The 57671-nt window shown below is 76.1% G+C and carries 51 protein-coding genes and 2 tRNA genes (1 of these 53 running past the window's edge); 31 read left to right on the forward strand and 22 right to left on the reverse strand.

Annotated elements, in window-relative coordinates; translation table 11 throughout:
* Positions 1-198 precede the first annotated feature (198 nt).
* From ACI781_RS07300 to ACI781_RS07310, 3 genes are all read right to left on the reverse strand, one after another.
* Positions 199-2157, reverse strand: coding sequence for a methyl-accepting chemotaxis protein (locus tag ACI781_RS07300; protein WP_456565418.1), 1959 nt, complete (start codon positions 2155-2157; stop codon positions 199-201).
* A 156-nt stretch (positions 2158-2313) separates the two neighbouring features.
* Positions 2314-2550 (reverse strand): DUF3107 domain-containing protein, encoded by a 237-nt coding sequence (locus tag ACI781_RS07305; protein WP_456565419.1) that lies wholly within the window; start codon positions 2548-2550, stop codon positions 2314-2316.
* Between the two features lie 98 nt (positions 2551-2648).
* Positions 2649-3296, reverse strand: coding sequence for a TetR/AcrR family transcriptional regulator (locus tag ACI781_RS07310; RefSeq protein WP_456565420.1), 648 nt, complete (start codon positions 3294-3296; stop codon positions 2649-2651).
* Positions 3297-3364: 68 nt separating this feature from the next.
* On the opposite strand from ACI781_RS07310, the gene ACI781_RS07315 reads away from it, so the two are divergent.
* The 5 genes from ACI781_RS07315 to ACI781_RS07335 all read left to right on the forward strand — a co-directional run bounded on the left by ACI781_RS07315 (position 3365) and on the right by ACI781_RS07335 (position 7919).
* Positions 3365-4372, forward strand: a complete 1008-nt coding sequence (locus ACI781_RS07315; protein WP_456565421.1) for an alpha/beta fold hydrolase — start codon at positions 3365-3367, stop codon at positions 4370-4372.
* 123 nt (positions 4373-4495) lie between these two features.
* On the forward strand, positions 4496-5674 hold the full coding sequence (locus ACI781_RS07320; protein ID WP_456565422.1) for a DUF3152 domain-containing protein: 1179 nt from the start codon (positions 4496-4498) through the stop codon (positions 5672-5674).
* 125 nt (positions 5675-5799) lie between these two features.
* Positions 5800-6960 (forward strand): adenylyltransferase/sulfurtransferase MoeZ, encoded by a 1161-nt coding sequence (gene moeZ, locus ACI781_RS07325; RefSeq protein WP_456565423.1) that lies wholly within the window; start codon positions 5800-5802, stop codon positions 6958-6960.
* Positions 6961-7038: 78 nt separating this feature from the next.
* Positions 7039-7623, forward strand: coding sequence for a TIGR03086 family metal-binding protein (locus tag ACI781_RS07330; RefSeq protein ID WP_456565424.1), 585 nt, complete (start codon positions 7039-7041; stop codon positions 7621-7623).
* Complete coding sequence (locus tag ACI781_RS07335) at positions 7620-7919, forward strand: MGMT family protein (RefSeq protein ID WP_456565425.1); 300 nt, start codon at positions 7620-7622, stop codon at positions 7917-7919. Before ACI781_RS07330 ends, ACI781_RS07335 begins: the two co-directional genes overlap by 4 nt.
* A gap of 81 nt (positions 7920-8000) precedes the next feature.
* On the opposite strand, the gene ACI781_RS07340 is transcribed toward ACI781_RS07335, so the two are convergent.
* From ACI781_RS07340 to ACI781_RS07350, 3 genes are all read right to left on the reverse strand, one after another.
* Positions 8001-8891: an NAD(P)-dependent oxidoreductase gene (locus tag ACI781_RS07340; RefSeq protein ID WP_456565426.1), complete on the reverse strand. Its 891-nt coding sequence runs from the start codon at positions 8889-8891 to the stop codon at positions 8001-8003.
* Between the two features lie 131 nt (positions 8892-9022).
* On the reverse strand, positions 9023-11140 hold the full coding sequence (locus ACI781_RS07345; protein WP_456565427.1) for a molybdopterin-containing oxidoreductase family protein: 2118 nt from the start codon (positions 11138-11140) through the stop codon (positions 9023-9025).
* 177 nt (positions 11141-11317) lie between these two features.
* Entirely contained in the window at positions 11318-12658 is a 1341-nt protein-coding gene (locus ACI781_RS07350; protein ID WP_456565428.1) for an ABC transporter substrate-binding protein, read from the reverse strand.
* A gap of 1198 nt (positions 12659-13856) precedes the next feature.
* Here ACI781_RS07350 and ACI781_RS07355 point away from each other — a divergent pair.
* Positions 13857-14606, forward strand: coding sequence for a biosynthetic peptidoglycan transglycosylase (locus ACI781_RS07355; RefSeq protein ID WP_456565429.1), 750 nt, complete (start codon positions 13857-13859; stop codon positions 14604-14606).
* Here ACI781_RS07355 and ACI781_RS07360 read toward each other — a convergent pair.
* On the reverse strand, positions 14596-15531 hold the full coding sequence (locus ACI781_RS07360; protein WP_456565430.1) for a cupin domain-containing protein: 936 nt from the start codon (positions 15529-15531) through the stop codon (positions 14596-14598). The two genes, ACI781_RS07355 and ACI781_RS07360, sit on opposite strands and share 11 nt — an antisense overlap.
* A gap of 73 nt (positions 15532-15604) precedes the next feature.
* Here ACI781_RS07360 and ACI781_RS07365 point away from each other — a divergent pair, with 73 nt between their 5' ends.
* From ACI781_RS07365 to ACI781_RS07385, 5 genes are read left to right on the forward strand one after another with little or no spacing between them, the layout of a single operon-like run.
* On the forward strand, positions 15605-16453 hold the full coding sequence (locus tag ACI781_RS07365; protein WP_456565431.1) for an SDR family oxidoreductase: 849 nt from the start codon (positions 15605-15607) through the stop codon (positions 16451-16453).
* Positions 16450-16923, forward strand: coding sequence for an anthrone oxygenase family protein (locus ACI781_RS07370; protein ID WP_456565432.1), 474 nt, complete (start codon positions 16450-16452; stop codon positions 16921-16923). Before ACI781_RS07365 ends, ACI781_RS07370 begins: the two co-directional genes overlap by 4 nt.
* Before the next feature lie 54 nt (positions 16924-16977).
* Positions 16978-20166, forward strand: a complete 3189-nt coding sequence (locus ACI781_RS07375) for an ATP-dependent helicase (RefSeq protein ID WP_456565433.1) — start codon at positions 16978-16980, stop codon at positions 20164-20166.
* Complete coding sequence (locus tag ACI781_RS07380) at positions 20163-23531, forward strand: ATP-dependent helicase (RefSeq protein ID WP_456565434.1); 3369 nt, start codon at positions 20163-20165, stop codon at positions 23529-23531. Before ACI781_RS07375 ends, ACI781_RS07380 begins: the two co-directional genes overlap by 4 nt.
* Positions 23528-24460: an alpha/beta hydrolase fold domain-containing protein gene (locus tag ACI781_RS07385; RefSeq protein ID WP_456565435.1), complete on the forward strand. Its 933-nt coding sequence runs from the start codon at positions 23528-23530 to the stop codon at positions 24458-24460. Before ACI781_RS07380 ends, ACI781_RS07385 begins: the two co-directional genes overlap by 4 nt.
* Before the next feature lie 85 nt (positions 24461-24545).
* Here the strand turns inward: ACI781_RS07385 and ACI781_RS07390 are convergent, their stop codons facing one another.
* The gene (locus ACI781_RS07390) at positions 24546-25382 is read right to left on the reverse strand and encodes an alpha/beta fold hydrolase (protein ID WP_456565436.1); all 837 of its coding nucleotides are present in this window, start codon (positions 25380-25382) and stop codon (positions 24546-24548) included.
* 40 nt (positions 25383-25422) lie between these two features.
* On the opposite strand from ACI781_RS07390, the gene ACI781_RS07395 reads away from it, so the two are divergent.
* The 6 genes from ACI781_RS07395 (at position 25423) to nudC (ending at position 33179) form a co-directional block, all read left to right on the forward strand.
* Positions 25423-26835: a dipeptidase gene (locus ACI781_RS07395; RefSeq protein ID WP_456565437.1), complete on the forward strand. Its 1413-nt coding sequence runs from the start codon at positions 25423-25425 to the stop codon at positions 26833-26835.
* The gene (locus ACI781_RS07400) at positions 26832-28439 is read left to right on the forward strand and encodes a protein kinase domain-containing protein (RefSeq protein WP_456565438.1); all 1608 of its coding nucleotides are present in this window, start codon (positions 26832-26834) and stop codon (positions 28437-28439) included. Before ACI781_RS07395 ends, ACI781_RS07400 begins: the two co-directional genes overlap by 4 nt.
* Before the next feature lie 17 nt (positions 28440-28456).
* Positions 28457-29335, forward strand: a complete 879-nt coding sequence (locus ACI781_RS07405; RefSeq protein WP_456565439.1) for a DUF2510 domain-containing protein — start codon at positions 28457-28459, stop codon at positions 29333-29335.
* A 168-nt stretch (positions 29336-29503) separates the two neighbouring features.
* The gene (locus ACI781_RS07410; protein ID WP_456565440.1) at positions 29504-30814 is read left to right on the forward strand and encodes a M16 family metallopeptidase; all 1311 of its coding nucleotides are present in this window, start codon (positions 29504-29506) and stop codon (positions 30812-30814) included.
* On the forward strand, positions 30811-32202 hold the full coding sequence (locus ACI781_RS07415; RefSeq protein ID WP_456565441.1) for a M16 family metallopeptidase: 1392 nt from the start codon (positions 30811-30813) through the stop codon (positions 32200-32202). Before ACI781_RS07410 ends, ACI781_RS07415 begins: the two co-directional genes overlap by 4 nt.
* Positions 32199-33179, forward strand: coding sequence for an NAD(+) diphosphatase (gene nudC, locus ACI781_RS07420; protein ID WP_456565442.1), 981 nt, complete (start codon positions 32199-32201; stop codon positions 33177-33179). The genes ACI781_RS07415 and nudC overlap by 4 nt, the downstream gene beginning before the upstream one ends.
* 32 nt (positions 33180-33211) lie before the next feature.
* Here nudC and ACI781_RS07425 read toward each other — a convergent pair whose 3' ends face one another.
* From ACI781_RS07425 to ACI781_RS07435, 3 genes are all read right to left on the reverse strand, one after another.
* On the reverse strand, positions 33212-33694 hold the full coding sequence (locus ACI781_RS07425; protein ID WP_456565443.1) for a uridine kinase: 483 nt from the start codon (positions 33692-33694) through the stop codon (positions 33212-33214).
* Between the two features lie 164 nt (positions 33695-33858).
* On the reverse strand, positions 33859-34515 hold the full coding sequence (locus tag ACI781_RS07430) for an ANTAR domain-containing protein (RefSeq protein WP_456565444.1): 657 nt from the start codon (positions 34513-34515) through the stop codon (positions 33859-33861).
* Positions 34516-34654: 139 nt separating this feature from the next.
* On the reverse strand, positions 34655-34918 hold the full coding sequence (locus tag ACI781_RS07435; protein WP_456565445.1) for a mycoredoxin: 264 nt from the start codon (positions 34916-34918) through the stop codon (positions 34655-34657).
* A 125-nt stretch (positions 34919-35043) separates the two neighbouring features.
* Between ACI781_RS07435 and ACI781_RS07440 the strand changes: the two genes are divergently transcribed.
* From ACI781_RS07440 to dapA, 5 genes are all read left to right on the forward strand, one after another.
* A complete protein-coding gene (locus ACI781_RS07440) occupies positions 35044-37038 on the forward strand; it encodes an ATP-dependent helicase (RefSeq protein WP_456565446.1) in 1995 nt (664 codons plus the stop codon).
* A gap of 198 nt (positions 37039-37236) precedes the next feature.
* Positions 37237-37518, forward strand: a complete 282-nt coding sequence (locus ACI781_RS07445) for a hypothetical protein (RefSeq protein WP_456565447.1) — start codon at positions 37237-37239, stop codon at positions 37516-37518.
* A 133-nt stretch (positions 37519-37651) separates the two neighbouring features.
* Positions 37652-37996: a WhiB family transcriptional regulator gene (locus ACI781_RS07450; protein ID WP_456565448.1), complete on the forward strand. Its 345-nt coding sequence runs from the start codon at positions 37652-37654 to the stop codon at positions 37994-37996.
* Positions 37993-38241 carry a hypothetical protein gene (locus tag ACI781_RS07455; protein ID WP_456565449.1) on the forward strand — a complete coding sequence of 83 codons (249 nt, stop codon included), beginning with the start codon at positions 37993-37995 and terminating at the stop codon, positions 38239-38241. Before ACI781_RS07450 ends, ACI781_RS07455 begins: the two co-directional genes overlap by 4 nt.
* Positions 38242-38352: 111 nt before the next feature.
* Positions 38353-39216, forward strand: a complete 864-nt coding sequence (gene dapA, locus ACI781_RS07460) for a 4-hydroxy-tetrahydrodipicolinate synthase (protein ID WP_456565450.1) — start codon at positions 38353-38355, stop codon at positions 39214-39216.
* A gap of 13 nt (positions 39217-39229) precedes the next feature.
* On the opposite strand, the gene ACI781_RS07465 is transcribed toward dapA, so the two are convergent.
* The 3 genes from ACI781_RS07465 to ACI781_RS07475 form a co-directional block, all read right to left on the reverse strand.
* The gene (locus tag ACI781_RS07465; protein WP_456565451.1) at positions 39230-40552 is read right to left on the reverse strand and encodes an ABC1 kinase family protein; all 1323 of its coding nucleotides are present in this window, start codon (positions 40550-40552) and stop codon (positions 39230-39232) included.
* Between the two features lie 26 nt (positions 40553-40578).
* On the reverse strand, positions 40579-41766 hold the full coding sequence (locus tag ACI781_RS07470) for a ThiF family adenylyltransferase (protein WP_456565452.1): 1188 nt from the start codon (positions 41764-41766) through the stop codon (positions 40579-40581).
* Between the two features lie 130 nt (positions 41767-41896).
* The gene (locus ACI781_RS07475; RefSeq protein ID WP_012950213.1) at positions 41897-42049 is read right to left on the reverse strand and encodes a DUF5679 domain-containing protein; all 153 of its coding nucleotides are present in this window, start codon (positions 42047-42049) and stop codon (positions 41897-41899) included.
* A 403-nt stretch (positions 42050-42452) separates the two neighbouring features.
* Here ACI781_RS07475 and ACI781_RS07480 point away from each other — a divergent pair, with 403 nt between their 5' ends.
* On the forward strand, positions 42453-43103 hold the full coding sequence (locus ACI781_RS07480) for a M48 metallopeptidase family protein (protein WP_456565453.1): 651 nt from the start codon (positions 42453-42455) through the stop codon (positions 43101-43103).
* A gap of 7 nt (positions 43104-43110) precedes the next feature.
* Here ACI781_RS07480 and ACI781_RS07485 read toward each other — a convergent pair whose 3' ends face one another.
* Positions 43111-44430: a zinc-dependent metalloprotease gene (locus ACI781_RS07485; protein WP_456565454.1), complete on the reverse strand. Its 1320-nt coding sequence runs from the start codon at positions 44428-44430 to the stop codon at positions 43111-43113.
* A gap of 142 nt (positions 44431-44572) precedes the next feature.
* On the opposite strand from ACI781_RS07485, the gene ACI781_RS07490 reads away from it, so the two are divergent.
* The 4 genes from ACI781_RS07490 to ACI781_RS07505 all read left to right on the forward strand — a co-directional run bounded on the left by ACI781_RS07490 (position 44573) and on the right by ACI781_RS07505 (position 50289).
* On the forward strand, positions 44573-45598 hold the full coding sequence (locus ACI781_RS07490; RefSeq protein WP_456565455.1) for a YlbL family protein: 1026 nt from the start codon (positions 44573-44575) through the stop codon (positions 45596-45598).
* Between the two features lie 240 nt (positions 45599-45838).
* Entirely contained in the window at positions 45839-48838 is a 3000-nt protein-coding gene (locus ACI781_RS07495) for a UPF0182 family membrane protein (protein WP_456565549.1), read from the forward strand.
* 74 nt (positions 48839-48912) lie between these two features.
* Positions 48913-48986 (forward strand) — tRNA-Met (locus ACI781_RS07500).
* Positions 48987-49152: 166 nt separating this feature from the next.
* Positions 49153-50289: a saccharopine dehydrogenase family protein gene (locus ACI781_RS07505; RefSeq protein ID WP_456565456.1), complete on the forward strand. Its 1137-nt coding sequence runs from the start codon at positions 49153-49155 to the stop codon at positions 50287-50289.
* Here the strand turns inward: ACI781_RS07505 and ACI781_RS07510 are convergent.
* Both ACI781_RS07510 and ACI781_RS07515 read right to left on the reverse strand, forming a co-directional pair.
* A complete protein-coding gene (locus ACI781_RS07510) occupies positions 50242-51177 on the reverse strand; it encodes an AraC family transcriptional regulator ligand-binding domain-containing protein (RefSeq protein ID WP_456565457.1) in 936 nt (311 codons plus the stop codon). The two genes, ACI781_RS07505 and ACI781_RS07510, sit on opposite strands and share 48 nt — an antisense overlap.
* 176 nt (positions 51178-51353) lie before the next feature.
* Positions 51354-52025: a TetR/AcrR family transcriptional regulator gene (locus ACI781_RS07515; RefSeq protein ID WP_456565458.1), complete on the reverse strand. Its 672-nt coding sequence runs from the start codon at positions 52023-52025 to the stop codon at positions 51354-51356.
* A gap of 82 nt (positions 52026-52107) precedes the next feature.
* Here ACI781_RS07515 and ACI781_RS07520 point away from each other — a divergent pair, with 82 nt between their 5' ends.
* Both ACI781_RS07520 and ACI781_RS07525 read left to right on the forward strand, forming a co-directional pair.
* A complete protein-coding gene (locus ACI781_RS07520) occupies positions 52108-53133 on the forward strand; it encodes an NAD(P)-dependent alcohol dehydrogenase (RefSeq protein ID WP_456565459.1) in 1026 nt (341 codons plus the stop codon).
* Positions 53134-53484: 351 nt separating this feature from the next.
* Positions 53485-54090: an alpha/beta hydrolase fold domain-containing protein gene (locus tag ACI781_RS07525; protein WP_456565550.1), complete on the forward strand. Its 606-nt coding sequence runs from the start codon at positions 53485-53487 to the stop codon at positions 54088-54090.
* Positions 54091-54133: 43 nt separating this feature from the next.
* On the opposite strand, the gene ACI781_RS07530 is transcribed toward ACI781_RS07525, so the two are convergent.
* Entirely contained in the window at positions 54134-54550 is a 417-nt protein-coding gene (locus ACI781_RS07530; RefSeq protein ID WP_456565460.1) for a hypothetical protein, read from the reverse strand.
* A 95-nt stretch (positions 54551-54645) separates the two neighbouring features.
* Between ACI781_RS07530 and ACI781_RS07535 the strand changes: the two genes are divergently transcribed.
* Both ACI781_RS07535 and ACI781_RS07540 read left to right on the forward strand, forming a co-directional pair.
* Positions 54646-54719, forward strand: a tRNA-Met gene (locus ACI781_RS07535).
* Between the two features lie 97 nt (positions 54720-54816).
* Positions 54817-55089, forward strand: coding sequence for a GNAT family N-acetyltransferase (locus ACI781_RS07540; protein WP_456565461.1), 273 nt, complete (start codon positions 54817-54819; stop codon positions 55087-55089).
* A gap of 28 nt (positions 55090-55117) precedes the next feature.
* Here ACI781_RS07540 and ACI781_RS07545 read toward each other — a convergent pair whose 3' ends face one another.
* From ACI781_RS07545 to ACI781_RS07560, 4 genes are all read right to left on the reverse strand, one after another.
* Positions 55118-55627: a VOC family protein gene (locus ACI781_RS07545; protein WP_456565462.1), complete on the reverse strand. Its 510-nt coding sequence runs from the start codon at positions 55625-55627 to the stop codon at positions 55118-55120.
* 67 nt (positions 55628-55694) lie between these two features.
* Positions 55695-55850, reverse strand: a complete 156-nt coding sequence (locus ACI781_RS07550; RefSeq protein WP_456565463.1) for a hypothetical protein — start codon at positions 55848-55850, stop codon at positions 55695-55697.
* A 35-nt stretch (positions 55851-55885) separates the two neighbouring features.
* Entirely contained in the window at positions 55886-57022 is a 1137-nt protein-coding gene (locus ACI781_RS07555; protein ID WP_456565464.1) for a cystathionine gamma-synthase, read from the reverse strand.
* Between the two features lie 9 nt (positions 57023-57031).
* On the reverse strand, positions 57032-57671 hold the 3' end of the coding sequence (locus ACI781_RS07560) for a cystathionine beta-synthase (RefSeq protein ID WP_456565465.1). 755 nt of this gene lie beyond the right edge of the window; the window shows 640 of its 1395 coding nt (coding positions 756-1395); its start codon lies off the right edge, out of view; it ends in the stop codon at positions 57032-57034.

A 57671-nucleotide genomic window follows, 5' to 3' on the forward strand; every position in this document is an offset into this window, starting at 1 on the left:
CGGTGATGATGGTGGCGGTGGAGGACGGCGAGCCGGTCGCGGTCGGCTCGCACCAGCCGCTGCAGGTCGACGGCCGCGAGCTCAGCGAGGTCACCGGCGTGGCCACCCTGCCCCGGCTGCGGGGGCGGGGGGGGGGGGGGGGGGGGGGGGGGGGGGGGGGGGGGGGCGCCCCGCCCCCCCCCCCCCCCCCCCCGGCGCTCAGACCCTGAACTGCCCCACGAGCCGGGACAGCTCCGTGGTCACCGCGGCCAGCCCCTCGGCCGCCGACCGGGTGCGCGCGGCCTCCTGCTGGGTCTCGCCGGCCACGGTCGAGACCGTGCCGACCGACTCGGCGATCGAGCCGGTGCCCTGGGCGGCCTCGGTGACCCCGCGGGACATCTCGCTGGTGGTGGCGGTCTGCTCCTCCACGGCGCTGGCGATCGTCGTCTGGTAGTCGCTGATCCGCGTGACGACCTCGTCGATGCGGGACATCGCCGTCACCGCGTCGCCGGTGTCGGCCTGGATGGCCTCGATCCGGCGGGCGATGTCCTCCGTGGCCTTGGCGGTCTCCTGGGCGAGGTCCTTGACCTCGGTGGCGACGACGGCGAACCCCTTGCCGGCCTCGCCCGCCCGGGCCGCCTCGATGGTGGCGTTGAGCGCGAGCAGGTTCGTCTGCTCGGCGATGCCCGTGATGACCCGCAGGACCTCGCCGATCGCCGCGGAGGAGTCACCGAGCTTCGCGACGGTCTCCTTGGTCGACTGCGCCACGACCACCGCCTCCCCGGCGATGCGCGCCGCCTCGGAGGCGTTGGCGGAGATCTCCCGGATGCTCACGCCCATCTCCTCCGCGCCGGCCGCCACGGTCTGCACGTTGCGCGACACCTGCTCGGCGACGGCGGACACCTGCTGCGTCTGGGCGCTCGTCTGCTCCACGGAGTCGGCCAGCCGGCCGGAGACCCCGGACATGCCGGCGGAGATCTCGACGAGCGAGCCGGAGGCGCGACCGATCCCGGCGACGGTCTCGGCCACCTTCCCCACGAACCGGTTGAACGCCGCGCCGAGCCGGCCGATCTCGTCGGTGCGGCTCTCGTCCACCCGCGCGGTCAGGTCGCCGTCGCCGTCGGCGATCTCCTCCATCCGGCGCCGCAGGGCGTCCAGGGGGGCGACGACGCGGCGGGCGACGAGGACGGTGGCGAGGGCGGCGAGCGCGAGGGTGAGGACCGCCCCCACGATGATCGTCGTCCGCAGCCGGTGGGCGTCGGCGAGGATCGCGCTCTCGGGGATCTCGACGATCACGGCCCAGTTCTGGCCGGTGCCCACGCTGATCGGGGCGGCGACGGTGACCAGGGCGCCGTCGTCGCCGTCGACCGTGCGCACCACCGGCTCGCCGGCCTCGACCGCCCGGGTGGCGAGCTCCGCGGCGGCGCCGGACGGGGCCGCACCGGGCTCGTCCCCGGCCCGGTTGCCGGCCACCACCAGGCCGCCGGTGGAGACGAGGACGGCGTGCCCGGACCCGTACGGCCGGACGGCGGCGACCTGCTCCTGGAGGCTGGTCAGCGAGACGTCGACGCCGGCGACCCCCACGACCCGGCCCCCGACGTGGATCGGGGTGGCCAGCGAGGTGATGAGCTGCTGCTCACCCCCGACCTCGTACGGGTAGGGCTCGACCGCCACCCCGCGGTCCTCGTCGCGGGCCTGCAGGTAGTAGTCGCCCGGCCCCGGCACCGCGTAGTCGGTGAGCGGGGAGACCGCGATGGCGCCCCCGGCGCCGCGGAACCAGTAGGAGACGTAGCGGCCGGTGGCGTCGCTGGGCGCGACCCCGGCGTGGTCGGCGTCCGCGCCGTCGAAGGCGTCGGGCTCGAAGGCCGCCCACACCGCCAGCAGGGACGGATCGGCGGCGAGCAGCCGGCTCTCCACGGTGTCGCCGTGCGCCCGGTCCGCCAGCCCGGTGTCCACCTGGGCGGCCAGGGCCTCGGCCAGGCCCTCGGCGGTGTCCCGCTGGCCGGCGAGGTCCGCCTGCATCTGCCGCGCCTGGTCCACCGCGAGGCCCTCCGCGTTGCGGACGCCGTCCCGCCTGCCCTGGTCGGTGGCGAGTGTGCTGATCACCGCGGTGAGGCCGCCGAGGGCGACGGTCAGGACGGCGATGACGCAGGCGACGAGGCGGGTCTTCACGCTCACGGTGGGGCTCCTGCCGAGGGGCGGGCGACGAGTGACCCCTGGGTCTTCGGCAGCGCGGCTGTGATCTCCACCGCAATCCGGAACACGTCCGGACGGCTCGGGGACGACGACGGGGCGCCCTCTCCGCGGAGAGGACGCCCCGTCGGGGTGCGCGGGTCAGGCGCCGGCGATGAAGCCCACCCGCGGCTTGTCGGCGGGGGCGATCTCCACGTAGGCGATCCGGTCCACCGGGACGACGACGCGGCGGCCGCGGTCGTCCTCCAGCGTCAGCAGGCCGTCCTTGGTGCCGCCGCCCATGGCCGAGGCCACGTCGGCAGCGATCTCGTCGGGGGTCTTGGGGCTGTCGATGACCAGCTCCCGGGGGGAGTGTTGGACACCGATCTTGACTTCCACGCGGATGCCTCCTCGAGTAGCACTGCTGACGGCCACGCTAGTCCAGCGCCGGGGCACCCGACCCGGCGCGCGGCTGCGCCGACAGCGAACGGCGCCGCTCAGCGGCTGCTGTCGCCGCCCTCGACGCGGGGGAAGCCCGACATCCCGCGCCACGCCAGCGCGGACATGAAGGCGACGGCGGCGTCGCGGCTGACCGAGCCCTTGCTGGCGAGCCACCACCGGGCGCTGGTCTCCGCCAGCCCGGTCAGGCCGGAGGCCAGCAGCAGGGACCGCTCGTGGTCGGCGCCGGTCTCCGCGCCGATGACGTCGGCGATCGCCTCGACGCAGGCGCGGGTGCCGCGGTCGACGAGGGCGCGCACGTCCTCGTCGTTGCGCAGGTCGGACTCGAACACCAGCCGGAACGCCTCGCCGTCGGCGTCGACGAAGTCGAAGTAGGCGCCGACGGCGCCGTCGACGCGGGCGTGGTTGTCCGCCGTGCCCGACATCGCCCGGCGCACCCGCTCGGTGAGCTCGGTGACCTGCAGCTCCAGCAGCGCCAGGTACAGCTCCCGCTTACCGGGGAAGTGCTGGTACAGGACCGGCTTGCTGACCCCCGCCCGGTCGGCGATCTCGTCCATCGCGGCCGCGTGGAAGCCCTGCGCCACGAACACCTCCTGCGCGGCCTGCAGCAGCTGCAGGCGGCGCGCGCCACGCGGGAGCCGGGTCGCGCGGCGAGCCGGGCTCGGGGACGGACGCGACAGTGACATGGCGGGTGCATGTTACCGGCGGGTCACCTGGGCGCGCGCCGCGGCGCCGGCCGTTCTACCGTTCGCCGGTGCCCCGATCCGCCGGCCCCGCGCCGACGCCCGCCCGGGCCTCGGACGCCGTCCTGCCGCCGCTCGACACCGCCTCGCCCCCGTGGCCGGGCGGCCCGGTGCCGGTCCGCGGCGGGGAGGTGTTCGTCCGGTGCACCCCGTGGCGCGGCCCGGTCCGCGACGCGGGGGAGGGCGCGCCGCGGGAGCGGGCGCTCTACGTGCACGGCCTCGGCGGCGCCTCGACCAACTGGACCGACCTCGCCGGGCTGCTGGCCGTCCGGGTCGAGGGCTGGGCGGTGGACCTGCCCGGGTTCGGCCGCAGCCGCCCGCCGCGCGGCTCCTACTCGATCCGCGGTCACGTGCAGGCAGTGATCGACGTCCTGGAGCGCGTGTCCGCCGAGCCGGGGGAGGCCGCGGGCCGGCCGGTGCACCTGCTGGGCAACTCCCTCGGCGGGCTGGTCAGCCTGGTGGTCGCCGCCCGCCGTCCCGACCTGGTCGCGACGCTGACGCTGATCTCCCCGGCGATGCCGGTGTACAAGGTCCCGCAGGCGTTCAGCCCCGCCCTGCTGCTCCTCCTGCTGCCGGGCATGCCGGCCGTCGCCGAACGGCGGCTGGCCGGTGTCACCCCCGAGCAGCAGGTGCGCGGCATGGTCGCCATGTGCTTCGGCGACCCCTCCCGGATCCCCCGCCGGCGCCTGGACCAGGCCCTGGCGGAGATGCGCGAGCGGGCCGAGCAGGCCTGGGCGCACCGGGCCCTGGCCCGCAGCATGCGCGGGCTCATGACCTCCTACCTGCGGGTGGGCGCCGCCAACGCGTGGCGGATGGCCCGGTCGCTGCGCGTGCCGACGCTGGTGGTCTGGGGCGACCGGGACCGCCTGGTCGACCCGGCGCTCGCCCCGCGGCTGGCCGGCGCGGTGCCCGGCGCCCGGCTGCTCCTGCTGCCCGGGGTGGGGCACGTCGCGATGCTCGAGGCGCCCGAGGAGACGGCGCGGGCGGTCCTCGGTCTCGTGGAGGACGTCGCCGGCTGACCGCCCCGGCGCCCGACACACCGGGCGCCGCCGGGCGCTCCGCCCTCACGGGCGGTGACCGTGAGAGCCTGGTGAGTGGCCGGGGAACCGGCCGGCAGACCGAGCACCGCGGGAGGGCGCGCCGTGGCAGCACCGCCGGGCGGGAGCCGGGCCGGCAGCCGGCCGCCCGCCGACGGCCGCGCGCCCCGGGTGCCCCTCGACGGGCGGTCGCCGCGCGTCCCCGCGGGGGCCGTGCGCCGCCCGCCCCCGACCCGCCCGCCGCTGCCGCCCCTGCCCGCGCGCCCGGCCGGTGGCGCCGCCCGCGGCCCGGTCGAGCGGCACCCGCTGGACCGGGTCCCCGCCGGTCGTCCGCCGGTCGAGCAGCCACGCCGGGAGCCGGCGGCCCGGGAACCCGCCGGTCCGGAGCCGGCGCCCCGGTACGACGCCGCGCGCCGCCCGCCGGCCGACCGGCCCCTGGTGGGTCCGCGGCGCACCGGCCCGCGGGTCACCGCCGCCCCGGGCCGGCTGCGCCGCTTCGTCCTGCGGTACGGCTGGCGGGCCTACGCCATCCCGCTGCTGACCGTGGCCACCCTGCTCACCCTCGTCGACCTGGCTCGCTCCGGGAGCGCGGCGCAGCCGTCGGACCGGCCGGACGCGGCGCAGGTGTCGGCGGTCTCCTCCCCGGACGCGGGCGCGGCCGCGGACCCCGGGACGCCGACCCCCACCGCCCCGGCCGAGGGCGAGGCGGCGCCGACGGGGGCACCCGCGCCCGCCGCGGGCACCTACGTGGAGCAGGGCGCCGGCACGGTGACCGTCGTCCCCGGCACCTCCGAGGTCCACGGCACCGGGCCGCTGCGCCGGTTCGTGGTCGAGGTGGAGGACGGGATCGGCGTCGACGGGCCCACGTTCGCCGCCGCCGTCGAGGCGACGCTGGCCGACCCGCGCTCCTGGGGGGCCGGTGGCCGCATGTCCTTCCAGCGGGTGGGCGTGGACGAGGAGGCCGCGGGGGACTTCGACTTCCGGGTCACGCTGATCAGCCCCGGCAACATGGAGACCTACTGCCCCGGCGTCGGCACCGGCGGCTACACGTCCTGCCGGTACGGCGACCGCGCCGTCATCAACCTGGCCCGCTGGGAGACCGCCGTCCCCGACTACCAGGGCGACGTCGCCACCTACCGGCAGTACGTCGTCAACCACGAGGTCGGTCACGCGCTGGGCAACGGGCACGAGCAGTGCCCCGGCCCCGGGCTGCCCGCCCCGGTCATGCAGCAGCAGACGCTGGGCCTGCAGGGCTGCGCGAAGAACGCCTGGCCCCACCCCTAGCCCGGCTCCGCGCCCGGCCGCTGCCGGTGCCTGCCCGGGGTGGGAAGAAGTGCCTCTGGGACGCTGTTGTCCGAACGAACGCCGGTCCCCGGGTGGGGCCGCTGTCCGCGACCCGAGGAGCAAGCGTGTCCCTGCCACCGCTGGTGGAGCCCGCCGCCGAGCTGACGATCGACGAGGTCCGCCGCTACAGCCGGCACCTGATCATCCCCGACGTCGGGATGGAGGGACAGAAGCGGCTGAAGAACGCCAAGGTGCTGGCCGTCGGCGCCGGCGGCCTCGGCTCGCCGGTGCTCATGTACCTGGCCGCCGCCGGCGTCGGCACGCTCGGCATCGTCGAGTTCGACGTCGTCGACGAGTCCAACCTGCAGCGCCAGATCATCCACGGCGCGTCCGACGTCGGCCGGTCCAAGGCCGAGAGCGCGCGGGACTCCATCAAGGAGATCAACCCGTACGTCGACGTCCGCCTGCACGAGACGCGGCTGGACAGCGACAACGTGATGGAGATCTTCAGCGAGTACGACCTCATCGTCGACGGCACGGACAACTTCGCCACGCGCTACCTGGTCAACGACGCCTGCGTGCTGCTGGGCAAGCCCTACGTCTGGGGCTCGATCTACCGCTTCGACGGTCAGGTCTCGGTGTTCTGGAACGAGCACGGGCCCAACTACCGCGACCTCTACCCGGTGCCGCCGCCGCCCGGCATGGTCCCCAGCTGCGCCGAGGGCGGCGTGCTCGGCGTGCTCTGCGCGACCATCGGCGCCATCCAGGCCACCGAGGCGGTCAAGCTCATCACCGGCATCGGCGAGACGCTGCTGGGCCGGCTGATGGTCTACGACGCCCTGGAGATGACCTTCCGCACGATCAAGGTGCGCAAGGACCCCGAGGGCGAGCCGATCACCGGCCTCATCGACTACGAGACGTTCTGCGGCGTCGTGTCCACCGAGGCCCAGGAGGCCGCGGCCGGCGCGACGATCACCGTCGACGAGCTCAAGGACATGATGGACGCCGGCAAGGACTTCGAGCTGATCGACGTCCGGGAGCCCAACGAGTACGAGATCGTGTCGATCCCCGGCGCGACGCTCATCCCCAAGGACGAGCTGCTCTCGGGCCGGGCGCTGTCGCAGCTGCCGCAGGACAGGCCGATCGTGCTGCACTGCAAGACCGGTGTCCGCTCGGCCGAGGTGCTGGCCGCGGTCAAGAACGCCGGCTTCAAGGACGCCGTCCACGTGCAGGGCGGCGTGACCGCCTGGGCGACGCGCATCGACAAGGCGCTGCCCACCTACTGAGCCACCACGAGGGCCCGGGCTCCCCGCGAGGGGGGTCCGGGCCCTCGTCGTGTCGGCGGCACGCGGTTGACTGGGCGCGTGCCCACTCCGGACGACGCCGCCCTCCTCGAGCTGTTCCAGCGCGCGCAGAACGCCTTCACCGACCGGGTCGACGCCGTCGAGGCCGGGCGGTGGGACGACGAGGCGCTGCCCGGCTGGACCGTCGCGGACCTAGTCGCCCACCTCGTGGCCGAGGCGCACTGGGTGCCGGGCCTGCTGGCCGGTGACCCCCTGGACGACGTCGCGGCGCGCGTGCCCTCGGGCACCGGTCCGCTGCTCGGTGACGACCCGCTGTCGGCGTGGGAGACCGTCGCGGACGAGGCGCTGGCCGCCGTCGCCACCGCCGACCTGGCGGGGACGGTGCAGCTGTCCCGCGGGCCGACGCCGGTGCGCGAGTACGTCGAGGAGCTGACCGCCGACCTCGTCGTCCACGGCTGGGACCTGGCGCGGGCGACCGGCGGCGACGAGCGGATCGACCCGGCCCTCCTCCGCGCCGCGGCGGTGCTCGCCGACCGGCTGCCCGACGACGGGCTGCCCGGCTTCTTCGACCCGCCGCTGGAGGTGCCGGCCGGCGCCCCGGAGCAGGCGCGCGTCCTGGCCCGGTTCGGCCGCCGCGCCCGGTGAGGGGTCCCGCCGATCCCGCCGACGTCGACGAGGCGGTGTACGACGCGGTCGAGGCGATCCCGCCCGGTCGGGTCAGCACCTACGGCGCGATCGGCCGGCTGGTCGGCGTCGGGCCGCGGCGGGTCGCCCGGGCGCTGAGCCAGGGCGGGGGAGCGGTGCCCTGGTTCCGGGTGGTCCGCGCCGACGGGACGGCGGCCGAGCCGGTGCGGGCCCGCCAGCTGCAGCTGCTCGCGGGCGAGGGCGTGCCCGTGCGCGGCGGGCGGGTCGACCTCTCCGCGGTGGGCTGGCCGGACTGACCCGCGGTCGCCCCGACCGAGCACGTGCCGGAGCCCTCGCCCGTGACCGACACCGGTCGCGGGCGAGGGCTCCGGCGGACCTCACCGGCTGTCGGCACCCACCTTCGCGACGTGGGCGCTCAGAGCGACCAGATCGAGCTGGCCGAGACCCGCTGCCTGCTTGGCCCGGATCGTGGCAGCGGCGTGGGCGACCTGACCGTCCGGGAGGCCGAGACCTCGAGCCGCCTCCGCCGCCATGCTGCTGCTGGCCGCCCATGTGTCGATCGAGGCCTGCGTCGTCGAGAGGTCGCCCGTGCCGAGCCTGTTCCCCGCGTGCTGGATGAACGCCGAGACCGTGTGGGGCACGTGCACCAGGAACTGGGTCACGAGCTCGAGGGGGAGCCCCAGCGCCAGGCCGTAGTCCATCGCCTCCAGGGCAGCCACCTCGGCCGAGGCCAGGAAGGACAGGATCATCGAGTCGAGCGCGTTGGGCATCGCCATCTCCGCGCCCAGGTACATCGCACCGGGCGCGAGCTCCTGCAGCAGGGCCGCCGAGCGCCCCCACGCGGCTTCGCTGCCGGCGAGGAAGATGGCGATCTCACCGGAGCCGGACTCGACCTGCCCCGGGAACCCCATGATCGCTCCGTCCAGCGCCTCGAGTCCGAGGTCATCGACCCACGAGGCGTAGCTCTCCGCCTCTGCGGGCTCGCCGGTGACCAGGTTGACGACGTCGCCGATCCCGCCTGCCGCACTCGCCTCGCGCAGGATCTCGTGCACCGCCTCGTAGGACTTGATGATCACGAGGGTCAGTGGGCTGGCCTGCATCGCCGCGGTCGCCGTCGGCGCGACCTGCGCACCGGCTTCCTCGAGCGCCGACGCCCGGTCCGGCGTGCGGTTCCAGACGGTCACGCTGCGCCCTGACCGGAGCAGCGCGCGGGCGAACGCAGCGCCCATCAGCCCGGTACCCAGCACGGTCACATCGGTTCTCTGCATGGTCGTCCTCCTACGTGGCGTGGTCGTGTGTGTCGCGGCCGGCAACGGCACACCGTCGTGCCGCTGCCGGCCGTCCTGTGCTCCGGCGAGATGTCCCCGTCGTCGATCCGGGCAGACGGCGGTGATCGCCGCTAGCCGGCCGGGACGATCCGGACGGGGAGGGCGGTCATCCGTGGCATCCGGTTGATGGTCTGCAGCTCGTCGTCGAGGCTGGTCAGCCGGTTCACGTTCGAGCCGTGCTCGGCGACGGATGCCTCCTTGTCGAGCGTCCCCCACATGTGGCTCAGGGAGACCGTCCCGACGCGCAACCCGGGGTCGGCCCCCACCACCGCGCGCACCCTCCCGTGGCGGGAGACGACCTCGACCTCCGCGCCCTCCACCAGGCCGTGCGCAGCCAGGTCGTCCGGGTGCATGAGTGCGGGGTTGTACGTCGTCCCCATCAGGCTGGGCACCTTCGTGCCCAGCGAGTTCATCGCGTTCTTCATCCGCCGGCTGATGAGGAGCAGCTGTCCGTCACCGAGGACCAGTGAGTCGTCCTCGAGCGCAGCCGCGATCTCGGCACGGACGTCGTCGGGGACGAGCTGCAACCGCTCGGTGTCGTCCTCGGGACGAGGTGCCACCACCATTCCGGCTGAGGGCACCGGCAGCCCGTGCCGGTGCGCACGCAGCTCGTCGGGGTCGACGCGTCCGCCGCCCATCAACCAGGTCAGCAGCTCCTCCGAGCTCAACGCGGTCCCGGCCGGGATCGGCTGTCCGGCGAGTTCCGGCTCCATCCCCATCCGGTGGGCGAGGTCGAGGTAGAACTGCCAGTCCTCGACCACACCACCGGGCGGGGGGACCAGCGCCGGGGTGTAGTGGGCGAACGGCGCCTGCATGAAGGACTCCATGAGCGCCGTGTGGTCGGGTCGCTCGTAGAGCATGGCCCCGGCGATGACGTAGTCCGCCAGTCGCGCGGTCTCGGTCATCCGGGTGTCGACGACGACCAGCAGGTCCAGTGCCTCCAACGCTGCGCGGGCCTTCTCCTCGTCAGCCAGGGCGAGCACCAGGTTGGCGCCGGAGATCACCAGGGCGCGCACCCGGTCCGGCCCGGGGGTGAGGATCTCGTCGGGCAGGAGCGAGGACGGCAGCTCACCCCGGATCTGACCGTGACCGCCGACCCGGCTGCGGAAGCCCGTCTCCCAGCTGCGGTCCGGCGGCACGACGCGGGCCACGGGAGGCGAGCTCGCGAACAGCGCGTGACCGTCCTGCGCGGGCTCACCGGCTCGGCGCACGCGCCCGCAGATGATGTTGAGGGTGTCGGCCAGGTGCTCGGCGACGTTGGAGTGGGGCCCGAAGTTGGTGCCGGTGCCGGTGGAGATGCGACCGCGCTCCGCCGTGCCGAAGACGCGGGCCACCTCCAGCAGGTCCTCGACGGCGATGTCGCAACGGCTCGCGACGAACTCGGGCGTGGCTGGTGCGACGGCTGCCCGCAGCTCCTCGAGTCCGTCGACGAACTCGGCGCAGAAGTCCTCGTCGTACCAGCGGTTCTCGAGGATGACGTGCAGCAGGCCGGCGAAGACGACGGCGTCGGTGCCCGGACGGGGGCGCAGGTGGATGTCGGCACGCGCGGACGTCTCGGTCTGGCGAGGGTCGATGACGATGAGCTTCATGCCCCGCGCCTTCGCCTTCTTGAACTCGTTCGCGGGGTTCATCACGAACGGGACGTCGCCGTCGCCACCGTTGGAGGTGATGACCGGGTTGGAGCCGGCGATGAGCCACACGTCGGCCTCGTCGAGCGACTGCAGGCCGCCCTGGTACTCGCCCATCCGGGCGGGCACCAGCCACTTGGCCGACTGGTCGATCGTCATCGTGGAGAACAGCTTGTGCGAACCGAGCTGGCCGAACCAGGCGTGGACCACGAAGGCGCTGAGGGTGTTCACCAGGGTCTGCGTGCCCATGAACAGCGCCACCGCGTCGGGTCCGTGCTCCTCGATGATCGCGTTCAACCGGGCGGCGATGTCCGCGGTCGCGTCCGCGACCGCGATCGGTCGGTGCACCCCGTCGGCCCCGCGGGCCATGGTCTCGGTGAGACGGTCCGGCCCGTTCATGAGCTCCGGTGCCGCCCGGCCCTTCGGGCAGGTGTAGCCACCGCTCAGCGGCGCCTCGCGGTCGCCACGGACCCGGACCACGCGGTCGTCCTCGATGTCGACCAGCGTGCCGCACACCGCCGGGCAGATCCGGCAGTAGGAGATCTCGGTGGTGATCGTCATCGCAGCCTCCCGTCGTCAGCGCGGATCGCTCCGCGGGCTCCTGCCGCACCACGGCCTGCCGGGCACCGCCTGGGTGGGCCTGCCGGCGCAGAACCGGGTCGGACACCGGCGTCGTTCCGGCTCAACCACATGGACGTCCCCCCGTCCAGGACCTCGCTCCGTCCGGCTGTCGTCGGCTCACGCGAACCCCACCTCGTTGAAGTCGAAGAACCCGACGGGGTAGCCGGAGGAGTCCTGCTGGATGCCGCCGACGTTCTTGTGGGCGGCGTCGAACTGGTCGCTGAACGCGAAGATGATGTGGGTGCCGTCCTCGTGGAACAACCGCTGGATCTCGGCGAGCTTGTCGTTGCGGCTCTCCTCGTCCTGGTCCTGGACCGCGGCGTCCCAGAGCGGGATGAACTCGGGGTTGTCCCAGTTCCCCTCCGGGTAGAACGCCCCGGGGGCATGGCGCAGCGCGAGCGTGGTGTTGACCGGCGCGCTCGGCCACACCGTCGCGTAGAACGGGTCCTGGGCGTAGTGCTGGGCGAAGAAGGTCGTCACGTCGACCTGCCGGACGTTGATGGTCACCCCAGCCGCCTTCGCCTGCTGGGAGAAGGCGATCTCGAGATTGGGCATCTGCGACGAGGTCGCCATGTCGATGGTGAGCCCTTCGGCGCCGGCGGCCTTCAGCAGCGCCTTCGCCTGATCGATGTCCTGGCTCCGCTGAGGGAGGTCGTCGCCGATGTAGGCGGGGTCGAAGGGTGAGCTCAGGTCGTTGGCCACCACTCCCGTGCCGGCCATCAGCTGCTCCATCAGGGCCGGCCGGTCCGCGATCAGCCGGAAGGCCTGTCGGACTCGTGCGTCCTTGAACACCTCGGACTTCGCGTCCATGACGAAGCTCGGGTAGCCACCGGTCCTGCTGCTGTAGAGCACGTAGTCGTCCCCGAGCGTCTGCGCGAGGTTCGGTGGGATCTCGCCGACGAGGTCGACGGCCCCACTTCGCAGTGCGTTGAGCTTCGCGGAGTCGTCGACGAAGTTCTGCATGACGAGACCGTCCAGCAGGACGGGCTCGAAGTAGTTGTCGAAGCGGACGAACTCAGCGGATTCGCCGGGGGAGAACTGCTTGAGCTTGAAGGGGCCCGAACCGTTCTGCGGGTCGAACACCCCGTCGGGGTAGATGGTGGCCAGGTTGTTGGCGAAGGCGCCGACGATGAAGGCATTCGGACTGTGGAGGGCGAACCGCACGGTCCGCTGGTCGAGGACCCGGCTGGACTGCAGGTCGATCTGCGCGAGTGACGAAGCGGCGGCTCCGGGGGACTCGGGGTTGAGGATGCGGGCGAAGCTGGCCATGACGTCGTCGGCGGTGATCGGCCTGCCGTTGTGGAACTCGATGTCAGGTCGCAGCCGCACGATGACCGACGTGGGGGTCTCCAGGGCGACGTCCTCCGCGAGGCGCGGCGCCCATCCGTCGAGGAACCCGCCATCGGGCTGGGGGGTGCTCGTGCCGATGAGCAGGCTGGAGTAGAGCTGGACGCCCATGGCGATGGAGAAGCTGCCGATCGCGAACTGGGCGTCGAGCTGGTCCGTGGTCGTGCCCTGGGAGAAGCCGAAGCGCAGGGTCCCCCCGGGCTTCGCCTCAGCGGTGCTGTTGGCGAGGCCACTGGGGGGCTTGTCGCCGCCGCCCCCGCCGCCGCTGCATGCGGCGAGCGCGCCGAGGCCGAGTGTCACACCTCCCCCGACGAGGAACTGGCGACGTGAGAAGGACGGCAGGCTGGTGCGGCGCGGCACGTGTGGCTCCTCGGTTCGATGGTGGTCACGAAGTCAGGGGCGCTTCGTGGGTGGTGCTCTGTGGTGGTCGCGCTGTGGTGGTCGCGCTGTGGAACGGCCCGGTGTCGGAGACGCAGTGCTGTGGACCCTGGGTGGCCGAGACACCGGATCGGTGGGTCCCCTCCTCGACGACGGCCCCGTGCCGCACGAGGGCGGCACGATCAGCGACGACGGGAGCCGAGGGCCGGTCGTGGCCGGCCGTCGGTCGGGAGGCCGACGTCGATGCGGTTGCGACGGGGACGGGACGGCGACGGCCTCGGCAGTGACGAGCGGCGGGAAGCCGTCCGGGGTGCGGAGGGCGGGCATCCGCGCGATCGGTCCACCGGTCCCCGGTGGGGTCCCGGGGTCGTCGCCTCGGGAGGCCGGCGAGCCGGAGGACGTGCTGCTTCGTCGAGGGGCGCTCGGGACAGGCTCACCGGCTCGGGGCCGTCAGTCGTGCGCCGGTGGCGCAGCGGCAGCCGACGGCGGGTGCGGGACCTGCGAGGAGTGCCGACGGACGCCGGCCGGCCGGGCCTGGTCCTCGTCGGCGTCCGTGGAGGCCGGGCCAGGTCTTCACGAGTGCTTCCCCCACCGACGAACGCCCTCCCGGGTAGGTGCCGCGCAGAGCCGTGGAGCGGCCGCGAGACCGGATCGGCTCAAATGACTGGGTCATCTGACCGGATGGTGTCCCACCTCACATCGGCCTGTCAACGGTTCTCGGGAACGTCGATGACCAGGAACTCCTCTGGTCTCGGCCGATCGCTCCTGGTCGAGTCGTCCGGTCAGGTCGGGCGGATGCCCGGCGTCGGTCGCACCCATCGGTGGGCCGGCCGGACCGACCCGCCGTCGTCCCCTGGTCTGACGGTCCGGCCGGCCATGATCGTCCCGCGGGGCGACGCGCCGGGATGACCTGCGGAGATGGACTGTCGGCATGGACACGACCCTGCTCGCGCCCACCGTCCGTCCCCGTCGCTCGCGCGGGCGCCGGCTCCTCCGCCGGCTCGTGGCGGCCGGGCTCGGCGGCACGCTGCTGGTCCTCCTGCTCGGTGCGGCGGCGTGGCTGGCGACCCCGGGCGTCGGCGACGCCCGCGACCGGGTCGACGCGCTGCTGGCCGAGCACGGGGCCCCGGCGCTGACCGGGCCGCTGCCGGAGCGGCTGAGCGTCGCGGTGCTGGCCACGGAGGACAGCCGCTTCGCCGACCACCCCGGGGTGGACTGGCGGGGCGCGCTGCGCGCCCCGCTGGGTGTGGTGACCGGGCAGGACCTGGGCGGGTCGACGCTGGACCAGCAGCTGGCGAAGAACCTGTACGCCGACGGCGCCGACGACCCGCTGTCGCGCGTGCAGTCGGTGGTGCTGGCCCTGAAGCTCGACGCGCGCTGGAGCAAGGAGGAGCTGCTGCGGATGTACCTGGACGCGGCCTACTTCGGGCACGGCTTCTGGGGCGTGACCGCGGCCAGCGAGGGCTACTTCGGCCTCGCCCCGGACGAGCTGTCCTGGTCGCAGGCGAGCCTGCTGGCCGGGCTGTTGCAGGCGCCCAGCGCCTACGACCCGCTGCAGCACCCCGACCGTGCGCGGGAGCGGCAGGGGCACGTGCTGGACCGGCTGGTCGACGTCGGCGCGCTGACCCGCGCCGAGGCCGGCGACGTGGCCGTGGCCTCCTGGGAGCTCGTCACGGGCTGACGCGCTCCCGGTGCTGCCGCGGGCTGACGCCGTGCACGCGGGTGAAGGCGGCGCTCAGCGCGAAGGGGCTGCCGTAGCCGACCCGCCGGGCGACCGCGCCGACCGTCGTCCCCGGGTCGCGCAGGAGGTCGGCGGCCAGCGCGAGCCGGGCCGAGGTCAGGAAGGCCATCGGGGGTTCGCCGACGAGCTCGGTGAAGCGCCGGGCGAGGGTGGCCCGCGAGACGCCGGCGAGCGCGGCGAGGCCCGCGACGGTCCACGGCCGGGCCGGGTCGGCCTGCATCGCGCGCAGGGCCGGCCCGACGACCGGGTCGCCCGACGCCCGGTACCAGCCGGGGGGATCGCCGCCCGGCCGGGCGAACCAGGCGCGGACGGTCGCCACCAGGACCAGGTCCAGCAGCCGGTCGAGGACCGCGCCCTGGCCGGGGCCGTCGGCCGCCACCTCGCGCGCCAGCCAGTCGAGCAGCGGCTCGTCCAGGGTGCCCGCCGGCTGGACGAGCAGGGGCGGCAGTGCGGCCAGCAGCCGCCGGCTCACCTCGCCGTCCCCCGAGTAGGTGCCGGTCAGGAGGACGTCGCGGCCGGCCGGGTCGTTGCCCCAGGTGCGGACGCCGAGGTCGGTCATGCCCGGCGCGTCGACGGAGACCGCGGTGCACACCTGACCGGGGCCGATCGCGACCTGCGGGGGAGTGCCCGGCCGGTCGGCCACGGTGTAGGCGTCCGGGCCGCGCAGGACGGCGACGTCCCCGGCGGCCAGGTCGGCGGCCGCACCGCCGTCGCACCGGACCGTGGCCCGGCCGCGGACGACGGCCACGAGCGTGAGCGGCGCGCGGTCCTCGATCCGCAGCGCCCACGGCGGCGACAGCACCGAGCGCAGCACGAAGGCGTCGCGGGCACGGGGACCGTCCAGCAGTCCGGCGAGCGGATCCATGGCGAGACGATCGCGCATGGAGGGAGGCTTGTCGAGCATGGTGCGTCTCGCCCCGCAACGCTTGGCTGACCGCATGACCTCCCCACGCCACCCCGTCCTCGTCCTGGGCGGCACCGGCAAGACGGGCCGCCGCGTCGCCGCCCGGCTCACCGGCCGCGGCGTCCCCGTGCGGCTCGGCTCGCGCTCCGGCCGGCCCCCGTTCGACTGGTCCGACCGGAGCACGTGGCCCGCGGCGGCCGAGGGTGCCGGCGCCGTCTACCTGTGCCACGCCCCCGACCTCGCCGTCCCGGGCGCCGACGAGGACGTGGCGGAGGTGACCCGGCTGGCCGTCGCGGCCGGTGCCCGCCGGGTGGTGCTGCTCTCGGGCCGGGGGGAGCCCGAGGCGCAGGAGGCCGAGCGGCGCGTCCGGGCCGCCGCCGAGGAGGCGGGCGCGGAGTGGGCGGTGGTGCGCGCCTCCTGGTTCGTGCAGAACCTCACCGAGGGTGCCTTCCGCGACGCGGTCGCCGACGGCGTGCTGGCGCTGCCGGCCGGGGACGTCGCCGAGCCGTTCGTCGACGTCGACGACGTGGCGGACGTCGCGGTGGCCCTGCTCACCGGGGAGGCGCCCGCCGGTCGCGTCCACGAGGTGACCGGGCCGCGATCGCTGACCTTCGCCGAGCTGGCCGCCGAGGTCACCGCCGCCGGCCGCGCCGTCCGGTTCGAGCCCGTGCCCGCTGCCGCGTGGGCGGCGCAGCTGCGCGGGGCCGGCGTCCCCGCAGAGGAGGTCGACCTCCTCGCGTACCTGTTCACCACGGTGTTCGACGGTCGCAACTCGGTCCCCGGGGACGGCGTCGCGGCCGCGCTCGGCCGGCCGGCCACCGACGTCCGGGTCGCGCTGGCCCGGGCGGTCGCCACCGGGGCCTGGGACGCGGTGCCGTCGTGACGGCGGCCCTGGTCGTGCCGGCCGCAGTCGGCAGCGGGCTCGTGGCCGGCGTCTTCTCCGCCTTCTCGGGCTTCGTGATGCGGGCACTGAGCGGCCTGCCGCCGGCCGCCGGGGCCGCGGCGATGCGCGCGGTCAACGTCACGGCGGTGCGGCCGCCGCTGATGACGGCGCTGTTCGGGACGGCCGTCCTCGACGCCGCGGCCGCGGTGGGGGTGCTCGCCGGCGGCGCGGTGGACCGGTCGGGGGTGCTCGTGCTGGCCGGTGCCGGGGCGTACCTGGCCGGCGTCGTCGGCGTCACCGCCCTGGCCAACGTGCCGCTGAACGACCGGCTGGCGGCCGCCGCGCCGGGGACCTCCGCGGAGGCCGCGGTCTGGGCCGACTACTCCCGGCGGTGGACGCGGTGGAACACGGTGCGCACCCTCGCGGGGACGGCGTCGGCAGCGGCGCTCGCGGCCTCCCTGGTCGCCTGACCCGCCCGTCCCAGCCGCCCCAGGAGTGTCGGTGGCGCGTGCTTCCATCGGTGCGTGGCAGCGCGGGGGGAGGTCGAGCCGGTCTACCGGCTCGTCCAGCAGGAGCAAGCGGAGCCGGCGGCACGGCCGGTGCTGGACCCGACGCAGCAGGCGGTTGTCGACCACCCCGGCGGCCCGCTGCTCGTCCTCGCGGGCCCCGGCACGGGGAAGACGACGACGATCGTCGAGGCGGTCGCCGCCCGCATCGACCGGGGCGTCGACCCCGAGCAGATGCTGGTCCTCACGTTCAGCCGCAAGGCCGCCGCCGAGCTGCGCACCCGCATCACCGCCCGCGTGGCCCGCACCATCCGCGAGCCGCTCGCCCGCACCTTCCACTCCTACGCCTACGGCGTGCTGCGCCGCGCCGCGCTGCTGCGGGGGGAGGCGCCGCCGCGGCTGCTGACCGCCGCCGAGCAGGACGCCGTCGTGGCCGAGCTGCTGCGCGGTGACCTCGCCGAGGAGGGCGCGGTCCGCTGGCCCGAGTCGCTGACCCCGGCGCTGACCACCGCCGGGTTCCGCACCGAGCTGCGCGAGCTGCTGCTGCGCGCCACCGAGCGCGGCGTGGGCGCCGACCTGCTGGCCGCCTGGGGGCGCGAGCTCGGCCACGACGCCTGGCTGCACGCGGCGGCGTTCCAGGAGCAGTACGAGGCCGTCACCGCGTTCTCCACCGCCGGCCGCGGCGACGCGTCCGGCTACGACCCGGCGGAGCTGGTCCGCGCCGCCATCGCGGAGCTGGCCGCCGACCCCGAGCTGCTGCGCACCGAGCGGGACCGGGCCCGCTGGCTGTTCGTCGACGAGTACCAGGACACCGACCCCGCCCAGGTCGAGCTGCTGGAGCTGCTCGCCGGGGGCGGCGGCGACCTGGTCGCCGTCGGCGACCCCGACCAGGCCATCTACGCGTTCCGCGGCGCGGAGCCGCGCGGCATCGTCGAGTTCCCCGAGCGCTTCCGGCACGCCGACGGCCGGCCTGCCGCCCGGCTGTCGCTGGGCGTGTGCCGCCGCTCGGGGGCCGAGCTGCTCGCCATCAGCCGGCGCGTGGCCGAGGGACTGCCGGGGCCGTGGGAGCACCGTCGCCTGCAGCCGGGCGCGGGCACCGCGGCGGGGTCGGGGGAGGTGCACGTCTTCGGCTCCACCGCGGTCGAGGCCGCCTACGTCGCCGACACCCTGCGCCGGGCGCACCTGCTCGACGGGGTCCCGTGGTCGGAGATGGCCGTCGTCGTCCGGACGGCGCTCGCGCTGGGCCCGCTGCGGCGCGCGCTGTCGTCGGCCGGGGTGCCGGTCGCGGTCTCCGCCGACGACCTGCCGCTGCACGCGCAGCCCGCGGTGGCGCCCCTGCTCGGGGCGCTCACCGTGCTGCTCCCGCGACCGGGGGTGCCCGAGGGCGCGCTGCCGCTCGACGAGCCGGCCGCCGAGGCGCTGCTGGCCTCCCCGCTGGGCGGCGCGACCGTGCTGGACCTCCGCCGGCTCCGGCGGGCGGTGCGCATCGCCCTCGCGAAGCACGGCATCGACGCGGCCGAGCGCGGCGCGCCGCTGGCGACCGTGCTGACCGACGAGGAGCTGCTGGCCGAGCTCCCCGAGCACGTGGCCCGGCCCGCGGCCCGGGTCGCCGGGGTCCTGGCCGCCGGTCGCGCGGCCCTGGCCTTGAGGGGCACCGCCGAGGACGTGCTGTGGGCGATGTGGCAGCGCAGCGGCCTCGCCGCGAAGTGGGCGCGGGCGAGCGCCGTCGGCGGGGCGACCGGTGCCGCGGCCGACCGCGACCTCGACGCCGTCGTCGCGCTGTTCGACGCCGCGGCCGGGTTCGTCGACCGCCTGCCCTCGGCCGACGTGCGCGCCTTCGTCGAGCACCTGGCCGCGCAGGAGCTGCCCGGCGACACCGGCGCCGCCCGCGCCGCCACCCCCGAGGCGGTCCGGGTGCTCACCGCCCATGCCAGCAAGGGCCTGGAGTGGGACGTGGTGTGCGTCGCCGGCGTCCAGGAGGGGCTCTGGCCCGACCTGCGCGACCGGGGGTCGCTGCTGGGCACCGAGCTGCTCGTGGAGCGCGCCGCCGGCATCGACGGCGCGGCCGTCGACCGGCGCACGCTGGCCCTGGCCGAGGAGCGCCGGCTGTTCTACGTCGCCTGCACCCGCGCCCGCCGCCGGCTGGTGGTCACCGCGGTCGAGGGCGCGCTGGACGGCGCCGACGCGGGCGCGACCGCCTCCCGCTTCCTCGACCTCGTGGCCGCGCCGCCCGACGACGGGCGGCCGCTGACCCCGCTGCCGCGCTCGCTCACCCTGCCCGCGCTGGTCGCCGAGCTGCGCCGGGCCGTCAGCGACCCGCAGACCCCGCCCGCCCGCCGCTCGGCCGCGGCCGCCGTGCTGCGCCGGCTCGCCGGTGAAGGGGTGCCCGGGGCGTCGCCGGACGACTGGTGGGGGCTCGCCCCCCTGTCCGACGACGCGCCGCTGGTGCCCGAGGAGCTGACGGTGCGGGTCCGCCCCTCGGCCATCGAGACCTTCCAGCGGTGCCCGCTGCGCTGGGTGCTCGGCGCCGTCGGGGCCGAGGCCTCGCCCGACGCCACCCGCACGGTGGGGACGGCGGTGCACGCGGTCGCCCAGCGTGTGGCCGACGGCCTGCCGCCCACGGAGGCCGCGGCGGCGCTGGCCGCGGAGCTCGACCTGCTCGACCTCGGCCCCGGGTGGTCCGACCAGCGCCAGCGGGTCGCGGCGCACGACATGCTCGGCCGGTTCCTGCGCTGGCACGCGGCCAACGGTCGGGAGCTGCTGGAGGCGGAGGCCGACTTCGACGTCGTCCTCGGCCGCGCCCGCATCCGCGGCCAGGTCGACCGGCTGGAGCGCGACGCCGAGGGGCGGCTGGTGGTGGTCGACCTGAAGACCGGCAAGACCGTGCCGCGGGAGATCGACGCGCACGGCCAGCTGGCCGCCTACCAGGTCGCGATCGCGCAGGGCGCCTTCGGGGAGCACGGCGACGCGCCCGGCGGGGCGGCCCTCCTGCAGGTCGGCTCCGGCGCCAAGGCCAAGGAACAGCACCAGCCACCGCTGCCGCCGGACGTGCCGGTGGAGCAGACCTGGGCCGGGGAGCTGCTCACCGAGGTCGCGGACGGCATGGGCGCGGCCACCTTCGAGGTGCGCACCGGGTCGCACTGCTCGCGGTGTCCGGCCCGCCGCACCTGCCCGCTGCACGAGCGCGGCCGGCAGGTGACCGCGTGAGTCCCCGCCAGACCGCGGCCGAGGACCAGCTCAGCTTCGACGACCTCCTCGGCGGCGCTCCCGAGCCGGCCCCCGCGCCGCGGCGGGTCCTCGACCCGGCGGAGGTCGCCGCCCGCTGCGGGCTGTCCTACGCGCCGTCGCCGGAGCAGGCCCGGGTCGTGGCCGCCCCGGCCGACCGGCCGCTCGTCGTCGTCGCCGGCGCCGGGTCGGGCAAGACCGAGACCATGGCGGCGCGGGTGTCCTGGCTGGTCGCCAACCGGGTCGTCGAGCCGGAGGCGATCCTCGGGCTGACCTTCACCCGCAAGGCCGCCAGCGAGCTCAACGAGCGCATCCGGCTGCGCCTGGGCGCACTCGCCCGGCACCCGGAGACCGAGCCGGAGCTGCGCGAGCGGCTGGCCATCGCCATGCCCACGGTGTCGACCTACCACGGCTACGCCGCCGCGCTGGTCGCCGAGCACGGCCTGCGCATCGGCGTCGAACCCGGCGCGGGCGTCCTCGGGCCGGCGATGTGCTGGGGCCAGGCCGCCACCGTCGTCACCGGCTACACCGGCGACATGGACGACGTCCCGCTCGGGCTGGTGTCCACCGTCGAGGACGTGCTCGCGCTGGCCGCCGAGCTGGGGGAGCACGACGTCAGCCCCGCCGCCCTGCGCGCGTGGACGACGAAGCTGGAGCACCAGATCGGCGGCTACCCCGACGCCCCGCGGAAGAAGGGGCCCTACGCGCCGGTGCTGGAGATGCTCACCCGGCAGCGCGCGCGGGTGGCGCTGCTGCCGCTGGTCGAGGCGTTCGAGGCCCGCAAGCGCGCGGCCGGGGCCATCGACTACGCCGACCAGGTCAGCCACGCCGCCCGCATCGCCGTCGCCGCGCCCGAGGTGGGCCGGCGGGAGCGGGTCCGCTGGCAGGTGGTACTGCTCGACGAGTACCAGGACACCAGCGTCGGCCAGCTGCGGATGCTCGAGGCACTGTTCGGCCGCACCACCGGCCACCCGGTCCTCGCCGTCGGCGACCCGCGGCAGTCGATCTACGGCTGGCGCGGCGCGTCGGCCGGCACCATCGAGCGGTTCGCCCGCACCTTCCCCGGCACCCGCGGGAAGCCCGCGCAGCGGCTGACCCTGGCCACCAGCTGGCGCAACGACGAGTCCGTGCTGACCGTCGCCAACGCCGTCTCCGGCCTGCTGCCCCCGCCGCCCCAGGAGCTCCCCGACCTGGCGCCCGCACCGACCGCCGGCCGCGGCGCGGTCACCGTCGGGCTGTACGAGACCGTCGCCGAGGAGAACGCGGCGCTCGCCGACCGGCTCGCCGCCTGCTGGCACGGCACCGACCCGCAGTTCCCGGCCGCCCCCGGCGGGGACGGCGCCCCCGGGCGGCGGCCGACCATCGCCGTCCTCGTCCGCACCCGCAAGCAGCTGGCCGCCATCGCCGCGGCCCTGCGCGAGCGCGACCTCCCGGTGGAGGTCGTCGGCCTGGGCGGGTTGCTCGAGGTGCCCGAGGTGTCCGACGTCGTCGCCACCCTCACCGTCCTCGTCGACCCCACCGCCGGCGACGCCCTGGGCCGGCTGCTCACCGGCGCCCGCTGGCGGATCGGCCCCCGCGACCTGGCCGCGCTCGAGGCCCGCGCCCGCACGCTGGTGCACGCCCGCCGGCCCGCGCGCCCCGCCGAGGAGACCGCGACCGACGGCGCCGCGGACCGGCCCCCAGCCCCCGAGCCGCCGACCGAGCGCGGCAGCATCGTCGAGGCCCTCGACGACCTCGGCGACGCGGCGGACTACTCGCCGGCCGCGTGGCGGCGGCTGCGCCGGCTGGGCGCCGAGCTGGACCGGCTCCGCGGCCGGCTCGGGGACGCGCTGCCCGACCTCGTCGACGAGGTGGCCCGCACCCTCGGCCTGGAGACCGAGCTGGCCAGCGCCCCCGGCGTCAGCCCGGCCGGGGCGCGCGCCCACCTGGACGCGCTGCACACCGTCGCCGCGGAGTTCACCGAGCTGGCCGAGCTGCCCTCGCTGCCGGCGTTCCTGGGCTACCTGCGCGACGCCGAGGAGCGCGAGCGCGGCCTGGAGCCCGGCGAGGTCGCGGTCAACCCCGAGGCCGTCCAGCTGCTCACCGGCCACTCGGCCAAGGGCCTGGAGTGGGACGTCGTCGCCGTCCCCGGCATGACCGCCGACCAGTTCCCGGCCCGCACCGACAGCAGCGACTCCTGGATCCGGGACCCGGGGTCGCTGCCGGTCGACCTGCGGCTCACCGACCGCGAGGAGCTGCCCCGGCTGCGGCTGCCCGTGCCCGGCTCCGGGGACCAGGCCGTCGTGCGCGCGGCCCTGGAGGACTACGTGGCCGAGTGGAAGGAGTTCGGCCTCGCCGAGGAGATCCGGATCGGCTACGTCGCCGTCACCCGGGCCCGGCACCTGCTGCTGTGCTCGGGCAGCTGGTGGCGCGACGGCGTCAAGCCGTGTGGCCCGTCGGTGCTGCTCGACACCGCCCGCCGCGCCTGCACCGCCGGCGCGGGCGTCGTCGTCCACTGGGCCGAGCCGCCCGCCGACGGCGCGACCAACCCGGCGCTGGAGGCCTGGCCGGTGGGCGTCTGGCCGGCCGACCCGCTGTCCGAGCCGCGGCGCCGCGCGCTGACGGCGGCCGCGGAGCTGGTCGCCGGCTCGGCGCCGCACCCGCTGGACACGGAGCGGCTCGGTGCCGACGACGAGCTGGTCGACGCCTGGGTGCGCGACGCGGACCTGCTGCTGCGGGAACGGGCCCGCACCGACCGCCCCCAGGTCGACGTGCCGCTGCCCTCGCACCTGTCCGTCTCCGCGCTGGTCACCCTGCGCCGCGACCCGGCGGAGCTCGCCCGCCGGCTGCGCCGGCCGATGCCGGCCGCCCCGGCGCCCCAGGCCCGCCGCGGCACCGCCTTCCACGCCTGGCTGGAGGAGCGGTTCGGCGCCTCCCGGCTGCTCGACCTCGACGAGCTGCCCGGCTCCGGCGACGAGCTGGCCGTGCCCGACAGCGCGCTCGCCGACCTGCAGGAGGCGTTCCTCGCCAGCGAGTGGGCCGACCGGCAGCCGGTCGAGGTCGAGGTGCCGTTCGAGACGCCGCTGGGCCCGCTGACCCTGCGTGGCCGGATCGACGCCGTCTTCGCCGACGAGGCCGGCGCCTACGAGGTCATCGACTGGAAGACCGGGCCACCACCGCGGGGCGCCGAGCTCGCCGCGGCCGGCGTGCAGCTGGCCGCCTACCGGCTCGGCTGGTCGCGGCTGACCGGCGTCCCGGTGGAGCGGGTCAGTGCCGGCTTCCACCACGTCGCGGCGAACCTCACCGTGCGCCCGGTCGACCTGCTCGACGAGGCCGGCCTGCTCGCGCTGGTGTCCGGCACCGCGTGACCGGGAGCGCGCGGCCGGCCGGCGGGGACCCGCCGGTGCCGGCCCACCTCGCGGGGCTCGCCGCCGGGTCCCGGGCCTTCTACGCGGCGCGCGGGGAACGCCGCGGCCCCGCCTCCCTCGCCGAGCTGCGGGCGCTGCAGGCCGCGAACGAGCACGCCGCCGTGCCCGCCGGGGTCACCGTCGAGCGGGTCACGGGCCCGGCCGGGCGCGAGGCCACCCTGTACGTCCGGCCGCCGCGGACCGGGCCGGTGCGCGGGGTCTTCCTGAGCATCCCCGGGGGCGGCTTCCACCTCGGGCCGACCGCGGGCGAGCACGCTCGCAACGGCGTTCTGGCCGACACGCTCGGGCTGGTCGTGGTCGGCGTCGGCCACCGCCTGGCACCGGACCACCCGTGGCCCGCCGCGCCCGACGACTGCGAGACCGCCGCCCGCTGGGTGCTCGACGCCACGGTGACCCGCTTCGGCACCACGACGCTGGCGATCGGCGGCAGCTCCGCGGGGGCCACCCTCGCCGTCACCACGCTCCTGCGGCTGCGCGACACCGGGCACGCGGACGCCGTCCGCGCCGCCGTCCTGCAGTTCGGCACCTACGACCTCAGCGGGCAGACACCGGCCGGCCGGCTCATCGCGGGGGAGTACTTCCTCGAGGCCTACCTCGCGCCCGGCACCGACCGGACCGCCCCCGACGTCTCACCCGTGTTCGGCGACCTGCGCGGCCTGCCCCCGACCCTGGTGCTCGTCGGGGCGCGGGACGTCCTGCTCGCGGACAACCTGGCCATGGCGCAGCGGCTGTCGGATGCGGGGGTCGAGGTCGACCTGCGCGTCTACCCGGAGTCGCCGCACGGCTTCACCGGCCACCCGACCGCCATGGCCCGGGCCGCGCTGGCCGACCGCGACGCCTGGCTCGCCGAGCGGCTCGCGGCAGGCTGAGCGTGTGCGCCGACGCGGCGTTCCGGAGGGGATCCTGCGGCGTGGGCGCACACGCTCTCGACCCGCCGCCGCGACCCGCCGCCGTTCACGTCGAGGCGACGCGGTCCAGGATCGCCCGCGCCAGGGCCTCCGGCGCCTCCTCCGGGATCCAGTGGCTCACCCCGGCCAGCTCGACGAAGCGGTAGTCCCCGGTCACGTACTCCCCGCAGCCCTCGGCGGCGATCCGCCCGATCGCGGTGTCGGCGTCGCTCCACACGTACGTCGTCGGCACGGTCACGTCGTCCACCGGCGTCGAGGAGCTCATCGCCCGGTACCAGTTCAGCGCCGCGGTGAGCGCACCCGGCGCGGACAGCACCGCCACGTACTCAGCGACCGCCTCCTCGGGCACCGCCCCGCCGAACATGCGGCGCAGCCGGCGCGCGTCGTCGGCCAGCAGCACCTCCTCGGCCTTGCCCTGCTGCCAGAACAGCCGGATGTAGGACGACCGCTCCTGCTGCTCCGGGTCGCTGCGCCACGCGGTGGTGAACGCCGTCGGGTGCGGCACCGAGACCGCGGTCAGCGACCGCACCCGGTCGGGGTGCCAGGCGGCCAGCGCCCAGGCGGCATTGGCGCCCCAGTCGTGCCCGACGACGTCGGCGACCGGCGCGTCCAGCGCGGTCATCAGGTCGGCGGTGACCTGCGCGAGGTTCGTCATCGCGTAGGCCTCGACCTCGGCCGGCCGCGCGCCGGGGGAGTAGCCCAGCTGGTCGACGGCGTAGGTGCGCAGCCCCGCCGAGGTCAGCAGCGGCGTGACCGCCGCCCACGACAGCGACGTCTCGGGGAACCCGTGCAGCAGCAGCACCGGCCGGCCGTCCTCGGGGCCGTCGGCCCGCACGTCGAAGGTGAGGTCGCCGACGTCCACGCGCTCCAGGCTGGCGGTCATGCCCGAACGCTAGCCGCGGCCCCCCGTTACCGTCGCACGCGTGACGAGCCCCGAACGTGCGTTCGTGCACGCCCACCTCGACGAGCTGCACGCCGACCTCGACGCCTGGCTGCGCATCCCCTCCATCTCCGCCGACCCGGCGCACGCCCCCGACGTGGCCCGGAGCGCCGAGTGGCTGGCGCAGGCGCTGCGCCGCACCGGCTTCCCGGTCGTCGAGGTCTGGCCGACCGCCGGCGCGCCCGCCGTCTACGCCGAGTGGCCCTCGGCCGACGACGACGCTCCCGTCGCGCTCGTCTACGGCCACCACGACGTGCAGCCCGTCGACCCGGTCGAGCTGTGGGAGCACCCGCCGTTCGAGCCGACCGTCGTCGAGGGCGCCGACGGCCCCGAGCTGCACGCCCGCGGCGCGATCGACGACAAGGGCAACGTCGCCTTCCACCTGCTCGGCATCCGCGCGCACCTGGCCGCCACCGGCCGCGACACCCCCGCCGTCACCGTGAAGCTGCTGGTGGAGGGCGAGGAGGAGTCCGGTTCCCCGCACTTCGCCGACCTGCTGCGCGCGCGGGCGGACCGGCTGGCCTGCGACGTCGTCGTCGTCAGCGACACCGGCATGGTCGCCCCCGACGTGCCCAGCGCCGTCGTCGGCATGCGCGGCCTGGCCGACGCCGAGATCACCCTGCGCGGCCCGGCCGTGGACCTGCACTCGGGCTCCTTCGGCGGCGGCGTGCCCAACCCGCTGCACGCCCTGGCCACCCTGATCGCGTCCCTCCACGACGACCAGGGCCGGGTCACCCTCCCCGGCTTCTACGACGCCGTCCGCCCGCTGTCCGACCGCGAGCGTGAGCTGATGACACGCGTCCCGTTCGACGAGGAGGCCTGGCTGGCCGGGCCCGCCGCCTCCCGCGCGGCCACCGGCGAGGCCGGCTTCAGCACCCTGGAGCGGATCGGCGCCCGGCCCACCGCCGAGGTCAACGGGATGTGGGGCGGCTACACCGGCCCCGGCCACAAGACGATCATCCCGGCGCAGGCGCACGCCAAGCTGACCTTCCGCCTGGTCGCCGACCAGCGCCCGGAGGACGTCGCCGCGCAGGTCCGCGCCTGGGTCGACCAGCACCTCCCCGCGGGCATCGAGGCCGAGGTGCACACCCCGCCCGGCGGTGTCTCGCCGTGCGCCAGCGACCTCGACTCGCCCGCCATGGCCGCGCTGCTGACGGCGATCGGGCAGGCGTTCGACCGGGACCCCGCCGAGGTGCTGTTCACCCGCGAGGGCGGCAGCGGACCCGAGGCCGACCTGGTCGACGTCCTCGGCGCGCCGCTGCTGTTCCTCGGTGCCGGCCTGCCCACCGACCGCATCCACTCGCCCAACGAGCGCGTCCTGCTGTCGATGCTGCACCGCGGCGCGGAGGCCGCCGCGCACCTGTGGCGGGAGCTGGCGGCGGTGCCGCGCCCGTGAGCCCGGAGGAGGGCTGGTCGTTCGGGCCCTACCGCGTCCTCGGCGTGCTCGGCCGCGGCGGCATGGGGCAGGTGCTGCGCGCGCACGACGCCGAGCACCGGCGCGACGTCGCGCTCAAGCTGCTGCCCGCGCAGTGGGCCGCCGACGAGCACTACCGCGAGCGCTTCCGGCGGGAGGCGCAGATCGCCGCCCGGCTCACCGAGCCGCACGTCGTCCCCATCCACCGCTACGGCGAGATCGACGGGCAGCTGTTCCTCGACATGCGCCTGGTCGAGGGCGAGGACCTCGGCTCGCTGCTGGCCCGGTCCGGTCCGCTGGCGCCGCCCCGCGCCGTCGACGTGGTCGGCCAGGTCGCCCGGGCGCTGGACGCCGCCCACGCCATGGGCCTGGTCCACCGCGACGTCAAGCCGTCCAACGTGCTGCTGGTCGCCCGCGCGGACGGCGCCGACCTCGCCGGCTCCGCGGCGGGGGAGGACTTCGCCTACCTGGCCGACTTCGGCATCGCCCGCGTGGCCGACGACGACGCCGGCCTCACCGGCTCGGGCCTGGCCATCGGCAGCACCGACTACATGGCCCCCGAGCGCTTCGGCCGCGACGCCCTCGACGGCCGCGCCGACGTGTACTCGCTGGCCTGCGTCCTGTTCGAGCTGCTGACCGGTCGCCGTCCCTTCGCGCCGGGCGACCCGGTGGGGCTGATGTACGCCCACCTGCACGAGCCACCGCCGGTCCCCTCCGCCGTCCGCCCGGGCCTGCCCCCGGCGTTGGACGCGGTCGTGCTGCGCGGGCTGGCCAAGGACCGCGGGCAGCGCTGGCCGACCGCCGGCGCCCTGGCCGCGGCCGCCCGGGAGGCGCTGGCCGGCAGCGGCGTGCCCGTCCCGCCCCCGGACGGCGGCCGCACCGCCGTCGCCCCGACCGGCGGGGACCCCACCCGCCCGCCGACCCTGCACCAGGCCCTCCCCGGTGCCCCGCCCACCGTGGTCGGCGCCGTGGCCCCCGCCGGGCCGGGACCGCGTCGCAGTCGCGCGCCGTGGGCCCTCGTCGCGGCGCTGACCGCGGCCGTCGTGGGCCTCGGCGTGCTGGCCGTCGTCCAGTGGCAGCGCGGCGGCACGGCCGACGACGACGTGGCCCGGGTCGCCGACTCCCTCCTCGGCCAGGCGCTGCCCGGGGACCTCACGGCGGCCGACTGCACCGTCGCCGACCCCGCCGACGGCGAGGTGCGGCGACTGGTCTGCCCCGACGGCTCCCCGGACGCGTCGCTGCCCGAGGGGACCTACACGGTGCACCGGGACGGCGCGGCCGCGCAGGGGCCGGCGGGCGCCGCAGACCGGGAGGGCCTGCCGGAGCTCGAGGACGTCAGCGACTGCGGCGACGACTACGACGACTCCGGCCCCGGGCCCGAGGGCGTGGTGGAGCTGACCGGCTCCGACGACGAGGTGCTCGGCCGGCTGGCCTGCTTCGTCGACGAGTCGACCGGCGACGCGGTGCTCGTCTGGTCGTGGGACGACCTCGACGTCCGCGGCCGGGTCGCCGTCCGCGACGGTGGTGTCGACGGGGTCGGCGACCTCGCCTCCTGGTGGAACAGCACCGCCGTCCGGCGCGGCTGATCTCCTACCCTGACGGCGTGACCGGACCCGGCGAGCCCTCCGCGCCCGCGGGCTGGTACCCCGACCCCGACGGCGCCCCCGGCATGGTCCGGTGGTGGAACGGCGTCGGCTGGTCGGACGTGACCACCCCCGCCGGCCCCGGCGTGGCCGTGCAGTCGCTGCCGACGACGACGGTGGCGCCACCGCCCACCTCCCCGCCGGCCGGTGCGCAGGCACCCGCTCCGCGCCGCGGGGGCCTGGCGTGGGGTCTCGGCCTCGGGGCGCTCGCGCTGGTGGTCGTCGTCGTCATCGCGGTGCTCGTCGGCCGGGGCGGGAGCGGGTCGGTCGGGGCGGCGCCGGTGACCGACGAGCCGCCGGTCTCCTCCGGTCCCGCCTTCCCGCCGGGCACGGTGCGGATCGTCGACCAGGCCGCCGGAATCGCCTACCCCTACCTCGGCGACGGCTGGTACGAGTACGACCTCGGCCCGATGCAGGAGACGACCGAGACGGCCGGGCAGTACTTCACCACCCAGGAGCAGACGCCCGTCGGGATCTTCATCGCCCAGTGCACCTCCGGGCCGCTGGTGCCCGAGTTCGGCTACGCCGGTCCCGGCAGCCTCGCCGCCACCCTGCAGCAGGTCGCGGACAGCGCGCGCAACAACTACTACCCGGCGCCCAACCAGCAGGAGATCCGCCGCGACGAGGCCCTCACCGTCGACGGCGCGCCCGCCCACCTGATCGAGTTCCAGCTCAGCTGGGACCTCGACGGCTACGACGCCACCGGCGAACGCGCCGCCCTGCTGCTCATCGACGTCGGCCGGGCCCAGCCGGCGCTGCTCTACCTGTCCATCCCCAACACCCACGCCGAGCTGTACGGCGTCATCGACCAGGTGATCGCCTCCGTGGACGTGCTGTGAGAGCCGGGGGACGTCCACCCGGCTGACGGGAGCCGCGCCGCGGGCGGTCGTGCGCGGTGGCGGGCGCGGAGGGTCCCCGCCCGGTGCGACGGCGGGACTCCCCGCACCAGGGGGACGGCACCCGGCCGCGGTGCGGTCCGGAGGACCGCAGAGGCATAGGGTCGGGTCGTGACAGCAGCTGGGGCCGACCTGACCATCCGGCACCCGGTGCAGCGCTTCCGCCTCGACAACGGCCTGCGGGTCGTCCTGGCGCCCGACCGCAGCGTGCCGGTCGTGGCCGTGACCGTCTTCTACGACGTCGGGATGCGCAACGAGCCCCAGGGCCGCACCGGGTTCGCCCACCTCTTCGAGCACCTGATGTTCCAGGGCTCCGCGCACGTCCCGAAGATGGAGCACGCCCGGCTGGTGCAGGCCGCCGGCGGCACCTTCAACGGGTCGACGCACCAGGACTACACGAACTACTACCAGGCGCTGCCCGCCGAGGCGCTGGAGCGGGCCCTGTTCCTCGAGGCCGACCGCATGGCCGCGCCGGCGATCACCGCCGAGAACCTCCGCAACCAGATCGACGTGGTCAAGGAGGAGATCCGGGTCAACGTGCTCAACCGGCCCTACGGCGCCTTCCCCTGGCTGCAGCTCCCGCCGGTCGCGTTCGAGAGCTTCGCCAACACCCACGACGGCTACGGCTCGTTCGTCGACCTGGAGTCCTCCACCGTCGAGGACGCCACCGACTTCTTCCACAAGTACTACGCGCCGGGCAACGCGGTGCTGTGCATCGGCGGGGACCTGGACGTCACCGAGACCGAGCGGCTCGTGCAGCGCTGGTTCGGCGCCGTCGAGGCCCGCGACGTCCCGCCGACCCCGCCCACCGGTGAGCCGTCGCCGACCACGGTGCGCTCGGCCGTCGTGGAGGACCGGCTGGCCCCCGCGCCCGCCGTCGCCCTCGGCTGGCGGGTGCCCGACCCCGTCGGCGACCTGGACACCTACCTCGGCACGGTGCTGTTGGCCGAGCTGCTGAGCGAGGGGGACGCCTCCCGGCTGGAGCGCCGGCTGGTGCACGAGGACTCCCTCGCCGTCGCGCAGAGCAGCTTCGTCGGCCTGTTCGGCGACCCCTTCGACGTCCGCGACGCCACGCTGCTCACCACGCAGGTGCACCACCCGGCCACCGTCCCCGCCGAGGACGTGATGGCCGCGGTGCACGAGGAGATCGCCGAGGTCGCCCAGCGGGGCGTGGAGGAGGCCGAGCTGGCCCGCGTGCAGGCCCGCGCCGAGGCGCAGCTGCTGCACCAGGCCGACAGCGTCCTCGGGCGCACGCTCGGCTTCGCCGCCGCGGAGCTGGTCCACGGCCGGGCGGAACTCGCCGGCGAGCTCGCGGCCCGCCTCGCCGCGGTCACCCCCGACCAGGTGCAGACCGCCGCGCGGGGCCTGGACCCCGGCACGGTCGCGGTGCTCGAGCTCAAGGCCACGGGAGGACGACGATGAGCGCGCCGGTGCTCGACCTGGACCTCGTGCCCCCGCTGGGCGAACCGCGGCCGCAGCCGGAGCTCGCGGTCACCGACCGGACGCTGCCCAGCGGGCTGCGCGTCGTCGTCGTGCCCCGGCCCGGTGTCCCGCTCGTCGAGCTGCGCCTGCGGGTGCCGTTCGCGGCCGGCACGGCCCGGGCCGCCGCCCAGCACGCCGCGCGTGCCTCGGTGTTGTCCGGCGCCGTGCTGCTGGGCACCGAGCAGCACGACCAGACCCAGATCGCGCAGCTGGTCCAGGCGCACGGCGGGGAGCTGTCGGTCTCCACCGACCCGGACCGGGTCCTGTTCGCCACCACGCTGCTCACCGACGGGCTGACGCCGGTGCTCGGCGTGCTCGCCGAGCTGCTCACCTCGGCGACCTACCCCAAGGCCCAGGTCGAGGGGGAGCGCGCGCGGGTCGCCGAGCGGATCGCCATCGCCCGCTCCCAGCCCGGCGTCATCGCCCGGACGGCGCTCGCGGAGCGGCGCTACGGCAGCCACCCGTACGCGCTTCAGCTGCCGGCCGCCGAGCAGGTGGGGCTGGTCCGGCCCGGCGCGCTGCGCAAGCTGCACCGCGACCGCATCGTGCCCACCGGCAGCACCCTGGTCCTCGTCGGCGACCTCGACCCGGACGCCGCCGTGGACGCCGCCGCGACCGCCCTCGCGGGGTGGACCGGTGAGGGCAGCGCCGTCGTCGCGCCCCCGGTCACCGAGCAGCCGCAGGGCGCCCTGCAGCTGGTCGACCGGCCCGGGGCCGTGCAGTCCAACCTGCGCCTGGGCGGGCCGGCCCCCCGCCGCACCGATCCCGACCTGCCCGCCGTCCGGCTGGCGAACATGGTCTTCGGTGGCTACTTCTCCTCGCGGCTGGTCGAGAACATCCGCGAGCGGCGCGGTTACACCTACAGCCCGCGCAGCTCCGTGGACCACCTCGCGGCCGCGTCGTCGTTCCTCGTCGAGGCCGACGTCGCCACCGAGGTGACCGGCCCGGCGCTGCTGGAGACGGTCTACGAGCTGGGCCGGATGGCGCTGCTCCCGGTCACCGAGGCCGAGCTCGACGGCGCCCGCCGGTACGTGCTGGGCTCGATGGCGCTGGCGACGGCCACCCACGCGGGCCTGGCCAGCACCGTCTCGGCGCTGCTCGGTGCCGGCCTGACACCGGACTGGCTGGGCGAGCACCAGCGGGCCCTGGCCGCCGTCACCGTCGACGAGGTCCAGGAGGCCGCCCGCCGGTACCTGGCGCCCGACGCGCTGACCGCGGTGGTGGTGGGCGACGCCGGGGTGGTGGCCGCGCCGCTGCGCACGCTGGGCGCGGTCGAGGTCACCGAGGCCGCCGAGCCCACCGGCGAGGCGGCCGCGGGGGAGGGATGAGCGTCCCCGACGGCGGCAGCACCGCCGCCGACAACCCGCCGCCCGACGCCCCGGAGCCGGATGCCACACCGGTCGACGCCTGGGGCGCCGACGACCGGCCCACCACCGGCATGGTGCCCGTGCTGTCCCGCTCGGCTCACGACCGCGGGCACCTGGCGCGGGCGCTGCCCGACCCGGCGGGCGGGCGGCCGGTGCGCGTGCTGACCGTCGACCCGCGCGGCGCCGTCCCGGTGCGCCGCGCACCCGGTGGCCCCGAGCTGGTCTGGCAGGAGCGGGAGGCCCTGCCCGAGGGGGCGATCTACCTCGGCGAGGCCGACGACGTGCCCTACGCCGCCGTGCGGGGGGAACGCGCGGCGGTGCCGGCGGGCGACGTCGACGGCTGGCACGACCTGCGCGAGCTGGGCGCCGACCTCGCCGACCTCGACGCCGGCCTGCTGGCCCAGGCCATCGGCGTCCTGGAGTGGCACGACCGCGCCCGGTTCAGCCCGCTGTCGGGCGCCCCCACCACCATCGAGAGGGCCGGCTGGGTGCGCCGCGACCCGGTCACCGGCGCCGAGCTGTTCCCGCGGACGGACCCGGCCGTGATCATGCTCGTGCACGACGGCGGCGACCGCTGCGTGCTCGGCCGGCAGGCCGTCTGGCCGCCCGGCCGGTTCTCGATCCTCGCCGGGTTCGTCGAGCCGGGGGAGTCCGCCGAGGCGGCCGTCGCGCGCGAGGTGTCCGAGGAGGTCGGCCTCGCCGTCACCGACGTGCGCTACGTCGCCAGCCAGCCGTGGCCGTTCCCGCAGTCGCTGATGCTGGGCTTCGTGGCCCGCGTCGACGGCGACCCGACCCTGCGGCTGGACCCGACGGAGATCGAGGAGGCCCGCTGGTTCACCCGCGACGAGCTGCGCGCGGGCGAGGGCCCGAAGGCGCTGCCGCCGCCGGTGTCGATCGCGCGGAACATCATCGACCGCTGGATCGCCGGCGAGGTCTAGAGAGCGACCCCCGCCACTCGTGCGCTCGCGACTCAGGTGAAGCGGCCCTGCAGCACGAGCGCGGGGTGGTCGGCGGAGTCGGCCAGCACGACGGCGTCGGCCAGCGCCGCCGGGTCCACCTCGTCGTCGTACCGGTCGAAGGCGGGCAGTTGCCAGGCGTCCGCGGCCGGGGTGCGCCGGCGCCGCGCGGCCGGGGCCACCCGCAGGTGGACGACGGCGTCGAACGCGAGCCCGACCCCCTGCAGCAGCGCCCCGGCGACGAGCAGCACCCCGCCCGCCGGCAGCGGCACCCGCGGCGCGCGGGCGGCCCGGTCCCGCGCGAGGTCCCACAGCACCGGCAGGTACTCGCCGCTGCCGCCGGGACCCAGCGGGTCCAGCACCTCGCGCGCCAGCGCGCCGGCGTCCAGCCAGTCGGTGTAGCGGGCGTCCGGGTCGGTGCGGCCGTGCTCCAGCCGCAGCGAGGCCGGCCGGTAGAAGCCCGCGGCGTCGACGACGACGGCGGGGCGGCCGAGCACGGGCAGCCGCTCGGCGACCGCCTCCGCCAGCGCGGCCGGCCCGGCGACGTCCGGCCCGTCGACGGCGACCCGCAGCGCGGTGGCGCCCGGTTCAGGTGCGGCGGCGGCCAGCAGCGCGGCCAGCCGGTCGGCGAGACCTGCCGGGCTGAGCGGTTCGGGTCGGGTCAGCTGTGGCCGTCCGCGCCGACGACCGCCCCGGCGCGGGTCCGGGCCCGGCGCGGGGCGCGGGGGGCCGGCGGGAGCGCCGCGGCGGCCGGCCCGGCGGTCGGGGCGCCCTCGGGTGTCGACACGTCGACACGTCGATCGGCCGCGGCGGGGGCCGTCAGCGGGACGGCGGGCTGCTCCTCGAGCGGGGCGAGCAGGGTCCGGGCGAGCTCGTGCACCGGCCGGCCGGTGCTGCGGGCCTCCCCGCGGAGCAGCTCGAACGCCGACCGCGGCGTCGTCCGGTGGCGCTCGGCCAGCACCCCGATCGCCCGCTCGGTCGCGACGCGGGCGGCCAGGGCGTGCTCGAGCTGGGCGACGGTGCGCTCGAGCGCGGCGAGCCGGGCGTCGCGCGGGTCGCCGCCGTCCTCGGTCGCCGCGGGGCCGCGGGCCGCGCGACGGGCCGAGCGGTCGGGCTCGTACGCGGCGCCGGCGGCCTCGGCCAGGAGGTCGGCCAGGGACAGCCCCTCGAGGAGGTCGGCCACGTCCGCGGCCCCCTCCTGCGAGACCACCGACCACCCGCGCGCGGAGCGCACCACCATCACCGACGGCGCGACGCCGGACCGCTCGGCCTCCGGGCGGCCCGTCGCGCGACCGACGTCCTCGAGGCGGTTGCTCACGTGCGGACCTCCGACACGGCTGTCCCCGGCCGCGGCCGGGCGCGGGCCGCCGGGCGCGGCCCCGGGGACCGATCATGCACTGTCCGGGCGCCCGATCGGGAGACCGAGCGGGTCCCCGCGCCGGGCGGGTCGCCCGCGGTCAGGCGCCCGGCAGCTGCGCGAGCTGCGCCTTCACCTGGTCGAGCGTGGGGTTGGTCAGCGCGACGCCGTCGGCGAACACCAGGGTCGGCACGGTGCGGTTGCCGCCGTTGGCGGCCATGACGACCTCGGCCGCGCCCTCGGTCACCTCGATGTCGACCTCGGCGAACTCGATGCCCTCGCGCTGCATCAGCTTCTTCAGCCGGTTGCAGTAGCCGCACCACGTGGTGCTGTACATGGTCACGGCGGCGGTGGCAGCGCTCATCGAGGTTCTCCTCCGAGGGGGTGCGGTGTTCGTGTCCGGGACGGTTCCGTTGTCCCGACTGCGCAACGCCGGCCGGCTGTGGATCCTTCCCCGCCCCCGTCGGACCCGGCTGGGAGGATCGGGGGGTGAGCGAGGGACAGCAGGGCGGGGAGGCGGTGCTCGCCGGCCTGGACGACGAGCAGCGGGCCGCGGCGTCGGCGGTCAGCGGGCCGGTCTGCATCCTGGCCGGTGCCGGCACGGGCAAGACCCGCACGATCACCCACCGCATCGCCTACGGCGTGCACGTCGGGGCGTTCGCGCCCGAGACGGTGCTGGCGGTGACCTTCACCGCGCGGGCGGCGGGGGAGCTGCGCACCCGGCTGTCCTCTCTCGGCGTGGGGGGCGTGCAGGCGCGCACCTTCCACGCCGCCGCCATGCGCCAGCTGCGCTACTTCGCCCCGCAGGTGCTCGGCGGGCCGATGCCGCCGCTGATCGAGAACAAGCTGCGGGTGGTCGCCAGTGCCGCGGCGCGTGCCCGCCTGACCACCGACCGCACCAGCCTGCGCGACCTGGCCAGCGAGATCGAGTGGGCCAAGACGACGCTGGCCACCCCCGAGGACTACCCGGCGCGGGCGGCCGCGGCCGGCCGCGAGCCCCCCTTCGAGGCGGCCGCCGTCGCCCAGGTCTACGCGTCCTACGAGGCGGCCAAGCAGCGCGACGGCGCGCTGGACTTCGAGGACCTGCTGCTCGTCACCGCCTACGCGCTGGAGGAGCACCAGCAGGTCGCCCGCCAGGTGCGCGCCCAGTACCGGCACTTCGTCGTCGACGAGTACCAGGACGTCAACCCGCTGCAGCAGCGGCTGCTCGACGCCTGGCTGGGCGGGCGCGCCGACGTCTGCGTCGTCGGCGACCCGAACCAGACGATCTACTCGTTCACCGGTGCCGACCCGGACTACCTGCTCGGGTTCGCCGACCGCTACCCCGACGCCGCGGTCGTCAAGCTGGAGCGGGACTACCGCTCGACGCCGCAGGTCGTGGGACTGGCGAACAAGCTCATCGGCCAGGCTCCCCGGCGCAAGGGGCTGCCGGGCCTGCGCCTGCTCGGCCAGCGCGCCGAGGGGCCGGCGCCGCGCTTCGTCGAGCACCCGGACGAGCCGGCCGAGGCCGCCGCCGTCGCCGCGGCGTGCCGGGCGCTGGTCGACGCCGGGACCCCGGCGGCCGAGATCGCGATCCTCTTCCGGATCAACGCCCAGTCGGAGGTGTACGAGAACGCGCTGACCGACCAGGGCGTGCCCTACGTCCTCAAGGGCGGGGAGCGCTTCTTCGAGCGGCCCGAGGTCCGGGAGGCGCTCCTGCTGCTGCGCGGTGCCGCGGCCGGCGGCAGCGAACCGGGCGCGCTGGTCCCCACGGTCCGCGACGTGCTGGCCTCCACCGGCTGGGTCGAGCACCGGCCGCCGGCCGGCGGGGCCGCGCGGGACCGCTGGCAGTCGCTGTCGGCGCTGGTGGACCTCGCCGTGGACCTGGTGGCGGAGAACCCGGCGCTGGACCTGCCGGGCTTCGTGGCGCACCTGGCCCAGCGCGCCGACGCCCAGCACGCGCCGACGGTCCAGGGCGTCACGCTGGCGTCCATGCACGCGGCCAAGGGGCTGGAGTGGGACGCGGTGTTCGTCGTCGGCCTGGTCGACGGCGTGGTGCCGATCTCGCAGTCCCTGGCCCGCCCCGACGCGGTGGAGGAGGAACGCCGGCTGCTGTACGTGGCGGTCACCCGCGCGCGCGAGCAGCTGACCCTGTCCTGGTCGCTGGCCCGCAACCCGGGCGCGCGCCGGGCCCGGCCGCGCAGCCGGTTCCTCGACGGCCTCGCGCCCGACTCGGCCGCCGCCGTCCCCAGCCGGAAGCCCAAGCGGGCGAAGGTCGTGCTCGAGGGCGAGGCGGGGGAGCTGTTCGAGCGGCTCCGCGCCTGGCGCAGCACCGCGGCGCAGGCGGCGTCCGTGCCGGCCTACGTGGTGTTCCCCGACGCGACGCTGCAGGCCATCGCCGAGACCCGGCCGGCCACGCTGCGCGAGCTGGCCGGCCTGCCCGGCATCGGGGCGCGCAAGCTCGAGCTGTACGGCGAGGACGTGCTGGCGACCGTCAGCGAGTGACCCTCGACGCACCGTCACGGCAGGTCGGCCGGGTGGCGGGGGTTCCCGCCCCCGGAGGACACGGCCGGTAAATGCGTTGACCCGCCTCCGCGGGGCCCCCTACTGTCCTGATCGCGCCCGGGGACGACCTCGGGCCGCACCAGCCCCGGTGCCGCCGACCACGGCCGCACCGCGTCCCCGGGAGGAGGGGTGGCACTGATGATCAGCACGACGTTCCCGTGCACCCCCGCCCTCGTGGCCGGGGTCCTCGACGTGCGCCCGGCCTCCGCCGCCGGCGCCTGGGCCGCCCCGAGCGCGACGCCGGTGGCTGTCGCCGCCGCTCCGCGCCACGGCACCCGTGTGCCCTCGACCCGCCTGCGCGCCCTGATCGGCGGCATGGCGTTCGGCGCCGGCACGGCCACCGAGCAGCACGTCGATGACATCGCGAAGAAGAACACGTCCACCCTCGGGATCCACTCCCCGGGCAGGCCGCTGAGCTAGCGCTCACCGGACCTCCTCGAGGCCGCGGAACCCGAACCCCGGGATCCGCGGCCTCCGTCTTTCTGCGGCCCCGGCCCGATCCCCGGTCGGCGACGACGCCGGCCGCAGACGACGAGTACGAGGAGGAGCGGCAGTGTTGCCGACCCTGGCCCGCCCGACGTCCCACCGCCGACCCGGGCTCCCCCGGACCGGTGGCCCCACCACCCGGTCGCCGCAGACCCCGCTGGCGCCCGCGCCCGTGCGGCGCCCGCTGCCCTGCCGCGAGGACGACCGCGACCTGTGGTTCGCCGAGCGGCCCGAGCAGCTGGAGATGGCCAAGGCGCTGTGCGCGGACTGCCCGGTGCGCGACGCCTGCCTGGCCGGTGCCCTCTCCCGCGGCGAGCCGTGGGGTGTGTGGGGCGGCGAGATCTTCGAGCGCGGCGCGGTCATCGCCCGCAAGCGGCCGCGGGGACGCCCCCGCAAGGTCGTCGCGGCATGAGCGCACCCGACGTCCACCCCACCCGGCCCCCGCGACGGACCCTGTCGCGCGAGGTCGCCCTCCGGAACGAGGCGATCCAGATGTACGGCTACGAGTACGACCTGGCCTGTGACCGGCTCGCCGAGCTGCGGGTGCAGGCCGACACCGCCACGCGGCTGCGCCGGCTGCGCGCGGTCCGCCGCTGGACGCGGCGGGCCGAGCACGCCCGGCTCCGTGCGGCGCGGGCCAGCGCGCTGGTGCGCTGACGGTGCGCGGGCATCCGCCCGGGGCCGGTCCCGGACGCCCCCCGGTGCGTCCGGGGCCGGTCCCACCCGACAGCCGGGGAGCACCCGCCCGCCGCCGGATAGCCTGACCGCATGTCCCGCTTCGGCCCCGTCCTGACGGCGATCGTGACGCCCTTCGACGACGCCGGGCGCGTCGACGAGGAGGCGTTCGTCGCCCTCCACCGCCACGTGTGCGCCACCGGGTCGGACGGCGTCGTGGTGTGCGGCAGCACCGGCGAGGCCCCCACCCTCAGCGACGAGGAGCACCTGCGGCTGGTCGAGCTGGCGGTGTCCCAGCGCCCCGAGGGGACGCAGGTCGTCGCCGGCACCGGGTCCAACGACACCCACCACGCCTGCGAGATGACCGCCCGCGCCACCGACCTCGGTGTCGACGGCGTCCTGTCGGTGACGCCGTACTACAACAAGCCCAACCGCCGGGGGCTGCTCGCGCACTACCGCGCGGTCGCCGGCAGCACCGACCGGCCGGTGCTGCTGTACAACATCCCCTCCCGCTCGGTGATCGACGTCCCCAACGACCTGCTGGCCGAGATCGGCGCGAGCGCCGACAACATCGTCGGGGTCAAGCAGGCCAACGACGCGAACCTCGCGCCGGTCGAGGGGCTGGACCTCTACGCGGGCAACGACGACACCTTCGCCCGGGCGCTGGACCTGGGAGCGGTCGGCGGCATCCTCGTCGCGAGCCACCTGGTCGGGCAGCAGATGCGGCGCATGGTGACCGAGCCGGAGCGGCGGGCGGAGATCGACGCCTCCCTGCGCGACCTGTACGCGGCGCTGTCGGTGACGACCAACCCGATCGGCGTGAAGCGGGCGCTCGCCCTGGTCGGGCTGTGCTCGCCGGCCCTGCGCCTGCCGCTGGTGGAGGCCGACGAGGAGGAGACGGCCGTCGTCCGTGCCGCGCTGGAGCGGCACGGCCTGCTGGAGCCCGCCCGCGGCTGAGCGCCGGCCGCGCTCAGCCGGTGAAGCCGGGCAGCCACTCCTCCAGGACCGCGCGGAAGTCCCCGGCGGCGTCCAGCTGGCACAGCACGCCGATCGAGCCGATCGTCACCCGGTGGATCAGCAGGTAGGCCGGCGGCAGGTTGAGCTGGCGGCCCAGCCGGCTGGCCTCGTTGCGCGGGTCGGCCACGCGCCCGGCCTGCTCCTGCATCCACGCCCGGGTGAAGTGGAAGTGGTGGTTCTCGATCGGCGCGAGCAGCGGGCGCAGGTAGTCCAGCACCCCGCGGGCGTCCACCTCGACGCCGGCGCGGACGAAGCCCTCTGCCCGCAGGTCGACCAGCACGTCCTCGGCCCGGCCGGCCAGCGCCCAGCGCAGCAGCCGCCCGATCGGCTCGGGATGGCCGTCGGGCAGCCGCGCGGTGGCGCCGAAGTCGATGACGCCCAGCCGGCCGTCCTCGAGCAGCCGGAAGTTGCCCGGGTGCGGATCGGCGTGCAGCAGACCGGCCCGCTGCGGCGCGGAGAAGTGCAGCTCGGCCATCAGCAGCCCGGCGCTGTCGCGCTGCTCGCGGGACCCGTCGGCGATGATCCGCGACAGCGGCACGCCCTCCAGCCACTCGGAGACGATCACCTTGGGCGCGCTCGCCACCACCCGCGGGACGACGATGCGCGGGTCCCCGACGTAGGCGGCGGAGAACTGCCGCTGCGCGTCGGCCTCCAGCCCGTAGTCCAGCTCCTCGATCACGCGGGCCTTGAGCTCGGCGATCAGCGGCTTGACGTCCATGCCGGGGAACATCGCGGCGAACAGGCGGGCGAACCGGGCCAGCTGGTTGAGGTCGGCCATCAGCGCCGTCGCCGCGCCCGGATACTGGATCTTGACGGCGACGTCGCGGCCGTCGCGCCAGGTCGCCCGGTGCACCTGGCCGATGCTGGCGGCCGCCGCCGGGGCGTCGTCGAAGTGCCGGAACCGCTCCCGCCACTTCCCGCCCAGCTGCTGGGCGAGCACCGCGTGCACGGTGCGCACCGGCATCGGCGGGGCCTCCTCCTGCAGCTTGACCAGGGCCTCGCGGTAGGGGGCGGCGACCTCCTCGGGCACCGCCGCCTCGAACACCGACAGGGTCTGGCCGAGCTTCATCGCCCCGCCCTTGAGCTGGCCCAGCACGGCGAACAGCTGCTCGGCGGTGCGCTGCTGGAGCTCGGCGGAGACCGCATCGGCCGGCCGGCCGGACAGCCGCTTGCCGATGCCGAGCGTGGCCCGGCCGGCGGCGCCGAGCGGGAGGGAGGCCAGGCGTGCGGTGCGGGCCACCGAGCCCCTGGGGATCGGTCGCTCGGTGTCGGCCACGTGTCCTCCTCGCGGGCGCTCGTCGGTCACGGCGGGCGCTGGTCGCCGTCCCGGGCGGGGCCTCGGGCGCGCCGCTCCGGCTGCCATTGTCCCCGCCCGGGGTGGACGGCGCCGGGTGCGGGGTCGGGGAGGTCCTCCGACCGGGTGCCCGCCGCCGCCCGGGTGGGGGCGGTCGGCGCGCCGCACCGGCAGTCGGGGTGCGCCGCCCACCGGCGCCGGACCGGGACCAGGTCCGGTGGCCGCAGTTCCACGGTGGCCCCCAGCGTCGCCGGGGCTCCGCTGCCGTCCAGGTAGGCGAGCACCTGCTGGGCGGCGGTGACGGCGGTGAGCAGGCAGGTGACGGTCGCCCCGCTGGGCGGCGCCTCGCCGGCGGTCAGCTGCGCCGCCAGGGCGGGCCACGACGGGTCGGCGTCCCGGCGGTGCTGGTCGGCGCAGGACAGGCAACTGGTGCGCCCGGGGACGACGAGCGGGCCCACGACGCCGGTCTGGCCGCGGACCGTCGCGACCAGGTGCGGGGTGCCCGACCGCTGCCAGCCGGTGACCAGCGGGTCGACGGCGGCCCAGGGTCTGGCCAGCACCACGAGGTCGGGCGCCGTTCCCTCCGGCAGCGGCCGGACGTCGGCCAGCGGGCTGGCCCGGCGGACGGCGTCGGCGGCGGCCAGCGCCCGCGGCCGGCCCTCGTCGCCGGCCGACAGGCCGCCGACCACGGCGTCGGCGGCCAGCGTGACGCCGCTGTCGCGGACGCTCACCCGGCCGAGCCCGCTCGCGGCGAGCACCGCGGCCAGCGGGACCCCGACCCGGGTGGCGCCCTCGACGACCACGGTGGCGCGGCGCCGGGCCGCCCAGCGCGCCCGGCCGTCGGGCAGCCGCCGTACGGCCGGCAGCTCGGCGCCGGCCCGCGCCGCGGCGGCGGGCCCGGTGTCGGCGGCGAGGAGGTCGGCCGGTGCGAGGTCGACCAGCAGGCCCGCCGTCCGCAGCCCGTCCAAGAGGTCGTCGACGGCGGCCGGGTCGTAGCCGGCCGCGGCGGCCTCGGCCAGGACCGCCCGCTGGGGGCGCCGGCCGTCCAGCCCCCGCAGCAGGGCGGTCAGCCCGCCGTCCTCCGGCCGGACGAGCAGCCCGGTGCCGCTGTCGACGCCGCCCACCTGCAGCGCCTCGGCGGGGTGGCGCAGCAGCGGGGTCGCCGGCGGCAGGAGCGGGTGCGCGGTCTCGGACACGCCGGGCAGCCTCGCAGTGCCGGGGAGATCCCGCGGGCGCCGTCCACAGGGGCGCCGGAACGCCGACGGCGGCGCCCGCCGTGCGGGACGCCGCCGTCGACCGCCCCTCGTGCGGGGGCGGGGCCGTGCCTCAGGCCTTGCCGAGGATCCGGTTCATCTTGGTGCCGCAGACGGGGCAGGTGCCCTGGGCCATCCGGCGGCCGGACTCGCTGACCTTGACCTCGCCGTCGAAGTCGCGCTTCTCCTTGCACTTCACGCAGTAGCCGTTGTAGCTCTCCGCCACGGTGCTCCTCCTCCTGCTGGGCTGGTCCCGGCCTCCCCGGTCGCGGGGTGCCGCTGGGCGGGAACGCTACCCGTCCGGCCCGGGCGGCCCGGGCGGGCGGCGGGGGGACCGGGAGCCGGGAGCCGGGGCCGGCGGTCCCCGTCCTGTGGACGCGGCTGTGGAGAGCCTGGGGAGCCGTCGGCCGGTCCTGTGGGCCGCCGGTGGACGGCGCGCGGCCGGCGGCGGGCCGGTCCGCCGGCGCCGCCGCGCCCACCTGCGCGGACACCGGCCGGCGTGGTCACGGCCGGCCGGCGGGGCACGCCGCCGGTCCCGGCGCGCCCGCTGTCCACCGTCCGTGCGTACCTGCGCCCGAGCGGGTGTCGCGGGGCGGCAGGTGCCGGAGGGCGTGACTACCGTGCTCCCCGTGCGTGGCAGGACTCCTGAGACCCCCGACAGCCCCGGACCGGCGGACCGACCGCCGGCGGGGCGCCCAGGCGGCACCCTGACCGCCGGGGCCGACCTGGCGCGCGGTGGCACGGGTCCGGTCGAGGTCCGGCGCAGCGCCCGCCGCCGGCGCACCGTCACGGCCTACCGCGAGTCCGGCCGCACCGTGGTGCTCATCCCCGCCGCCTTCACGCCGGCCGAGGAGCGCCGCTGGGTGGCGCAGATGGTGGCCAAGCTGCAGACCCGCGAGGAGCGGCGGCGCCGGTCGCTGGGCGGCGACGAGCAGCTCATGTCCCGCGCGCGGGAGCTGTCCGCGGCCCACCTGGACGGCGTCCCGCAGCCGGCGAGCGTCCGCTGGGTGGACAACCAGCAGCGCCGCTGGGGGTCGTGCACGCCCGCGGACCGCACCATCCGGCTGTCCAGCCGGCTGCGCGGCATGCCGGAGTACGTCGTCGACTACGTGCTCGTGCACGAGCTGGCGCACCTGATCGAACCCGGCCACGACGATCGCTTCTGGGCGCTGGTCGCGCGCTTCCCCCGCGCCGAGCGCGCCCGGGGGTTCCTCGAGGGCGTCGAGCTCGCCCGGCACCACTCGGCGGCACCGGGCGAGGACGACGTCGACCTGGTCTGACCGGCGGTCAGTCCTCCTGGGCCGGCGGGTCGTCGTCGGTGAGGGCGCGCAGCTCGTCGTCCAGCCCCTGGCGGGCGACGAAGTCCAGCGGCTCGTCGAGGTCCTCCGACGTCGGCAGCAGGTCCGGGTGCGACCACAGCCGGTCGCGCGCCTCGGTGCCGTGCCGCTGCGCCATCGCGCCCCACACCGTCGCGGCGTCGCGCAGCCGGCGCGGGCGCAGCTGCAGGCCGACGAGGGTGGCGAAGGTCTGCTCGGCCGGCCCGCCGGAGGCCCGGCGGCGGCGCATGGTCTCGGCGAGTGCCCCGTGCCCGGGCAGGCGGTCGCCCGCTGCGGCCGCGACGACGGCGTCCACCCAGCCCTCGACCAGCGCCAGCAGCGTCTCCAGGCGGCGCAGCGCCATCTGCTGCTCGGGCGTCTCCTCGGGCTCGAGCATGGGCAGCAGCCGCTGCAGGCTCTCCGGGTCGTTGGGGTCGATGCCGCCGGAGCTCATCGCCTCGCTGACCCCGCGCTCGAGCGCCTCCGGGTCGACGGTGATCCCGCGGGCGTAGGCGTGGACGGCGTCGTGCAGCTGCTGGCGCAGCCACGGCACGTGCGCGAACAGCCGCAGCGAGGCGGCCTCGCGCAGCGCGAGGAACAGGCGGACCTCGTCGGCCGGCCGGTCCAGGCCGGAGGCGAACTCGGCGACGTTCTGCGGCACGAGGACGGCGGCCCCGGCGGGCGCCAGCGGCAGGCCCACCTCGGTGCCGGTGAGCACCTCGCCGGCCAGCCGGCCGAAGGCCTGCCCGACCTGGGCGCCGAACATCAGGCCGCCGACCTGGCCCATCATCCCGGCGAGCGGGCCGGCCATGGCCATCGCGTCCGCGGGGAGCGCGCCGGTCATCGCGGCGACGACCCGCTCGGCCAGCGGGTCGATCAGGCGGCTCCACTGCGGCAGGGTCTGCTCGACCCACTCGACGCGGGACCAGGCCAGCGTCCGCTCCACGCCCGAGGGCAGGTCGGTGACCTGGTCCAGCCAGAGGTCGGCCAGCCGCAGCGACTCGGCGACCGCCGCCCGCTCGCCGTCGGACACCGGCTGGGTGCCGGCGGCCAGGCCGCTGATCGCGCCCTGCCGGGCCAGGTCCCAGTTCACCGGCCCGCCGGACCAGTTCATGAGCTTCTGCAGCTCGGCGAACAGCGGCATCTTGGCGAGGAACTCCTGCGGGGTGCCGGCGCCCGCGCCGCCGCCGAAGAGCGCGCCGAAGCCGAAGGGGTCGTTGCCGCCCCCCGGCTGGTCCCGGCGCTCGGGGTCGCGGTCGGGCAGTCCGAAGCCGAACGGCACGTCACTCATGACCCCACGGTAGACGCGATGATCTCCGGGAGGTCCGGATCGCCGGCCCCTTCCGCCGACAGCGCAGCGGCCCGGTGCAGGGGCCGTCGCGGGCCCGCGAGCGGCGGGGGGCACCCAGGTCCTTCCCCTAAGCTCGCCGCTCGTGACCCGTCGCATCGCCGTGCTCGGAACCGGCGTGGTGCTGCTCGTGGTCCTGGGCGTCCTCGGCACGGTGTTCCCGGTGCCCTACGTCGCGCAGGTCCCCGGGCCGACGCTGAACACCCTGGGCGAGGTCGACGGCGAGCCGGTCATCGCCATCGAGGGACGCGAGCGCAACGACGTCAGCGGCAACCTCAACCTGACCACCGTCGGGGTCAGCCGCGCCGGCCTCACCCTCGTGGAGGCGGTGCAGGGCTGGTTCGACGACGAGGTCAGCGTCGTGCCCGAGGAGTCGGTCTACCCCTCGGGCGTGAGCCGGGAGGAGACGCAGCGGGCCAACCGCCAGGCCTTCCTCTCCTCCGAGGAGCGTGCCGAGGCCGCGGCGCTGGGCCGGCTGGGCTACCCGGACAAGGTCGTCGTCCGCGGGCTGTCCGCCGAGGACTCGCCCTCGGCGGGGCTGCTCGAGGAGAACGACGCGATCGAGTCCGTCGACGGCGCCCCGACGCCGGACACCGCGGCGCTGGACGACGTCCTGGCCGGCATCGAGCCCGGCAGCACGGTCACCGTGGCCTACACGCGACTCGGTCAGCCGGGCACCGCCCAGGTCACGACCGGCGCGGCGGAGGAGGGGGAGGGGGCGCTGCTCGGCGTCCTGGTGGCCGACCGGCCGTCGGCGCCGTTCGACGTCGACATCCAGGTGGCCGACGTCGGCGGTCCCTCCGCGGGGCTGATGCTGACGCTGGGGATCCTCGACCTGGTCGGGGACACGGACCTGACCGAGGGCGCGGTGTTCGCCGGGACCGGCACCATCGACCCGGCCGGCACCGTCGGGCCGATCGGCGGCATCCAGCTCAAGATGGTCGCCGCCCGGGACCTCGGCGCCGAGCTCTTCCTCGTGCCGGCGGACAACTGCGCGGAGGCGCTGCGGGCCCCGCAGCCGGGCCTGACGCTTGCCCGCGTCGCGGATCTCGACGACGCGCTGGACGCCCTCGCCGACCAGCGCGCGGGCCGCACCCCGCAGGGCTGCTGAGGATGTCCCGGCCCGCCGCGCGCCTCCCGTCTCCCCTGGTGGGGGAAGCTGGGCCGCGGCGGGGAACCCCGGGCCCGCCCGTGCGTTGTCCTGGGTTGACCGGGACGGCGCCGGGGGGCCGCACCCTGTCGCCCCGCCGTCCCGACCGCCCGCGGTCGACCGCCTGACTGAGGGGCAACCGGTGGCACCGCCGCCGGAGGCCCCGCGCACCACCGCAACTGAAGGAGACCGCTCGTGGCCATGCGGCCCCCCGTGTCCGTGCCGACGCTGTCGCGACGCGCCAAGATCGTCATCGGGGCCATCGCCGTCCTGCTGGTGCTGTTCACCGCCATCGGGACGCTGACGAACGTCTACGTCGACTACCTGTGGTTCGACGAGACCGGCTACACCGAGGTGTTCTGGACCGAGATCCAGACCCGGGCCCTGCTGTTCGCGGTGGCCGGCGTGGCCACCGGTGGGCTGACGGCGCTGGCGATCTACCTCGCGTACCGCTTCCGGCCGACGTTCCGCCCGATGTCGCTGGAGCAGCAGAACCTCGAGCGTTACCGCCAGTCGCTGGAGCCGCGCCGGTCGCTGGTGCTCTCCCTGGTCGCCGTCGTCGTCGGCGCGTTCGCCGGGTTCACCGCGCAGGGCAGCTGGCAGACCTGGCTGACCTTCCGCAACTCCACCGACTTCGGCCGGTCCGACCCGCAGTTCGGGCTCGACCTGTCGTTCTTCGTCTTCGACTACCCCTTCTACCGGCTGCTGCTGGGCTTCGCGTTCGCGATCGTGCTGCTGGCGATCGTCGGCTCGGCGCTCACGCACTACCTGTTCGGCGGCCTGCGCCTGCAGACGCCGGGGCAGAAGCTGACCTCGGCGGCGATGGTGCAGCTGTCGGTGCTGCTGGGCCTGTTCGTCCTGCTCAAGGCGGTGGCCTACTGGCTGGACCGCTACGGGCTCGTCTACTCCGACCGCGGTGGGCTGTTCACCGGCGCGAGCTACACCGACGTGAACGCGCTGCTGCCGGCCAAGACGATCCTCGTCTTCGCCGCCGCCTTCTGCGCCCTGGCGTTCTTCGCCAACGTCGTCGTCCGCAACCTGCGGCTGCCGGCCGCGGCGCTGGTGCTGCTGCTGCTGTCGAGCCTGGTCATCGGCGTGGCGTACCCGGCGATCGTGCAGCAGTTCGTCGTCAAGCCCAGCGCCGACCAGCGCGAGGCCGCCTACATCGACCGGGCGATCGCGGCCACGCGGGACGCCTACGGCCTGACCGACGACGACGTCAGCTACGTCGACTACGCGCAGAGCGCCACGGGCGACGAGGTCGACACCGACGCCGCCCAGGCCGAGCTGCGCAACGACACGCAGACCATCCCGAACGCCCGGCTGCTGGACCCCAACGTCCTGTCGGCGACGTTCACCGCGCGCCAGCAGATCCGCAACGTCTACGGCTTCCCGGAGAAGCTGGACATCGACCGGTACACGCTGCCGGACCCGCAGACCGGCCAGCCGGTCACCCGCGACTACGTGGTGGCGGTCCGGGAGCTGGACAGCGAGAGCCTGTCGGAGAACCAGTCGAGCTGGATCAACCGGCACACCGTCTACACGCACGGCAACGGCTTCGTGGCCGCGCCGGCCAACGAGGTCGTCGCGGGGCAGGAGGGCGGCGAGCCCAACTTCACCACCCGGGACCTGCCGACCACCGGGAACATCGACGTCGAGCAGTCGCGGATCTACTACGGCGAGCTGATCCAGGACCAGGGTGAGGACGTCTACTCCGTCGTCGGTGCCCGCGAGGGCGACGCGCCGCGCGAGTTCGACCGGCCCGAGGACGGCTCGGACGAGGGCCAGGTCAACAACACCTACGACGGCGAGGGCGGGGTGTCGATCGGCAGCTTCTTCCGGCAGCTGACGTTCGCCATCTACTACCGCGAGCGCAACTTCCTGCTGTCGGGCGCGGTCAACGACGCCTCCCGCGTCCTCTACGTCCGCGACCCGCGCGACCGCGTGGAGAAGGCCGCGCCGTTCCTCGAGGTGGACGGCGACCCGTACCCCGCGGTCGTCGACGGGCGGATCACCTGGATCCTCGACGGCTACACGACGTCGGACTCCTACCCCTACGCCGAGTCGATGGAGCTGGGCGAGGCGGCGTCGGACGCGCTCACCGGCCAGGGGACGACGGCGCTGCCCGACGAGCAGTTCAACTACATCCGCAACTCGGTCAAGGCGACCGTCGACGCCTACGACGGCACCGTGACCCTCTACGCCTGGGACACCGAGGACCCGGTGCTCGCGACGTTCATGAAGGCCTTCCCGGGCGTCATCAAGCCCAAGGACGACATGCCCGCGGATCTGGTGGACCACGTCCGGTACCCCGAGGACCTGTTCAAGCTGCAGCGGGACATCCTGACCCGCTACCACGTGGACGACCCGACGGACTTCTACAACCAGAGCGACCGCTGGCAGGTGCCGGCCGACCCGACCCGGGACACCGACGAGGCCCAGCCGGCGTACTACATCCTCGCCCAGCGGCCGGGGGACGACGGCGCGACGTTCCAGCTCACGAGCGCGCTGAACGCCTACCGGCGGGAGAACCTGTCGTCGTTCATCTCGGCGTCGGCCGACCCGGACAACTACGGGAAGATCCAGGTGCTGCGCCTGCCGGGCAACACGCCCTTCCGCGGGCCCTCCCAGGTGCAGCAGTCGTTCAACACCAACGACCAGGTCGCCCGTGACCTGACGCTGTTCAACAGCCAGGACTCCCAGGCGGTGTTCGGCAACCTGCTGACCCTGCCCATCGGCGAGGACGGCCTGCTGTACGTGCAGCCCCTGTACGTGCGGGGCACCGGCCAGAACTCCTTCCCGCTGCTGCGGAAGGTCCTGGTCAACTACGGCGACCGGGTGGGCTACGCCAACACCCTCTCCGAGGCCCTGGACCAGGTCTTCGGCGCGGGCGCCGGCGACATCGCCACCGACGGCGGGACCGGCACCCCGCCCGACAGCGGGACGCCGCCCACGTCTCCCTCGCCGACCCCGCCGCCGTCCTCGGCGCCCCCGTCCGCCCCGCCGGCCGACGGCGGCGGCGGGTCGACCCCGGGCCTGGACCAGGCGGTGACCCAGCTGGACGCGGCGCTGCAGGCCCTGGCCGACGCGCAGCGCAGCGGCGACTTCGCCGCGCAGGGACAGGCGCTGGCCGACCTCCAGCGCGCCGTCGAGGCCTACCAGGCGGCGCAGGCCGCGGCCTCGGCCACACCGGGCGGCTGAGCCGGGCGGGGGCGGGGGGTGTCGGCACCCCCCGCCCCCGGTCGCCTCCGGGTGTGTACAGTGGTCTCCACCGACGCGGGGTGGAGCAGCTCGGTAGCTCGCTGGGCTCATAACCCAGAGGTCGCAGGTTCGAATCCTGCCCCCGCTACTCACGAACCGGGGCCCTCACAGTCACTGTGAGGGCCCCGGTCGCATGTCCGGGTGGATCTCCGGCGTCCCGTCGGCGGTCCCGACCGGCCGCGTGGCGCGAACGGCCCGAGAGCTGTCGCGTCCGGTCACTGCCCCCGCAGCCTGCCGGCGCGAGGGTGGTCGGCATGTCGGACAGGCGTTGGATGATCTACGGGGCGAACGGCTACACCGGGCGGCTGGTCGTCGCCGAGGCGAGGCGACGCGGGCTGTCGCCGGTGCTCGCCGGCCGGCGCGCGGAGGCGATCCGCCCGCTGGCCGAGGCGGCGGGTCTGCCGTGGCGGTGCTTCGACGTGGACCGCGCCGAGCGTGCGCTGGCGGACGTCGACGTGCTGCTCGTGACGGCCGGTCCGTTCTCGTCGACCGCGGCGTCGCTGCTCGACGCCTGCGCGCGCACCGGCACGGCCTACCTGGACGTCGACGGGGACGTCGGCAGCCTGGCCGAGACCTTCGCCCGGCGCGACGAGCTCGCCGACCGGGGCGCCCTGGCCGTGCCCGCGGTCGGTTTCGACGTCGCCCCGTCGGACTGCCTCACCGCGCTGGTCCTGCGCGAGCTGCCCGGGGCGGAGCGGCTGGACATCGCCTGGGGTGGGGCGTTCGAGCCGAGCCGCGGCACGGCCCGGTCGATGGCCGAGGCGTTCCCGCGCGGCGGCCTGGCGCGCCGGGGCGGACAGCTCGTGCGCGTGCCGATCGCCGCCGAGACCCGACCGCTGGACTTCCCGACCGGGGACCGCACGGTCGTCACCGTCCCCTGGGGGGACCTCGTGACGTCGGCGCACACCGCCCCCGGGGTCCCGGAGGTGTGGACCTGGGCGGCCATGTCGCGTGCCGAGATCCGTGGCATGCGCGTCGCGGCGCACCTGCTGCCGGTCCTGCGACGCCGCCCGGTGGCGCGCCTCGTCGACGCCGTGCTGCGCCGGTCGGTGACCGGTCCGGACGCCGACGTGCTGGCCTCGGGCCGGTCCTGGTTCCACGTGCAGGCCCGGCGGGGGGACGAGGTGGTCACCGGGACCCTGGGAGGTCCCGAGGGGTACGTGCTGACCGCGCGGTCCGCCGTCGAGGCGGTCCGCCGGGTGCTGGCCGGCGAGGTGGCTCGTCGGGGCGTGCTGACGCCGTCCGAGGCCTTCGGTCCTCGGTTCGTCGCCGAGGTCGAGGGCTGCGCGGTCGTCGTCCGGCCGGGACGGGCACCCGCGTGGCCGGAGCCGCCGGAGACGCCGTCAGCCGTGCTCGGCCCGCCAGCGGCGGCGGGCCCGGTGCAGGGATGAGAGCTCCGAGTACCCGCACAGGACGGCGGTCTCCTCGATCGCCAGGCCGCTGCGCTCGCTCGCCTCGGACACCGCCCGGCGCAGGGCGTCGAGTTCGTCCTCGAAGGTGGTGCCCTCCGCCGCGAGCCGGCGCTGCAGGGTCCGGGCGCTGATCGTCAGGGCGCGCGCGGCCTCCGCGAGCGTCGGAGCCACTCCGGGCAGCCGCGCGTCGAGCAGTTCCCGGACCCGGCGGGTGGTCTGGTCGGCGTGCAGGTAGGGCGCCGCCCGGGGGACCAGCAGGCCCTCCAGGAAGCGGGACAGCACCGGGTCGGCCCGCGGCATGGGGCGGTCGAGGACGCCGCCCTCGACGGTCCAGCGGTCGGTGGCGGCGCCGGTACGCGGGGCGCAGCCGACCAGGCGCTCGAAGCGCTCGGGGTCGGCGGGCCGGTGCCGCAGCTCCATGTCGAGCACCGGGACGGGTGCGCCGGTCATCCGCTGCACGAGCAGCGTGGTGTCGGCGACGTACATCTCGACCACGTGGGCGTGGGCCGGCCGGGGCGGTCCCCAGGTCGTGACCCGGAAGGTCGCGGTGTCCCGGTTGCGCTCGACGGAGAACGTGTCGCCGGTGGTCATGAGCCGGTGGAACCGCAGGATCCGGTCGACGGCGTCGCCGACGGTGTCGCCGGCGGCGGCGAGGAACCCGAGGACGTCCAGCGCGTCCGGCTGCACCGACGCGATGTACTCCAGGCCCAGGTGGGGGTCGCCGAGCAACTCGGCGATCGCCTCGATCCCGTCGTAGTAGCGGCTGACCGGGATCCGTCCCGTCGCGGACCGCAGCTGTGCGCGAGCGGTCCCGACCGCGCGGTCGACGTCCGCTCCGGGCGCGCCGCGGGAGACAGCGAAGTCCATCAGGCCGAGCAGCCCGCGCGTCCAGGTGGTCGCGGGCGCGCGTCCGCTCCGGCCCCGGGCGGCAGGGTCCTCGTGGGGTCGGCGGGACGGGGGAGGGGGCGGCATCCGGAGGACCGTAGCCGGAGGCCCGCGCGGCGTCCCCTGCCCTCGACCCGGGTCGCCGGCGGACGGTCCCGTCAGCGCCCCGGAGAGGACAGCAACCGTTCGAGCCCGTCGAGCACGAGCTCCAGGCCGAACGCGAACTCCGCGCCGTGGTCGTAGCCGGGCTGCAGGGCGTGCTGCGTGGCGAGCTCGACGAAGTGCGGGTACCGGTCCAGGGGGATCCGGGCGAACATCTCCCGGGCGACCTCGGCGGCCTCGGCGGCGTCCTGGAACGGCAGGCTCTTCTCCTGCAGCGCGAAGCCGTAGACGTAGCTGTCCAGCAGCGAGAAGGCGTGCGCGGTCTGCGACACCGTGAAGCCGCCGGCCCGCAGGACGCCGATCACCGCGTCGTGGTGGGCGAGGGTCGCCGGGCCCGGCGAGGTGCGGGACTCCATGAGGCCGATCGCCCACCGGTGGCGGCGCAGGACGGCGCGCACGGAGTCCGCCCGCCGCCGCATCGCCGGGCGCCACCCCTCGTCGGCCGACGGCAGGTCGACCTCGGCGAAGACGGCGTCGACCATGCCGTCGAGCAGGTCGTCCTTGCTGGCGACGTGGCCGTACAGGGACATGGCCTCGACGCCCAGCGCCTCGCCGAGCTTGCGCATGCTCAGCGCCTCGAGGCCGGAGCGGTCGGCGAGGTCGACGGCGACCTCGAGCACGCGGGCGCGCGAGAGCGGCCGGCGCGGTTCGCGGGGGGACGTGGCCACGGACACCTCCTGACGGGCGTTGACACCTTACGTCGTAAGGTGCAGCCTTACGGCGTAAGGTCGCCGACGTGAGGTGAGGACGATGGACGAGACCAGCACGACCCCGGCCGACCGCAGCAGTGCCGCCGGCACGATGGCGGCGGTGACGCAGGCCGAATACGGAGCCACCGCGGGGAACGTCCTCGCGCCGGGCCGGGCCGCGCGCCCGGCGCCGGGGGACGGGGAGGTCCTCGTCCGGGTGCGGGCGGCGAGCGTCGACCGCGGCACCTGGCACCTGATGGCCGGGCGCCCGTACCCGGTGCGCCTGGTCACCGGGCTGCGCCGGCCCCGGTTCCTCAACCCCGGCCGCACCCTGGCGGGGGTGGTCGAGGCCGCCGGCGCGGGCGTGGCGGACCTCCGGCCCGGCGACGAGGTGTACGGCATCGCCTCCGGGAACGGCGCGTTCGCGGAGTACGTCGTCGCGCGGGCCGACAAGCTCGACCGCAAGCCGGCGGGGCTCTCCTTCGAGCAGGCGGCGACCCTGCCGGTGTCCGCCGGCACCGCGCTGGAGGCCGTCCGCGACCACGGGGCGGTGCAGCCGGGGGACGAGGTGCTCGTCATCGGCGCCTCCGGGGGCGTCGGCAGCTTCGCCGTCCAGATCGCCGCGGCCCTGGGGGCCCGGGTGACCGGCCTGGCCAGCGGCCCCAAGCTCGACGCGGTCCGCGCGCTGGGGGCCGACGCCGTCCTGGACCGGTCCCGGGACGAGATCCCGCCGGGCCGCTTCGACGTGGTCGTCGACATCGCCGGACGGCGTCCCCTCGCGCAGCTGCGGCGGGCGCTCACCCCGCACGGCCGGCTGGTCATCGTCGGCGGGGAGACCGGCGGCCGGCTGCTCGACGGGCTGGGCCGGCAGTTCCGCGCCGCGCTGCTGTCGCCGTTCGTCGGCCAGACCCTGGGGTTCTTCGTCAACCGGGAGCGCGGCGAGGACCTCCGGACGCTCAGCACGATGGCCGAGGCCGGCTCGATCACCCCGCTGGTCGACCGCGTGTTCCCCCTCGCCGAGACCGCGGCGGCGGTCCAGCACCTGGTCGACGGCCGGGTGACCGGCAAGGTCGTCGTCACCGTGTGACCGCCGCCGTCCCCGGCCCGGGGGAGGATGCGGGCGGTGGGGCCGTCCGGCCGGGCGGGGTGAGGGAGGGCGTGCGGTGACCAGCCTGCAGATGAGGGCGGTCGCGGCCGTCCTCCGGCTCACCCGCAGGCGCGCGATGGCGACCGCCGAGGCGGGGCGGCGCCGCCTCGCGGCCGCCAAGGGCCCGGCCGAGCCGCCGGCCCGCCTCGCCCGGCGGCACGACGTCGACCACCGCGACGTCGGCGGGTTCCCCTGCACCACCGTGGCCCCCGCGGCCGGCCGGCACGGCGGGCCGCCCTCTACCTGCACGGCGGCGCCTACGTCAGCGCCGTCGCACCGCAGCACTGGGCGCTGGTCTCCCGGCTGGCCGACGCCGGGGTGCGCGTGGAGGTCCCGCACTACGGGCTGGCGCCGCAGCACACGGCCCGGGACGCGTATCCGTTCGTCACCGCGGTGTACCGGCAGCTGCTGGACGAGGTGGACGCCGATGCGGTGACGCTGGCCGGTGACTCCGCCGGCGGCGGGCTGGCCCTCGGGCTCGGGCAGGCCCTGCTCGGCGCGGGGCTGCCGCAGCCCCGCCGGCTGGTGCTGCTGTCCCCGTGGCTGGACCTCACGCTGAGCCACCCGGACCTGCCGGCCGCCGAGCGCCGGGACCCGTGGCTGGCCACCGCCGGGCTGCGGGTCGCGGCCGCCGCCTGGGCGGGTGGGGAGGACCCGGCCGGGCCCCGGCTCAGCCCCGGCAACGGCCCGCTGGCGGGCCTGGCCCCGGTGCACGTGTACGTCGGGACCCGCGAGCTGTGCCTGCCCGACGCGCTCGACCTGCGCGACCGTGCCCGGGCCGAGGGGGCGGCCGTGCGGCTGACGGTGTGCGAGGGCGCCGTGCACGTCTACCCGCTGGTGCCGGCCCCCGAGGGGCGGGCCGCCGCCCGGGCGGTCGTGCGGGAGATCGCCGCCTGACCGCGGCCGTCCCCGGCGGCCGGGTGCGGCTCCGGTCGCGCGGTCAGGCCCCGGTCGGGTGCAGCGGCTGCAGCCGCCGGTCCGCCCGGGCGCGCGGGTGGGGCAGGGCGGGCGCGGGCAGGCGGTTGCCCCGGTCGTCGTGCCGCGGCAGCCGCTGGGTGGGGGCGTCGTCGGCACGCCACGCCGGCGGGGCGTCCGCGCGGGGTGCCGGGACGTGGCCGACCGCCGGGGCGGCGGGGGCGCGGCCGGGACGAGCCGGGGGGCGGGGCAGGCGCACGGTGTCGAGCGGGACCCAGGCCGTCTGCTTCAGGCCGTCGACCCGCGCGCTGACCCGCAGCCAGCAGGTGCCGTCGGCGTCGTGCCGCCAGCCCAGCAGCGCCCCGATGTACCAGCGGCCGCCGTGCAGGACCTCGACCGGCTTGGGGCGCGCGAGGAAGGCCACCGTCGACTCCGCACCCACGGCGACGACTCTAGGTGGCCGGATAGTCACGCTCCGGGAGGCGCGCGAGGGCCCCGGAGGGCGGTCCCGAGGCCCGTGTATGGTGGTCCTACCGACGCGGGGTGGAGCAGCTCGGTAGCTCGCTGGGCTCATAACCCAGAGGTCACAGGTTCGAATCCTGTCCCCGCTACTGGCACGAGGGCCCGGTCACCACCAGGTGGCCGGGCCCTCGTCATGCGGGGAACAGCCCGCCCGCGCCTCCGGTTGGGCCGGGCATGGAGCCCACCGTGCGCGACGTCCCCGAGTCCTCCCGCTACGAGATCCGCGACGGGGACCGCCTGCTCGGGCACGCCGCCTACCGCCGCGAGAGCGGGCGGGTGGTGTTCACCCACACCGAGATCGACCCCGACACCGAGGGTTCCGGCCTCGGCGGCACGCTCGTCCGCGGCGCGCTGGACGACGTGCGGTCACGCGGCGAGCGCGCGGTGCCGCAGTGCTCCTTCGTCCGCGGCTGGATCGACCGGCACGCCGACTACGCCGACCTCGTCGCACCGGCCTGACCCGCGGGCCGGGCGGGGCGCCCCCGGGTCAGAGGACGTGCTGCCCGTACATCTCGCCCAGCGGGTCGGCGATCAGCTCGAGGCGGGCGCCGTCGGGGTCGCGGAAGTAGACCGACACCCCGCTGTGCACCTCGTGCGGCACGCCGGCGCCGTCCAGCCGCTGCACGAGCTCGGCCCAGCGCTCGGGTTCGACGCTGATCGCCACGTGGTGCAGGCCGCCGAGCACCTCGGCGTAGGGGCCCACGTCCAGCCCGGGGAAGTCGAAGAAGGCGATCAGGTTGCCGTTGCCGATGTCGAAGAAGAAGTGCGACGACCCCGGGTAGTCCCGGTTCTCGATCAGCTCGGTCAGCGGGAAGCCGAGCACGTCCTGGTAGAAGCGGACGGTCCGCTCGACGTCGGAGCTGATCAGCGCGGTGTGGTGCAGGCCGCGGGCGGTGGAGGGCGGCCGCTCACCGGCGGGGCGCAGGTGGGCGGCGCGGATGCGGGCGCGCTCGGTCTCGGCGGTGGCGGGGTCCGGCGTGCCGGTGGTGCTGCTCATGCCGCGATCATCCCGCGAGCGGCCGTCCCGGCGCCCGCCGTCGCCGCGGCGCGCGCCGGACGGCGGCTCACAGCCGGGTGTCGCGCCGCCGCCAGCCGACGGCGGCGGTGGCCACGAACAGCAGCGCGCCCACCACGGCCAGCCAGAACAGCGCCTTCACCACCGCTCCGACCACCGTGATGACGAGCCACAGGACCAGCAGCAGTCCGATCAGCCGGAGCACCCCGACACCTCCCTCTCCGCGACGGGCCGGCCGGCTCACGCGAGCGCCTGTTCCAGGTCGGCGACGAGATCCTGCACGTCCTCGATGCCGACCGACAGCCGCACCAGGTCCGCCGGTACCTCCAGGGGCGACCCGGCGGCGCTGGCGTGCGTCATCCGGTGCGGGTGCTCCACCAGCGACTCGACGCCGCCCAGGGACTCGGCGAGCGTGAACAGCCGCGTGCGCTCGCACAGCCGCAGCGCCGCGTCCTCGCCGCCGGCCAGCCGGACCGAGACCATCCCGCCGAAGCCGGACATCTGGCGCGCCGCGATCGCGTGGCCCGGGTGGTCGGGCAGCCCCGGGTAGAGGACCGACGACACCTCCGACCGGCTCGTGAGGAAGTCCACGACCCGCGCGGCGTTGGCGCAGTGCCGGTCCATCCGCACGCCGAGGGTCTTGAGGCTGCGCAACACGAGCCACGAGTCGAACGGTCCGGCGACCGCGCCCATCGCGTTGTGGTTGTAGGCCAGCCGTTCGCCCAGCTCGGCGTCGCGGGTGACGAGCGCCCCGCCGACGACGTCGGAGTGCCCGCCCAGGTACTTGGTCGTGGAGTGGACGACGACGTCGGCGCCCAGCGTCAGCGGTCGCTGCAGGTAGGGGGAGGCGAAGGTGTTGTCGACGACCAGCAGCGCCCCGGCCTCGTGCGCGATCGCCGCCGTCGCCTCGATGTCGGTGATGTTCAGCAACGGGTTGCTCGGCGTCTCGCACCAGACGACCCGGGTGGTGGGGCGGATCGCGGCGCGCAACGCGTCGTGGTCGTCGAGGGCGACCGGCGTGTGCTCCAGGCCCCACTCCGACAGCACCCGGGAGATCAGCCGGAAGGTGCCGCCGTACGCGTCGCCACCCAGGACGACGTGGTCACCCGACCGGCACACGGTGCGCAGCAGGGTGTCCTCGGCGGCCAGGCCGGAGGCGAACGCCAGGGCCGTCGTGCCCTCCTCGAGCGCGGCCAGCGCGGCGTGCAGGGTGTCGCGGGTCGGGTTGCTGCTGCGGCTGTACTCGTAGCCCTGGCGCAGCCCGCCGACGCCGTCCTGCTTGAACGTCGTGGTCAGGTGCAGCGGCGGGACGACGGCCCCGGTCGCCGGGTCGGGGTCCTGGCCCGCGTGGATGGCGCGGGTGGAGAAGCCGGTCATGGCGCCACGCTAGGCGCCGGGCCGGCGGGCGTGGCCGGCGAGGTGACCCAGCACGTCCTGCCGGGTGACGACACCGGCGGGCTTGCCGTCGACGTGCACCAGCAGGGCGTCGGCGGAGCCCAGGGCGGCGACGGCCTCGGTCACCGGCTCGCCCGAGCCGATGATCGGCAGGGGCTGCGACATGTGCTTCTCCACCCGGTCCGACAGCGAGGCCCGGCCGGCGAACAGGGCGTCCAGCAGCACCTTCTCGTCGACCGACCCGACGACCTCGCCGGCGGTCACCGGCGGCTCGGCGCGGACCACCGGCAACTGGCTGACGCCGTACTCGCGGAGGATGTCGATCGCCTCGCGCACGGTCTCGTTCGGGTGGGTGTGCACCAGCGTCGGCGTCTGGCCGGACTTGGCCTGCAGCAGCTCGCCGACGGTCTCCCCGGAGGTCGAGTCCAGGAAGCCGTAGTCGGCCATCCACGCGTCGTTGAAGATCTTGTTGAGGTAGCCGCGGCCGCCGTCGGGCAGCAGCACGACCACGACGTCGTCCCTCGTCAGCGACCGGGCGGTGCGCAGGGCGGCGACGACGGCCATGCCGCACGACCCGCCGACCAGCAGCCCCTCCTCGCGGGCCAGCCGCCGGGTCATCGCGAACGACTCG

Source organism: Blastococcus sp. SYSU D00695, from assembly GCF_054050555.1.

Coding starts and splice junctions, on each gene's coding strand:
- ACI781_RS07310 (WP_456565420.1), bottom strand. CDS start 3,296: ATGTCACTGTCGCGTCCGTCCCCGAGCCCGGCTCGCCGCGCGACCCGG.
- ACI781_RS07340 (WP_456565426.1), bottom strand. CDS start 8,891: ATGCAGAGAACCGATGTGACCGTGCTGGGTACCGGGCTGATGGGCGCT.
- ACI781_RS07345 (WP_456565427.1), bottom strand. CDS start 11,140: ATGACGATCACCACCGAGATCTCCTACTGCCGGATCTGCCCGGCGGTG.
- ACI781_RS07350 (WP_456565428.1), bottom strand. CDS start 12,658: ATGGGCGTCCAGCTCTACTCCAGCCTGCTCATCGGCACGAGCACCCCC.
- ACI781_RS07355 (WP_456565429.1), top strand. CDS start 13,857: ATGGACACGACCCTGCTCGCGCCCACCGTCCGTCCCCGTCGCTCGCGC.
- ACI781_RS07360 (WP_456565430.1), bottom strand. CDS start 15,531: ATGGATCCGCTCGCCGGACTGCTGGACGGTCCCCGTGCCCGCGACGCC.
- ACI781_RS07365 (WP_456565431.1), top strand. CDS start 15,605: ATGACCTCCCCACGCCACCCCGTCCTCGTCCTGGGCGGCACCGGCAAG.
- ACI781_RS07390 (WP_456565436.1), bottom strand. CDS start 25,382: ATGACCGCCAGCCTGGAGCGCGTGGACGTCGGCGACCTCACCTTCGAC.
- ACI781_RS07415 (WP_456565441.1), top strand. CDS start 30,811: ATGAGCGCGCCGGTGCTCGACCTGGACCTCGTGCCCCCGCTGGGCGAA.
- nudC (WP_456565442.1), top strand. CDS start 32,199: ATGAGCGTCCCCGACGGCGGCAGCACCGCCGCCGACAACCCGCCGCCC.
- ACI781_RS07435 (WP_456565445.1), bottom strand. CDS start 34,918: ATGAGCGCTGCCACCGCCGCCGTGACCATGTACAGCACCACGTGGTGC.
- ACI781_RS07445 (WP_456565447.1), top strand. CDS start 37,237: ATGATCAGCACGACGTTCCCGTGCACCCCCGCCCTCGTGGCCGGGGTC.
- ACI781_RS07455 (WP_456565449.1), top strand. CDS start 37,993: ATGAGCGCACCCGACGTCCACCCCACCCGGCCCCCGCGACGGACCCTG.
- dapA (WP_456565450.1), top strand. CDS start 38,353: ATGTCCCGCTTCGGCCCCGTCCTGACGGCGATCGTGACGCCCTTCGAC.
- ACI781_RS07485 (WP_456565454.1), bottom strand. CDS start 44,430: ATGAGTGACGTGCCGTTCGGCTTCGGACTGCCCGACCGCGACCCCGAG.
- ACI781_RS07495 (WP_456565549.1), top strand. CDS start 45,839: ATGCGGCCCCCCGTGTCCGTGCCGACGCTGTCGCGACGCGCCAAGATC.
- ACI781_RS07505 (WP_456565456.1), top strand. CDS start 49,153: ATGTCGGACAGGCGTTGGATGATCTACGGGGCGAACGGCTACACCGGG.
- ACI781_RS07510 (WP_456565457.1), bottom strand. CDS start 51,177: ATGGACTTCGCTGTCTCCCGCGGCGCGCCCGGAGCGGACGTCGACCGC.
- ACI781_RS07520 (WP_456565459.1), top strand. CDS start 52,108: ATGGACGAGACCAGCACGACCCCGGCCGACCGCAGCAGTGCCGCCGGC.
- ACI781_RS07545 (WP_456565462.1), bottom strand. CDS start 55,627: ATGAGCAGCACCACCGGCACGCCGGACCCCGCCACCGCCGAGACCGAG.
- ACI781_RS07555 (WP_456565464.1), bottom strand. CDS start 57,022: ATGACCGGCTTCTCCACCCGCGCCATCCACGCGGGCCAGGACCCCGAC.